The organism is Pseudoalteromonas sp. McH1-7, from assembly GCF_013366255.1.
GTDB lineage: Bacteria > Pseudomonadota > Gammaproteobacteria > Enterobacterales > Alteromonadaceae > Pseudoalteromonas > Pseudoalteromonas peptidolytica.
In genome coordinates this window covers 173,014-229,109 of sequence record NZ_JABWPQ010000004.1, presented here as the reverse complement: position 1 = coordinate 229,109, position 56,096 = coordinate 173,014, and the positions used below count along the sequence as shown (strand labels likewise).

Annotated in this window: 71 protein-coding genes (2 of these 71 only partly in view); 23 read left to right on the top strand and 48 right to left on the bottom strand. The window is 41.4% G+C overall.

The features are described 5' to 3' along the window. From HUZ36_RS04585 to HUZ36_RS04465, 25 genes are all read right to left on the bottom strand, one after another. Nucleotides 1–86: the beginning of a hypothetical protein gene (locus tag HUZ36_RS04585; protein WP_217704585.1), read on the bottom strand. 337 nt of this gene lie to the left of the window's left edge; 86 of the gene's 423 nt are visible here — the first part of the coding sequence; its start codon is at nt 84–86; its stop codon lies beyond the left edge, outside the window. Continuing rightward, nucleotides 64–594, bottom strand: a complete 531-nt coding sequence (locus HUZ36_RS04580) for a hypothetical protein (protein ID WP_176032138.1) — start codon at nt 592–594, stop codon at nt 64–66. Before HUZ36_RS04580 ends, HUZ36_RS04585 begins: the two co-directional genes overlap by 23 nt. Further along, entirely contained in the window at nt 585–893 is a 309-nt protein-coding gene (locus HUZ36_RS04575) for a hypothetical protein (protein WP_176032137.1), read from the bottom strand. Before HUZ36_RS04575 ends, HUZ36_RS04580 begins: the two co-directional genes overlap by 10 nt. Next, complete coding sequence (locus tag HUZ36_RS04570; protein ID WP_176032136.1) at nt 880–1,218, bottom strand: hypothetical protein; 339 nt, start codon at nt 1,216–1,218, stop codon at nt 880–882. Before HUZ36_RS04570 ends, HUZ36_RS04575 begins: the two co-directional genes overlap by 14 nt. Before the next feature lie 40 nt (nt 1,219–1,258). After that, nucleotides 1,259–2,296 carry a major capsid protein gene (locus HUZ36_RS04565; RefSeq protein WP_176032135.1) on the bottom strand — a complete coding sequence of 346 codons (1,038 nt, stop codon included), beginning with the start codon at nt 2,294–2,296 and terminating at the stop codon, nt 1,259–1,261. A 9-nt stretch (nt 2,297–2,305) separates the two neighbouring features. Beyond that, on the bottom strand, nt 2,306–2,653 hold the full coding sequence (locus HUZ36_RS04560) for a head decoration protein (RefSeq protein ID WP_176032134.1): 348 nt from the start codon (nt 2,651–2,653) through the stop codon (nt 2,306–2,308). A 13-nt stretch (nt 2,654–2,666) separates the two neighbouring features. Continuing rightward, nucleotides 2,667–3,974 (bottom strand): S49 family peptidase, encoded by a 1,308-nt coding sequence (locus HUZ36_RS21665; RefSeq protein ID WP_176032133.1) that lies wholly within the window; start codon nt 3,972–3,974, stop codon nt 2,667–2,669. Next, nucleotides 3,964–5,544 carry a phage portal protein gene (locus HUZ36_RS04550; RefSeq protein WP_176032132.1) on the bottom strand — a complete coding sequence of 527 codons (1,581 nt, stop codon included), beginning with the start codon at nt 5,542–5,544 and terminating at the stop codon, nt 3,964–3,966. Before HUZ36_RS04550 ends, HUZ36_RS21665 begins: the two co-directional genes overlap by 11 nt. Continuing rightward, nucleotides 5,541–5,759 (bottom strand): gpW family head-tail joining protein, encoded by a 219-nt coding sequence (gene gpW / locus HUZ36_RS04545; RefSeq protein WP_176032131.1) that lies wholly within the window; start codon nt 5,757–5,759, stop codon nt 5,541–5,543. Before gpW ends, HUZ36_RS04550 begins: the two co-directional genes overlap by 4 nt. Further along, nucleotides 5,756–7,702 (bottom strand): terminase gpA endonuclease subunit, encoded by a 1,947-nt coding sequence (locus HUZ36_RS04540; protein ID WP_176032130.1) that lies wholly within the window; start codon nt 7,700–7,702, stop codon nt 5,756–5,758. The genes gpW and HUZ36_RS04540 overlap by 4 nt, the downstream gene beginning before the upstream one ends. Beyond that, nucleotides 7,632–8,174 (bottom strand): hypothetical protein, encoded by a 543-nt coding sequence (locus HUZ36_RS04535; RefSeq protein WP_176032129.1) that lies wholly within the window; start codon nt 8,172–8,174, stop codon nt 7,632–7,634. Before HUZ36_RS04535 ends, HUZ36_RS04540 begins: the two co-directional genes overlap by 71 nt. Before the next feature lie 164 nt (nt 8,175–8,338). Further along, nucleotides 8,339–8,584 carry a hypothetical protein gene (locus HUZ36_RS04530; protein WP_368659785.1) on the bottom strand — a complete coding sequence of 82 codons (246 nt, stop codon included), beginning with the start codon at nt 8,582–8,584 and terminating at the stop codon, nt 8,339–8,341. Beyond that, complete coding sequence (locus HUZ36_RS04525; protein WP_176032128.1) at nt 8,581–8,979, bottom strand: 3TM-type holin; 399 nt, start codon at nt 8,977–8,979, stop codon at nt 8,581–8,583. Before HUZ36_RS04525 ends, HUZ36_RS04530 begins: the two co-directional genes overlap by 4 nt. A 246-nt stretch (nt 8,980–9,225) precedes the next feature. After that, nucleotides 9,226–9,636, bottom strand: a complete 411-nt coding sequence (locus HUZ36_RS04520) for a glycoside hydrolase family protein (RefSeq protein WP_217704584.1) — start codon at nt 9,634–9,636, stop codon at nt 9,226–9,228. 23 nt (nt 9,637–9,659) lie between these two features. Then, nucleotides 9,660–10,322, bottom strand: coding sequence for a DNA-methyltransferase (locus HUZ36_RS04515; RefSeq protein ID WP_176032127.1), 663 nt, complete (start codon nt 10,320–10,322; stop codon nt 9,660–9,662). 285 nt (nt 10,323–10,607) lie between these two features. Continuing rightward, complete coding sequence (locus tag HUZ36_RS04510; RefSeq protein ID WP_176032126.1) at nt 10,608–10,982, bottom strand: hypothetical protein; 375 nt, start codon at nt 10,980–10,982, stop codon at nt 10,608–10,610. Then, nucleotides 10,983–11,189 (bottom strand): helix-turn-helix domain-containing protein, encoded by a 207-nt coding sequence (locus tag HUZ36_RS04505; RefSeq protein ID WP_176032125.1) that lies wholly within the window; start codon nt 11,187–11,189, stop codon nt 10,983–10,985. It abuts the gene before it with no gap. Then, entirely contained in the window at nt 11,186–11,485 is a 300-nt protein-coding gene (locus tag HUZ36_RS04500) for a nuclease domain-containing protein (RefSeq protein ID WP_176032124.1), read from the bottom strand. The genes HUZ36_RS04505 and HUZ36_RS04500 overlap by 4 nt, the downstream gene beginning before the upstream one ends. 18 nt (nt 11,486–11,503) lie before the next feature. Next, entirely contained in the window at nt 11,504–11,956 is a 453-nt protein-coding gene (locus tag HUZ36_RS04495) for a recombination protein NinB (protein WP_176032123.1), read from the bottom strand. A 12-nt stretch (nt 11,957–11,968) separates the two neighbouring features. Further along, nucleotides 11,969–12,394, bottom strand: coding sequence for a hypothetical protein (locus tag HUZ36_RS04490; protein WP_176032122.1), 426 nt, complete (start codon nt 12,392–12,394; stop codon nt 11,969–11,971). 3 nt (nt 12,395–12,397) lie between these two features. After that, on the bottom strand, nt 12,398–12,646 hold the full coding sequence (locus tag HUZ36_RS04485) for a hypothetical protein (protein WP_176032121.1): 249 nt from the start codon (nt 12,644–12,646) through the stop codon (nt 12,398–12,400). After that, nucleotides 12,643–12,888: a hypothetical protein gene (locus HUZ36_RS04480; RefSeq protein WP_176032120.1), complete on the bottom strand. Its 246-nt coding sequence runs from the start codon at nt 12,886–12,888 to the stop codon at nt 12,643–12,645. Before HUZ36_RS04480 ends, HUZ36_RS04485 begins: the two co-directional genes overlap by 4 nt. A 13-nt stretch (nt 12,889–12,901) precedes the next feature. Further along, on the bottom strand, nt 12,902–13,468 hold the full coding sequence (locus tag HUZ36_RS04475) for a hypothetical protein (RefSeq protein WP_176032119.1): 567 nt from the start codon (nt 13,466–13,468) through the stop codon (nt 12,902–12,904). Next, nucleotides 13,437–13,598, bottom strand: coding sequence for a hypothetical protein (locus HUZ36_RS04470; RefSeq protein WP_176032118.1), 162 nt, complete (start codon nt 13,596–13,598; stop codon nt 13,437–13,439). Before HUZ36_RS04470 ends, HUZ36_RS04475 begins: the two co-directional genes overlap by 32 nt. Further along, nucleotides 13,598–14,404 carry a helix-turn-helix domain-containing protein gene (locus tag HUZ36_RS04465; RefSeq protein ID WP_217704583.1) on the bottom strand — a complete coding sequence of 269 codons (807 nt, stop codon included), beginning with the start codon at nt 14,402–14,404 and terminating at the stop codon, nt 13,598–13,600. The genes HUZ36_RS04470 and HUZ36_RS04465 overlap by 1 nt, the downstream gene beginning before the upstream one ends. Nucleotides 14,405–14,887: 483 nt before the next feature. Here HUZ36_RS04465 and HUZ36_RS04460 point away from each other — a divergent pair, with 483 nt between their 5' ends. After that, on the top strand, nt 14,888–15,148 hold the full coding sequence (locus HUZ36_RS04460; RefSeq protein ID WP_176032117.1) for a hypothetical protein: 261 nt from the start codon (nt 14,888–14,890) through the stop codon (nt 15,146–15,148). A gap of 10 nt (nt 15,149–15,158) precedes the next feature. Here HUZ36_RS04460 and HUZ36_RS04455 read toward each other — a convergent pair whose 3' ends face one another. Further along, entirely contained in the window at nt 15,159–15,371 is a 213-nt protein-coding gene (locus HUZ36_RS04455; protein ID WP_176032116.1) for a transcriptional regulator, read from the bottom strand. Nucleotides 15,372–15,509: 138 nt separating this feature from the next. On the opposite strand from HUZ36_RS04455, the gene HUZ36_RS04450 reads away from it, so the two are divergent. Continuing rightward, a complete protein-coding gene (locus tag HUZ36_RS04450; RefSeq protein WP_176032115.1) occupies nt 15,510–15,983 on the top strand; it encodes a helix-turn-helix transcriptional regulator in 474 nt (157 codons plus the stop codon). A gap of 227 nt (nt 15,984–16,210) precedes the next feature. On the opposite strand, the gene HUZ36_RS04445 is transcribed toward HUZ36_RS04450, so the two are convergent. From HUZ36_RS04445 to HUZ36_RS04430, 4 genes are all read right to left on the bottom strand, one after another. Next, on the bottom strand, nt 16,211–16,399 hold the full coding sequence (locus HUZ36_RS04445; protein ID WP_176032114.1) for a hypothetical protein: 189 nt from the start codon (nt 16,397–16,399) through the stop codon (nt 16,211–16,213). A gap of 67 nt (nt 16,400–16,466) precedes the next feature. After that, the gene (locus HUZ36_RS04440; RefSeq protein ID WP_176032113.1) at nt 16,467–16,805 is read right to left on the bottom strand and encodes a helix-turn-helix domain-containing protein; all 339 of its coding nucleotides are present in this window, start codon (nt 16,803–16,805) and stop codon (nt 16,467–16,469) included. 434 nt (nt 16,806–17,239) lie between these two features. Beyond that, nucleotides 17,240–17,734: a hypothetical protein gene (locus tag HUZ36_RS04435; protein WP_176032112.1), complete on the bottom strand. Its 495-nt coding sequence runs from the start codon at nt 17,732–17,734 to the stop codon at nt 17,240–17,242. A 5-nt stretch (nt 17,735–17,739) separates the two neighbouring features. Further along, nucleotides 17,740–17,883, bottom strand: coding sequence for a hypothetical protein (locus HUZ36_RS04430; protein ID WP_176032111.1), 144 nt, complete (start codon nt 17,881–17,883; stop codon nt 17,740–17,742). 177 nt (nt 17,884–18,060) lie between these two features. Here HUZ36_RS04430 and HUZ36_RS04425 point away from each other — a divergent pair, with 177 nt between their 5' ends. The 13 genes from HUZ36_RS04425 to HUZ36_RS04365 all read left to right on the top strand — a co-directional run bounded on the left by HUZ36_RS04425 (nt 18,061) and on the right by HUZ36_RS04365 (nt 28,490). Further along, nucleotides 18,061–18,450 (top strand): hypothetical protein, encoded by a 390-nt coding sequence (locus HUZ36_RS04425; protein ID WP_176032110.1) that lies wholly within the window; start codon nt 18,061–18,063, stop codon nt 18,448–18,450. Beyond that, complete coding sequence (locus HUZ36_RS04420; protein WP_176032109.1) at nt 18,450–19,364, top strand: Rad52/Rad22 family DNA repair protein; 915 nt, start codon at nt 18,450–18,452, stop codon at nt 19,362–19,364. Before HUZ36_RS04425 ends, HUZ36_RS04420 begins: the two co-directional genes overlap by 1 nt. After that, nucleotides 19,364–20,350 carry a hypothetical protein gene (locus tag HUZ36_RS04415; protein ID WP_176032108.1) on the top strand — a complete coding sequence of 329 codons (987 nt, stop codon included), beginning with the start codon at nt 19,364–19,366 and terminating at the stop codon, nt 20,348–20,350. Before HUZ36_RS04420 ends, HUZ36_RS04415 begins: the two co-directional genes overlap by 1 nt. Before the next feature lie 133 nt (nt 20,351–20,483). After that, on the top strand, nt 20,484–20,765 hold the full coding sequence (locus HUZ36_RS04410) for a hypothetical protein (RefSeq protein WP_176032107.1): 282 nt from the start codon (nt 20,484–20,486) through the stop codon (nt 20,763–20,765). Then, a complete protein-coding gene (gene ssb, locus HUZ36_RS04405) occupies nt 20,765–21,325 on the top strand; it encodes a single-stranded DNA-binding protein (RefSeq protein WP_217704582.1) in 561 nt (186 codons plus the stop codon). Before HUZ36_RS04410 ends, ssb begins: the two co-directional genes overlap by 1 nt. A gap of 19 nt (nt 21,326–21,344) precedes the next feature. After that, a complete protein-coding gene (locus HUZ36_RS04400; protein WP_176032106.1) occupies nt 21,345–21,725 on the top strand; it encodes a hypothetical protein in 381 nt (126 codons plus the stop codon). Between the two features lie 10 nt (nt 21,726–21,735). After that, nucleotides 21,736–22,647: a recombination-associated protein RdgC gene (rdgC, locus tag HUZ36_RS04395; RefSeq protein WP_176032105.1), complete on the top strand. Its 912-nt coding sequence runs from the start codon at nt 21,736–21,738 to the stop codon at nt 22,645–22,647. Further along, complete coding sequence (locus HUZ36_RS04390; protein WP_176032104.1) at nt 22,647–22,790, top strand: hypothetical protein; 144 nt, start codon at nt 22,647–22,649, stop codon at nt 22,788–22,790. Before rdgC ends, HUZ36_RS04390 begins: the two co-directional genes overlap by 1 nt. An 8-nt stretch (nt 22,791–22,798) precedes the next feature. Further along, a complete protein-coding gene (locus HUZ36_RS21930) occupies nt 22,799–23,359 on the top strand; it encodes a hypothetical protein (RefSeq protein WP_368659784.1) in 561 nt (186 codons plus the stop codon). Beyond that, a complete protein-coding gene (locus HUZ36_RS04380) occupies nt 23,359–23,589 on the top strand; it encodes a hypothetical protein (protein WP_176032103.1) in 231 nt (76 codons plus the stop codon). Before HUZ36_RS21930 ends, HUZ36_RS04380 begins: the two co-directional genes overlap by 1 nt. Nucleotides 23,590–23,592: 3 nt before the next feature. Then, nucleotides 23,593–24,813, top strand: coding sequence for a tyrosine-type recombinase/integrase (locus HUZ36_RS04375; protein ID WP_176032102.1), 1,221 nt, complete (start codon nt 23,593–23,595; stop codon nt 24,811–24,813). Between the two features lie 656 nt (nt 24,814–25,469). Beyond that, a complete protein-coding gene (locus HUZ36_RS04370; RefSeq protein WP_147391420.1) occupies nt 25,470–26,462 on the top strand; it encodes a hypothetical protein in 993 nt (330 codons plus the stop codon). Between the two features lie 513 nt (nt 26,463–26,975). Next, nucleotides 26,976–28,490, top strand: coding sequence for a methyl-accepting chemotaxis protein (locus HUZ36_RS04365; protein WP_254879468.1), 1,515 nt, complete (start codon nt 26,976–26,978; stop codon nt 28,488–28,490). Between the two features lie 186 nt (nt 28,491–28,676). On the opposite strand, the gene HUZ36_RS04360 is transcribed toward HUZ36_RS04365, so the two are convergent. Beyond that, a complete protein-coding gene (locus tag HUZ36_RS04360; RefSeq protein WP_128730940.1) occupies nt 28,677–29,069 on the bottom strand; it encodes a hypothetical protein in 393 nt (130 codons plus the stop codon). A 320-nt stretch (nt 29,070–29,389) separates the two neighbouring features. On the opposite strand from HUZ36_RS04360, the gene HUZ36_RS04355 reads away from it, so the two are divergent. Both HUZ36_RS04355 and HUZ36_RS04350 read left to right on the top strand, forming a co-directional pair. Continuing rightward, on the top strand, nt 29,390–29,797 hold the full coding sequence (locus HUZ36_RS04355) for a hypothetical protein (protein WP_147391406.1): 408 nt from the start codon (nt 29,390–29,392) through the stop codon (nt 29,795–29,797). A gap of 86 nt (nt 29,798–29,883) precedes the next feature. Next, nucleotides 29,884–30,810 (top strand): M14 family metallopeptidase, encoded by a 927-nt coding sequence (locus tag HUZ36_RS04350; protein ID WP_176032100.1) that lies wholly within the window; start codon nt 29,884–29,886, stop codon nt 30,808–30,810. 120 nt (nt 30,811–30,930) lie between these two features. On the opposite strand, the gene HUZ36_RS04345 is transcribed toward HUZ36_RS04350, so the two are convergent. After that, the gene (locus HUZ36_RS04345; RefSeq protein WP_176032099.1) at nt 30,931–31,518 is read right to left on the bottom strand and encodes a CBS domain-containing protein; all 588 of its coding nucleotides are present in this window, start codon (nt 31,516–31,518) and stop codon (nt 30,931–30,933) included. 591 nt (nt 31,519–32,109) lie between these two features. On the opposite strand from HUZ36_RS04345, the gene HUZ36_RS04340 reads away from it, so the two are divergent. Further along, a complete protein-coding gene (locus tag HUZ36_RS04340; RefSeq protein WP_125253019.1) occupies nt 32,110–33,066 on the top strand; it encodes an FHA domain-containing protein in 957 nt (318 codons plus the stop codon). Between the two features lie 637 nt (nt 33,067–33,703). On the opposite strand, the gene HUZ36_RS04335 is transcribed toward HUZ36_RS04340, so the two are convergent. The 8 genes from HUZ36_RS04335 to norR form a co-directional block, all read right to left on the bottom strand. Next, nucleotides 33,704–34,213: an Mpo1 family 2-hydroxy fatty acid dioxygenase gene (locus tag HUZ36_RS04335; RefSeq protein ID WP_176032098.1), complete on the bottom strand. Its 510-nt coding sequence runs from the start codon at nt 34,211–34,213 to the stop codon at nt 33,704–33,706. 87 nt (nt 34,214–34,300) lie between these two features. After that, complete coding sequence (locus tag HUZ36_RS04330) at nt 34,301–34,675, bottom strand: DUF1294 domain-containing protein (RefSeq protein WP_125253022.1); 375 nt, start codon at nt 34,673–34,675, stop codon at nt 34,301–34,303. Next, on the bottom strand, nt 34,675–36,825 hold the full coding sequence (locus HUZ36_RS04325; RefSeq protein WP_176032097.1) for an exonuclease domain-containing protein: 2,151 nt from the start codon (nt 36,823–36,825) through the stop codon (nt 34,675–34,677). Before HUZ36_RS04325 ends, HUZ36_RS04330 begins: the two co-directional genes overlap by 1 nt. A gap of 293 nt (nt 36,826–37,118) precedes the next feature. Further along, the gene (locus HUZ36_RS04320) at nt 37,119–40,433 is read right to left on the bottom strand and encodes a response regulator (RefSeq protein WP_254879466.1); all 3,315 of its coding nucleotides are present in this window, start codon (nt 40,431–40,433) and stop codon (nt 37,119–37,121) included. After that, the gene (locus HUZ36_RS04315; RefSeq protein WP_176032095.1) at nt 40,430–41,659 is read right to left on the bottom strand and encodes an ABC transporter substrate-binding protein; all 1,230 of its coding nucleotides are present in this window, start codon (nt 41,657–41,659) and stop codon (nt 40,430–40,432) included. Before HUZ36_RS04315 ends, HUZ36_RS04320 begins: the two co-directional genes overlap by 4 nt. Before the next feature lie 320 nt (nt 41,660–41,979). Next, nucleotides 41,980–42,462 (bottom strand): bacterioferritin, encoded by a 483-nt coding sequence (gene bfr, locus HUZ36_RS04310; protein ID WP_128730946.1) that lies wholly within the window; start codon nt 42,460–42,462, stop codon nt 41,980–41,982. 3 nt (nt 42,463–42,465) lie between these two features. Next, nucleotides 42,466–42,936, bottom strand: coding sequence for a bacterioferritin (gene bfr / locus HUZ36_RS04305; RefSeq protein WP_125253026.1), 471 nt, complete (start codon nt 42,934–42,936; stop codon nt 42,466–42,468). Nucleotides 42,937–43,122: 186 nt separating this feature from the next. Then, a complete protein-coding gene (gene norR, locus HUZ36_RS04300) occupies nt 43,123–44,685 on the bottom strand; it encodes a nitric oxide reductase transcriptional regulator NorR (RefSeq protein ID WP_176032094.1) in 1,563 nt (520 codons plus the stop codon). Nucleotides 44,686–44,849: 164 nt separating this feature from the next. Between norR and HUZ36_RS04295 the strand changes: the two genes are divergently transcribed. The 5 genes from HUZ36_RS04295 (at nt 44,850) to HUZ36_RS04275 (ending at nt 48,874) form a co-directional block, all read left to right on the top strand. Beyond that, nucleotides 44,850–45,065 (top strand): hypothetical protein, encoded by a 216-nt coding sequence (locus HUZ36_RS04295; RefSeq protein WP_176032093.1) that lies wholly within the window; start codon nt 44,850–44,852, stop codon nt 45,063–45,065. Then, nucleotides 45,066–46,283, top strand: a complete 1,218-nt coding sequence (locus HUZ36_RS04290) for an NnrS family protein (RefSeq protein WP_176032092.1) — start codon at nt 45,066–45,068, stop codon at nt 46,281–46,283. It begins immediately after the preceding gene. Nucleotides 46,284–46,361: 78 nt separating this feature from the next. Then, nucleotides 46,362–47,534: an NO-inducible flavohemoprotein gene (hmpA, locus tag HUZ36_RS04285; protein WP_176032091.1), complete on the top strand. Its 1,173-nt coding sequence runs from the start codon at nt 46,362–46,364 to the stop codon at nt 47,532–47,534. Between the two features lie 151 nt (nt 47,535–47,685). Continuing rightward, nucleotides 47,686–48,159 carry a low molecular weight protein-tyrosine-phosphatase gene (locus HUZ36_RS04280; protein WP_147390478.1) on the top strand — a complete coding sequence of 158 codons (474 nt, stop codon included), beginning with the start codon at nt 47,686–47,688 and terminating at the stop codon, nt 48,157–48,159. Between the two features lie 70 nt (nt 48,160–48,229). Beyond that, the gene (locus tag HUZ36_RS04275) at nt 48,230–48,874 is read left to right on the top strand and encodes a 2OG-Fe(II) oxygenase (protein ID WP_176032090.1); all 645 of its coding nucleotides are present in this window, start codon (nt 48,230–48,232) and stop codon (nt 48,872–48,874) included. Between the two features lie 24 nt (nt 48,875–48,898). Here the strand turns inward: HUZ36_RS04275 and HUZ36_RS04270 are convergent, their stop codons facing one another. From HUZ36_RS04270 to HUZ36_RS04235, 8 genes are all read right to left on the bottom strand, one after another. Further along, nucleotides 48,899–50,323 carry a hybrid sensor histidine kinase/response regulator gene (locus HUZ36_RS04270; protein WP_147390480.1) on the bottom strand — a complete coding sequence of 475 codons (1,425 nt, stop codon included), beginning with the start codon at nt 50,321–50,323 and terminating at the stop codon, nt 48,899–48,901. Nucleotides 50,324–50,502: 179 nt separating this feature from the next. After that, entirely contained in the window at nt 50,503–51,084 is a 582-nt protein-coding gene (locus tag HUZ36_RS04265) for a thymidine kinase (RefSeq protein ID WP_125253033.1), read from the bottom strand. 56 nt (nt 51,085–51,140) lie between these two features. Next, nucleotides 51,141–51,914 (bottom strand): transporter substrate-binding domain-containing protein, encoded by a 774-nt coding sequence (locus HUZ36_RS04260; protein ID WP_254879465.1) that lies wholly within the window; start codon nt 51,912–51,914, stop codon nt 51,141–51,143. Nucleotides 51,915–51,970: 56 nt separating this feature from the next. Then, nucleotides 51,971–52,432: a methylated-DNA--[protein]-cysteine S-methyltransferase gene (locus HUZ36_RS04255; protein ID WP_147390482.1), complete on the bottom strand. Its 462-nt coding sequence runs from the start codon at nt 52,430–52,432 to the stop codon at nt 51,971–51,973. Next, nucleotides 52,429–53,787 carry a DNA-3-methyladenine glycosylase 2 family protein gene (locus HUZ36_RS04250; protein ID WP_176032089.1) on the bottom strand — a complete coding sequence of 453 codons (1,359 nt, stop codon included), beginning with the start codon at nt 53,785–53,787 and terminating at the stop codon, nt 52,429–52,431. The genes HUZ36_RS04255 and HUZ36_RS04250 overlap by 4 nt, the downstream gene beginning before the upstream one ends. 176 nt (nt 53,788–53,963) lie before the next feature. Continuing rightward, the gene (locus tag HUZ36_RS04245) at nt 53,964–54,584 is read right to left on the bottom strand and encodes a superoxide dismutase (protein WP_147390484.1); all 621 of its coding nucleotides are present in this window, start codon (nt 54,582–54,584) and stop codon (nt 53,964–53,966) included. Between the two features lie 14 nt (nt 54,585–54,598). After that, the gene (locus HUZ36_RS04240) at nt 54,599–55,117 is read right to left on the bottom strand and encodes a hypothetical protein (protein ID WP_176032088.1); all 519 of its coding nucleotides are present in this window, start codon (nt 55,115–55,117) and stop codon (nt 54,599–54,601) included. 263 nt (nt 55,118–55,380) lie between these two features. Beyond that, nucleotides 55,381–56,096: the final stretch of an efflux RND transporter permease subunit gene (locus HUZ36_RS04235; RefSeq protein WP_176032171.1), read on the bottom strand. 2,413 nt of this gene lie beyond the right edge of the window; 716 of the gene's 3,129 nt are visible here — the last part of the coding sequence; the start codon falls outside the window, past its right edge — the gene reads right to left on this strand; it ends in the stop codon at nt 55,381–55,383.

The following is a 56,096-nucleotide window of genomic DNA, read 5'->3' as shown; positions in this document are numbered from 1 at the left end:
TAGAACCCTCTTTCAGTGGGTGCATACTGACTAAAAAAGGTTTTAACTTTGTCTAAAAGTTCGTTAGCCTCCATATAATTTTTCATACCTCTTGTTGATGTGTTCGATCACCTTCGAGTAACTGCCGTCACGAACATTTGCCATAGCACCAGCGATGCTCGGGCCATACGGAACGGATGGTATTCCCCTATCCTTATCCCCCTTGTCTCGATACCCCAATAGCAGATTGTTATTTTTGCCCACAAAGGTAAAAGCACCGCCCCAGTGACTCGTTTTACCTCTGAGGAATGCGCCCATGTAGCCTGCCAAGACTTGTTTCCCTGAGATAGTTTTACTTTGTCGGTATACTGGCTGTTGAACAAAGTTCAATGCACTGCTCAATCGATGCCGAGCAGACACTCTTAACTCAGGAATTTGGATATCGGTTGTAACCGCTAGACGCTGATCAATATATTCACGGTGTTTAAATGAATACCGCTCGTATATTGCGCCAACCAGTACGTTTTTAGCGAACTGCCCACTTTGCGACATTGCGCTAGATAGTGATCGGGTGCTCGAGTAACGTAGCTCCGCTAATTCGCTGCTTAATCGCATTGATTGACTACAAATGTTGTCGATATTTCGTCTTGTGAGTACAGCTCTGTCAGCAAAAACTCAACGTCATTAACGAGGCATCGCTCTTGTAGCTGAGGGCGACACTGTGAACGAAAAAAGCGAATCACGGTTATGTGTTCCCGTATTTCTCCACTATATGGATCGGGTTTATCTCGATATCGCTGATCTAGTTCGACCACTATCGGTGCGCCGTCGTACTCAGCCTGCTCACCCGAACACATTGCCAGCTTCTCCTCTTTTTCTAGGCTTTTGTTCAAAGAGGATTTAAGTAGTCTCACCTCGATTGACTCCTTTGATTTTCAGCGCCTCTTCAGCCTGTACCTCAGTCAATTTGTTTATGCCTGGCAAAATAACGAACTTTGTACTCTCATCTTCAGTTATCTGTGCTATCACTTTTCCGTGAAAATCACTAATGACTGTTACTAACGTCGGTTTAGCTAGCTTTTCAGTTTGCTGTATGCCATCAGCAACGGCTAATTTACCTTTGAGTTCTTCGATCTGCTTTCTTAGCTTTGCTTCTGTTTTCTCAGGAGTGATTTCTGCACCTAGCTTTAATGAAAGCTCAGTTATTTCTTGTGTTAGATTTTCTATATTAGCGCTCATAAACCCTCTCAAAAATATGGCCGCATTTCGCGGCCATTGGTTAGATTAATTTGATAACTACAAACCCATCTGGGTCTGTGTTTGCCATAAGAGGTGCTGATTTAGTCACAGTATATGTTTTTGCAACGTCCCCAGTTTCCTTGTAAACCTTCTGGAATCGATCCGTTTCATACATCCCAGCTTCAATTGCATCGTCATCCAAAATTGCACCATACATTCGAGCCAGTTCAATTGCAGTGTGGCCGAGAATGTATGTGTGATCGTCTAGGTAGTTCTCTTTTACTCCATTAACCAACCGATACCCGGTATATACCACCACCAAAACATCGCCCAAATAACCTTTATATGAGACATCTTTACCTAAATCTTTCAGCGCAGTTTCCAGCTGTGAGTTTGAGCCGCGACGGGTTTCCAGCTTTTCTCTAACCTTGTCGAACTCAAGTAATAACGCCCAGCCTTTTTGGTCTGTAATTAGGATGTTTACTCCATGCTCTGAAGCGGTGGCATACTGCTCAATATCTCGTTGAGGGTCATAAGTTGCCCGGTCTTTGTTTACCCAAGAGGCTGCACCGGATAGAGAAATTTGGTTATCAACACTGCGGTTAAAATTGACGTTAATTGGCTCCGGTAGCCCCTCGCCTTCACAGGTATAATTTCCATCAACGACAGCGCGAACGGCCATCCACTCCTCGGTTTGTTCAATGGCTTTTTCTTCATCAATCAGGTTTTGAGTGATAATGGCACTTCGGCGCTGAGTTAAGCTTAAATCCCCAGTGAATGACTCACCAGGACGTCGTTTTAAGGTTTTCTTTACGTCAACATCGTGCTTAGGTTTGAGTGATGCGGGGGTGATCTTAGTTGTAGTGTGTCCACGGGTTTTAATCACTTTCCCATTAACTTCAGGAGCCACAAAAACCGCTGAGTTAACGGCCTCATCTACCTTGTCCATGTCCACTTCTTCAGTTTCGAAGGTGTACATGTGAGGAAAGAACAGGGATAAAAAAAGCGAAGATACCTTCGCTTTCTTTTTCTGTACTACGCCATAGAGCGCTCGTGGTGTGTAAGTTTGATCTGCCATTTATGTTCCTTAACTTAATACGTTACCGATTGCGATAGGTGTGCCATCAAAAGCCGCGAGCTTTTGCGCGGCTGTTATCCCTTCAGGCCAAGAGATGACTGCTTCGTTAAAATGACCGCCGTCATAATAAGGGGCGCTTTTAGCTCCCGTCGCGGTATCTACCACCCCAACCGTGAGAAACAATGCCCGTTCTGAGCCGTCATTAGCAGCGGGGTCCCATTTTTTAAGCTCTCCCGTTGCTTTGATCCGACCAACAGGAGATCGCGCAGTCAATGTTTGACTGGCTGCAAACGCCCCAGTGTTTTGTGTCAGTGGTCTATCACCAGCGGTTAGTTGTTCAAACTCTAAAGTTTCCATCGTTTTACCTTGCTTAGTTGCCAAATACTTGATCGTGGGCGCTTAGCAGTGCTTGCGCTTCTTTCTCGTAGTCTGAGAGCTCTTCTACATCTCCCGAAGTCTCTAAATCTGGCTGAGGCTCGTTTTCCATTGCCGCATCAAGTGCAGTGGATAAATTATCACTTTTCGATTCTGACTCAGCTTTGGGAGATACCTGCAACATTGCAACAGACTCAGTGGGACTCATGGCGCTGGATAATGCCAAGTGCATTGCTAACTTTTGCCGACCTTCAGCGTGTTCACTATTGAGAATTTCACCTATCCGTTGGCGCTCTAGCGTGGCTCCTTCAAGTTTTGCAGCATCAATATCAGCCTGCGTTAACTGCGCCTTGTTTGGCTTTTCTGAAGGTGTTGGATTTTCTTGCTTTTCTGACATGCTTACTCCAATTGAGTTGTTTGATTTAATGACATCAAGCAATATAGGAACAGCTTCATGTCCATTAACGAGTTTATTTGCAAAGCCGACATCAATAGCGGCCTGACCTGTGTAAACCTGTGCCTGCGTATCTAAAACCGCTGATTTACTCATGCCAATTCCGCTAGCAACTAGCTCAGCAAACTCATCGCGGGTTTTGTCTAGGCGAGATTGAATACTTTCTCTGATTTCAGGGGGTAATTTACTGTAGGGGTTACCATCAATTTTGTGATCGCCGGAGTGAATAAGCGTAATTTCCACCCCTTCCTCTTTGAGTTTGTTTTCAATTGAGCTATGAGCCACTACCACACCAACGGAACCCGCACGACCTGATTGTGTTATCCATCGTTCAGTACAAGCCGAAGCAAGTGCCATTGCTGCGCTGCACATGGTGTCATAGCACAGTGCATAAATGGGCTTCACTTCACGCAGTTTTTTAATCTGGTTTGCACAGTCAAAACAGCCTGCGCCTTCCCCGCCCGGAGAATCAATATCTAACATGATGGCTTTGATATTCGGATCAGCAATTGCGTCGTTCAGTCGGGCAGATATGCCATCGTAACCCGTCGCGCCTGACACTGGTTTGATGTAACCATATTTGTGCAACAACGTGCCTGACACAGGAAGTATGGCTAAACCATTGACGACCTGATAGGGACGGTCACGCTCTCTCGGCGAGCTGAAAGAAGATGACAGCTCAATCAACTGCTGCTCTTTTAGCTCGTTGCCGTTTACATCGATTAGCTGATTGACTCCTGCACGCAATGAGAGTGAGCCAAAAAATGTAGCAGCATAGTTAGGCTCTAATAATTGAGGTTGGTTACATGCCCGACTAAGAATATGTAAATAGGAATTGTCATGCTGCACTCTGTTGTTCTCCACTATCATTAGATGGATCAAAAGCCACTGCCTGCATCCAGCTTGGAGGCGGCAACCCTTTTGCTTTTCGTTCTTGGATTTCTCTGGCCTGCTGCTCGAAGATTTCTTGATAGTCTTCACCCATCAGTGCAAGCTCTTTCTCATAAGTGGACAACCCTGATTCAATTCGTAAGATCGCTTCTTTCACTTCTTTCAGACCATCAATAGATAGCCTTCCGGCGCCAATCCACTCACACCGCGTCCACGCTTCTTTTCGTTCGTAGAAGTTAAAGCGAGATTTTGGAGGGTTCAAAATTTTTCGGTGTAGGGCTTCTTCGAGCCAATTAGCAAAGACTAAAGAAGCAAATCGAGCGGCTATGGTTTTTCGTTTACCCATTGTGTAGCGGAATGACTCGTTAAAGCTGGCTCGCGCACTTGAATAATTTACTTTTGAATAGTCTCTCGCGATTTGTTCGTAACTCATCCCAAAACCAGAGGCAATAAACCGCAACATTGATGACTCTAATTCTGTAAACCCATTGTTTGCATTCTGGCTTTGCGTGAATTTGAGTTTTTCACCGGGGACTAGATGGGGGATTTTTGCCCCATTCATGCGAATATTGGCGGCTGCATGGTAATCGCCCATGTACGCCATCCACTTTTGCATTTGCTCAGCACCATTGCCGCCGCTAATAAGCTGGAACGCTTGCTCAGAGTCCAATTCTGACTCAATCACTGCTGCGTACATTGCGTTGATAATGGCATTTTGCAACGTCGTGTTTTGCAGGTGGCTCAAACTCTGCATTTGCTCCATCATTGAAAGCAAGAGATTAGCCCCTCTAGACTGTCCCGCTTCTAGAGGCTCAAATACATGGATAAATTGAGCTCTTCCCCATCGATTTTCCCGCGCTACAAATTTCCAACGCCCACTGTATCTATCCAGCTCCCCGTATTCATTAAAGGCATCTTGTTTCACCCAATACCCTAGCGCGGCGTTGTGACGATCAACCATAACCCCACCACGCAACCGATTGGTGTTCAGTTTTCCATTTGGATTTGATATGCGTTTAGGTGAAACCAACTTAATTGCGGTTTTAAACATAGCGGCGGGGCGTGTTACCCATTCACTGACAGCCATCCCTTCCCCATGATGGCAATGTGCGGCTGCTACTGCTCGAACTAACATGGTGAATGTTCGTTTACGCTCAGCGTCAATATAGCAATAAGGCGATTCGGCATACTCAATGAATGCTTGCTCTGCCTCTTTCATAAAGGCCCGAGCACCACTTTCTTCCATCCCCAGTAATTTATAATTTAAACGGTAACTAGGACGGAAAAGACTTCCCACCACATTATCAATGTGCATTTGAACGCCACCGTGTGCAATGGCATTATTTCTGACCAAATCATCAGCTCTAGCATTACCCATCTCAAGAGAAGGTAAAAGCGCGGCGTCAGCGGTGCGACTTGGTGGGGTCCAGTGCTTCATTTGCCCACCAAACCCAGCCCCACCACCAGTGTAACTTGCACAGTATTCAGATAAAGGCGTCATTCCATCAGGCGCTAGTAAATCACTCATAAACAAAAACCCATTGTACCGCGGCGTCTAATTGAGGCGCCGTTAATTAACATTTCTAACTCTTCGATATAGGCTTTTAAGTCAGATTTATTAGCTTGTGAAAACTGTGTAACACGCCCATTTCTTGAAAACGACACAACAGCCTGTCCCGTCATTAAATCGTGATAAGCCTGCTTTGCTTCTGAAAGCTGTTGTTTTAGTTCGTCTGTAATCATTGCGCACCTAACTTTTTCCCCAGCTCAGCAAAAGAGGCTGACGCCGCTTGCTGGACACTTTTTTCGGTTTTAAAAATGGAAAGATCGAGTGAAAATTTTTCTATTGAGACTTGCAGTGCTGCCAGTGCATAGTTGAAACAGTCTAGCGCTTCGTTCCGACGTCCTTCGTTGTCATAAACGAAGATCACACCCTGCTTGGTTTTTTTTGGCTTTCGGATTTCAGAAACGAGCTGCTTGCAGACATCTTCATTGCAAATCCGGTCATCTTCTGGCAGATGGATTGCTCGCTGTTCATAGAGTGGCACTTCAATATCAGCGTAAAAAATGTCTTTTGCTGTATCAGTACCGACCTGAACAATGTAGGTTCCTGTTTTTTTGTTAACCTGCATTGGCATAGTCTGCACTGGTTGTCCGTAACTGCTCGCACCACGACACGGTATAAAGCGAAGTAAGCCTATTCGTTTTGAGAGTTTGTAAACGGTCTCCGTCCTGTGACCTGCCAAATCCCAGCAAATACGAGAGATTTTCAACATTTCACCATCTTCACGCTGATAGCTTTTGTCGCAAAACTCAACCACCGCATCCTCAACTTCTTGATCTCGCGGATCACCCATGCAGATAAATCGGTCAATCAGATACTTTCGATTATCAGCAGTGAATCCCCAAACGTATCCCTCCATTCGATTGTCTTGTGTATCGCCGCCGCAGGTAAGGTAAACCACATCATTAGGGACTTGAGCCTTGTATTTTTCGCGGCGCTGTAGCAATACCTCATGATCAAGGCGCTTGGTGTTTACTGGATCAAAATGAAGACCTAGTGTTAAGTTAATAAACGCCTGTAGTTTGTCTGGATCACCTTTTATGTCTAACCATTCGCGTACTATTTCCGCCCAGCCTTCCGTTAGGTTGAGTGAATAAAGCGCGGAACATTTGATACCCACACGCCGAGGGGCTTTAACTTTGGCGCCAGCTTCATTGAAGAACGCTAACCCATCCTCGGTCCATATTGAGGTTTTTTCACAGATCCACCGCCCCGCCCCTTCCATGCGTGGCAAGTGGCGATACTCAATTTTGCCTCGCTTTTCTGACTCTTGGCACTTTCCATTTTTGCATAGGTAATAAGCACTAGCGGCTTTTGCTTCGCCACCTATTAAACCTTGCTCCCACTTCATACCAAACGGAGAGTCTTTGTCACCCCACTCAAGTGATTGAAGCGTGCCGCAATGTGGGCATGGAACATGAAATTTAAATACGGCGTCAGCTTCGAGCATTAGGCGCTCGATAACATCACCAGAGAAAACAACGGTAGAGCCAAAAATTGCCTTACCAAAGGCCGCGCCCTGTATCCGTTTTAGCAGGACTTTGAGGTTGTCACCTTCACCGCCATTAATCGAAAATGCACCGATTTCATCACCGACCACAACCTGCTTTGTCATGGCTCTAAAGTTGTTCGGACTTTCAGCGCCTCTTACATCGATTGAGAAACCTGTGCAGATTTTTTTCTTTTTAGTGTTGTTTTCGTTGTTTAGTGACCAATCAGGAAAGGCGCTCTGTATGGCTGGAACCACTGGCAATAGTGGGTCCATTTCATTGAGTACAAAATCTTTTGCTAGCTGATCGTTTGGTTGGTAAACCACCGAACTTCGTTTTTTATGAACACCTAGATACCATAAAGCGCCACACAACATTTTTGTGTAACCAAATCGAGTTGGTTTTTGAACAGTAATAATGTTTATCGCATCATTACCCATCATGTTTAAAATGGCTTTTTGTACTGGTTGCGTTGTCCAGCGTCCGGGTATTTGGCTTGATCCCTCTGGTAAGAAAAAGTGTTCATCACACCACTCAACCGCCGTTTGTGGTATCTGAGTTTTAAGCGGACTCAGCCCCCTCCTCACTGCTAACCAGATCGCTTGCTTCGTAGCTAGAGAGATCTGGTTCAATGTGTGCTACCTCATTTTTGCTAACAGCAATAATCTTTTGAATGACTTCAATGGCATCAGGGGGCATGTCGGGCCATGCCATTTTTAGCCTTGGTAAAAGCGCCTCAAGATTTGACGCCATCGCTACACTGACCAGCTCAAGCGTTCTTGTGATCAGCTCTATTGGCGCAAAACGTTTTTCTTTAACTTCAAGGTCAAATTCCTTGTGCGCTATGTCCATTTCACCTTTACGGATCTTGATCTTCTTTTCCGCTATTTCTAACGCCTTTTCATCACTTCCAAGATCTGACGTCGTAGAAGTAATTGCCCCATCTCGGTTTAATGACGAACAGGCTACCAACCACCTAGATATTGATTGATAGCAATAACCACTTCGCCCTTTGCTGGCGGGGAATCCGGGGATTTTTTGCCAATTTCTAATAGTGCGCTCATTTACATTAAAATAGGCTGCAACTTCACGCTGTGTTGCCATAGAAAAACAACCTTTTTTAGGTGTGAAATAGGTTAAAAAGCAGGCTTGATAAAGCGGAAACGGAAAAGCCCAAAAACGGCATTTTTTAAAAACGCGAGACAGCCCGTGTGTTTTCTACCCGCATTACTTAGGGGTACACCCAGAAAGGACCCTTTTATTTTCAGTCACTTAGACTTTAAGAGTTCGTCTAGTTTTTTGTCAATTGAATCCAATCTCTTTTCAATCCGCTTTTGATCTTCAACACGTTGAGCTTGAACATGTGATATTGATTGAGCATTAACAGCTATACGCTTATCCATATCAGATAATACCCATAGGCCTGATACAACAAGAGCCACTGTTGTAATGATATGAGCCACATTGATTTCTTTTTTCATGTGCCAGCTATTGTTGATTGTCGGTTGCGTCACTTGGTAACTCCTTTAATCTTTTCTACTGTGCGTAAGCTGGCTAGTCCTAACATGCCAAGCGTAAGTTCCATCATTACATCAAGTGGCAACTCAGGTGCGCCTATTTCTGGCCATAGCCATTGCAATATAGGATTGATGACAAATGAGAATAGAAAGCCTAAGCCACATACCCACATTAGAAATGGCCTAGCGCCTGCTACAAAAATACTACGGTGCGATGCTTGCACTTGATTAATCTGCGCTTGAATGAATGAATGCTTTGCAACTAACCGTGCTTTTAATAATTCATGGTTTAGCTCTTCTTCTTTACTCGTAAAAAGTTCATCAAGAATACTTCCCATTGCATCAATGGGACCAACAGCTTGAGGTGACAGTAGATTGCTCAACCAGCCCATGTAATACCTCCGACTAAATGAATAGAATTAAACCTATCGTTTTAACTATCTGCGTGATTATTTGTGCGTATGCTTTTATTCGCTCGGTTTTTGCTTTGTATTTCTCGAGCTCATCACTTTTTTGAGGTTCATTTTTTTGATTTAAATTATCATTAGACATGTTTTAAACTCCTAATTTTTATTAAATTAATTAGGAATTTAAAGGTGTTGAATTTCTCGGTTAACTAAGTTTTTTAAAAAATTTTACTACCAATCTCCAGAGCTCATTTGAATTGCAAGTTGCTGCGCTCGGATTGGCGTTTGCCTAGCCCATAAACTGTTGAGCATTTCCTCTGACGCTTGGTCGTACTTACCTATTTTCACAAGTGCCAATGTCTTACTGAACTTCAATAGGCCATTAAAGCCCAATTGATAAGCCATGTTGAGTAAAACGGCCTTCCGTGGCTCGTTTAGTTCCGTGTACCAGGAGAATGATTGCTTAAGCCTTGATTCGACTTGTTCAACTCGATGAACCAGTAATAGCTCTGCTTCATCTTCTGTTATTCCAGCTTCTACATTAAAACCATATCCAAATGTGAGTTTTCCTTCCGTACATTTGTAAATAGTGGGACTAAACCCTTCATGCACTTTTAATTGTTCAATTGATAACATGGTCATAATGTATAGGCCTTAATGGATTGCTAACTGTTTATTCTTTTGAGTGCTGCTTGATACCACTTAGGGTCTAGTTCGTAGCCGATAAAGCTGCGCCCTGTATTTTGACAAGCTACCCCCGCTGTTCCACTGCCAGTGAAGAAATCAACAACAAGACTTCCCTCTTGGGTGGTTTCGCATATCAGCTTTTCAAATAGTTGTACTGGCTTCTCTGCTGGATGGCCCGTCACCCTGTTTTGCGGTGCGACCTTCTTGCATTCCCATATATCAGAAAGCGAGCGGTTTGGTATCTCGGCATCTTTCATACCGACAAATACAACCAGCTCATAACGTGGTCTAAGTGCTTTCTTTGGCCCAGTGCCTAAACACTGTTTATCCCATACTAATACTGAAGTAATGGACAAGCCTAAATCAGCTAGCGCCTTTGTTATCACAGGCATTGAGCGCCAATTGCAGAAAGAGACTAGATAACCTGTATCTTTCAATATGCGCTTTGCTTGCTCAAACCATGACTTATAAAAATGAGCCACGTTCATCCAATCAGCCCAAGACCCAGTCCTCGACGGCTTACCTATACTGCTAGCACCTATCAAATATGGGGGATCTGTTAAAACTAAATCGACTGAGCTGTCTGGAATGTTTTTGCTTTCTTCTACACAGTCACCATTAACTATGGATATCTCTGTCATGCGTCACCTTTACTTCGTGACGCTCTTGGCGTTCTGTATTGATTATCTCTTTACAACGGGGGCATTTAATTTGCACCTTGCCGATTAAACGACAAAGCAATTTACCGCAAGTACATCTAACATCTTGCATATTTCACCTACAAAAAACCCGCTTAGAAGGCGGGTTGTTTTAGACAAGGTTTTTATTTAAGCAGCTCTCACAAGCTTAGTGAAATTATGGCACATTCTACGCCGAAGAAAACGACATATACTGTCGCATTTTACGACATTTAAGCACTTATACTGTTACTGCCTGCTCAAAAGCCCAGTTTCGGCTCTAAGTAGCCAAAAATCGACACTTGTAGCACTGTCAAAACCACCCCAAGCACATGCCTCCTTTAAGCTCATTCCCTTAACATACTTGGCGATTATCGCCTTTTTACACTCTGCTCTAAGTGCCTCTATTTTACCGGTGAGCAAAGCGATATGTTCAGGCGGGTTAATGCCATTTGAGCCGTGGCTATACAAGTGCGCATCTGAGCTGAACGAACCGCCTAACACGTGGTTTTCGTAAATTTTATGAGTACTCGACTTTTGAGCATAACCTTGCAACGCCTCTTTACTTGCCCAGTAACGCCCCCATAGTTTTAACTGAGCCCTAACTTGTTTTAGGTTTTCCATCTATTTCCCCACCTGTAGAACTTGTATGAGGCTGAGCTGGCATACTTGTTCAACTATTGCAGAAACAGTATCAAATGGCAGTTTACCTTTGTCACTTTCCCAGCGCTGAACAGTGCGAGGGCTTACGCCGTAAATTCGCGCCACATCTTCTTGGCTCATAGCTCTGAAAGTTCGAGCCACTTTGATTACTTGCCCACCTGTCATCATTCCACCTTAATTAAACCCTGCTGTAACCAAATAGACTGCGTTCTGATCATCCCTTCATATGCGCATTGGTCGGCATATTCTTTGGGTGTGATCCTTGTTACTCGATCAATTTCTTGATGGCACTCAAAGCAGCAAAATGCAGCGTGTATGTCATCGCACTTTTGACCGACACCTGACCCTTTTGCAACATGAGCCAAGACAACCGTGTCAGTTCTATTTCTGCATATACCTGGTACTCGGACTTGACACTCTTGGCCCCTTGCACTTTCTCTTAGCTTTTTACTTATTACGCTCACGCTGCTTTATTCCTATATCTAGTTGAGTACACAGCTTTCACCCTCTCCATATATTGCTAGCATGTATAACTCTTCTGGCCTTGGTAGAATTAGCTGTAAATATTCTGCACAATACATATCTAGCCACTCTAGATACTCTGAAAATTCTTTTGTTGTTAGCTTTCTAGTTCTTTTACGAACAATGATCGGCTCTTCTGCGCCAACCTCTAACACTCTCACTCCAAACTTTTTGCGCACTAAAACTTCGTGCACATCTTGTGAGCTATTTTCTTGTCCTAAATACTCTCTAAGGTGATCTGCAATTACTTGGTTCCACATCCACATTAATCGGTTCTGAGCAGTTGAGCGCTTGGCTTTATGCTCTTTAAACTCAACAATAACGTCTTTACCAGATTCAACGACTTGCCTGATCATCGCGCCGAGCGCAGGCATAGTGTTTACGTAATTTCTTATTGTTAGAACTTTTTTCATCGTTAACTATGCTCACCTTTGCATCGCTTGTTGGTATGTTGTTTCTAAAGAGTCATTGAGAGAAAAGCCTGCTGAAGCCGGTATCTTTTTTGAATGCTTAAAGTTACCGGGGTTTGCTTGCACATCATTAGCGCTTCTCAACCGTTTAAACTTCTCTTTTTGTGCAATAGGCGCGTTTTTCTTCTGCGCTGCGACTTCTTTTTTATCTTTAATGTATTGTGTAACGCTGGGAACACCGAAAGCCGAAGCATGTTGAAGCATCACCCTATTAGCGCATGCTCCCGCTAAATTAATGTCTCTCGCTGTTGGATTTTCAATGCCTGCTAAATAACCCTCTTTTGCAGCGCGAGCTTGTTTAACCGCTTCACTGTATTTATCTCGCAAAATTTTCTTTAATGCTGCGATAAACTCTTTTTGGTCCTTCTCGTATGATTTCAAAGCTCATTCTTCCTCTGTATCGTTAGCAGCCGTCTTAACTTCGATGCGATATTCATACAGACGCTTGGTGCCTTCCCTAACACGCTTATGCTTTATAACCGTGCTGCTCTCTTCAACATTTCGCCATCGAGCCGACATAGCACAAGGCGTGTCTTTTTTCTTGTAGAGCAATTTGCTTGCATCGCATATTTCTTCAAGTGTCCAATACTCAGGACCAGTTATAATTGCTTCTAAGCGATCTTGCTGTTTCATGCCGCTTTACTCGCCTTAATTGCCTTTTTAGCCATAACCATATGAAGTAGCTCAAGGAACTGACCGTTACAACGGATCACTGGCTTCACTTCGCATTGATGGTTAAGGTCCGTGAGAAAGCTCGAGCCGTCAGGTTTTACAAAAAGACGACTTTTACATATTTGAGCACTTTCAAGAGTATATTTTCTTCCATTCCTTTCTAACCTAAAGCGTGAACCCGCTGGCAAATGTCTTAGCTGCATTTAGTCACCTCAATTACATGTAACGCATATATGCTGGCTGGACTTTGTGCTCTATTAGCTGAGGAATATCAGCCAGCTCACCTCTTACATATTTAACGGCCAGTTCGACATAATGCTTTTTGACTTCTTTTAGCCACTGCTGATGTGGCAACATACGGCGAGACTGAGAAACCGCAGCATTTAGCCAGTAACTTAAAGGCTGTGCCCATGTCTTTGCTTTGCCGTAGTTCTCTTTGCGTTGGTATTCCATTTCGCTTAAGCAGTTTTCAATTGTCGGCATCCCCTTAGCGTGTAAACACATGATCATGAACTCTTGAGCGTTTGGCGGATGTTTCTCGTATGTTGAGCGTGTGCGCATTGCATCGACCGCATCACGTATGTTTTTGCCAGTACAGCCCGTTCCAACCACCGCCCTCGCGTATTCAACTGCTAACTCCTGTGTATTGCCTTGCCAATTAAAATTAGCTGCAGGGTGAGCTGCCAACATTGTCGGGATCACTTCTTGTTCAAATGTACTTACCAATGCAGCTAATGGGTTGCGAACTTCGCTACTCGCTGTTTTCGCTAGTGACTGTTCCATGCTCTCGCTCCAAAATTATTTGTTCGTCTCTGTAACTAAGTTGGTCAAATGGACTGGGGATTTTGTTTTGCCAGATGCTCTCTAGTGCATCGTAATAATCCCAATCGCTGTCAAAGTTTCGTGGATTCATTACACCCTTTGGTTATCGTCTAGCAGTGGCATACCAACCGTGCACCGCTGTTTGATTTCTTGCAGCGCGTTGGTTGGTTTGCGCTGTTGAAAACCTGAGTTAGCAAGCCATGTGAACTCGAAACCACGCCAGTTCCGAACAATGCACTCACCCAAGCAGTCATCAACACTGACGCCATTTTGCACTGCAATCTCAAATTGCTTTGCAAGTCGATTGATCACTGTTTGGGAAACATTGGCTTTCATTCGCTTGCGCATAGCTAGCCAATCTTTGAGGGTTTGCTCTGTAGGCATTTGAGGCCAACTGGAATAATCCAAATCACCTTTTTTTGTTTTATTTTTTTTAGGTTCATTGAGAGGATCAGAAGATTGACTGATTCTGGGTGACACTGTGTCACTAGGGGGTGGTGACACAGTGTCACTACCTTGGTGATCGTCTGTCACTGCTGGGGGTGTCATTTTGTCACTACCTCTTTGCGGCTTATCCTTACATAGTGACATTTTGTCACCACCAGATTTAGTGATTAGTTGCGCCAACATTTCCTGTTTGTTTAACCTGTAGTAATTGGACTTATTGCCCTTCTCACCTTTTCTGTGCTCTTTGCTAACTAAGCCAGCATCACACAGCCCATCAATGTGCCTCATAACAGTTCGTTTAGACATTTCACATTGATCCGCAATTGTTTGATAGGAAGGCCAACAGCCTCCTTGATCACAAGCATTATCAGCAAGCTTAACTAAAACCAGCTTTTTGCCGTGGTTGCCAACTTTTACCTTCATTGCAAGCACCATGTATTCCATGCTCATAGCTCTATACCTCCCTGCAACTAGCAATTAAACAAGTGCTTGATTTTTGTTCTTCGTATGTCATACTTAACTCCGTATTAGATAGAACCCGCATACTTAGCCGACCAAGCCTGATGCGGGTTTTGTTTTAATTACCCTTAGGCTCTTCTTTATGGCTTTCGCCGGTTTGCTTATTACTGCTTTTACCCGCTTTATGTTGGGGGTATTTGTCGTATAGGTTTTCAAACATTCTTGACATCTCCGAATTCTGGCTTCGTTCACATTCACCAATATTGGGACTACAACTGCTTCAACGCTGCAATGACCATTGCATTTGACAGCTATCATCTGCCGCAAAGAAATTATCTATTTGAATACCAGTCAATGGGCTGCTTAAAGTGTCTATTTCTTTTGTCATTTCCAAATTTTCCTTATTAATAAACTCAAATCTCTCTGCTATGCTTAAAACGTAAAGGACATCAACAAACAAAAAGGAATTGTTTAATGACTCAATACTCTCCTAATCATACTAACCAACAACCAAACCCCAATTCACTTAAAGCTCGTGCCGCTGCGGAGTTCAGCCTTTATATGTTCGGCAAAAAACTAGTAGAACAGGACAACTACGCTAGCTATCGCCTTGATGGATGGTTCGAGGCCATCCAACACTACATCGTGCACAAACATAAACTTCCTCTGGCTCAAGTCGCCTCGATGAACACAGAAGCACTGCTCGATATACTTGGTGCCGACATTACCGAGTAACACTATGGCTCTACTCTTTACTGCTTAAGACTGGATATATATCTGGGCGTAGTTCGTGCCTAGATACTCCTGAAACTCTCTCTATGTTCAATACGTGTTCAGCAGGAACTTTACCAACCATCAGCCAGTAAGATATTTTCTGTTGAGTTATCCCATTACCAATAGCCTCAGCAAGTTTTTTCTGACTACCCATAACATTAATTGCTTCACGAATTGCGATCATAGTTTTTCCTCCCAGATCAAATGTACTACTCAAAAAACAAAAACACAACTTTTTAAGTACCAAATACTTGTTTTATTGTTTGATAAATTTATCAATTGCTTGTAATTTATTATCATTAAGCGCCACACTAGGATTTCAATGACAGAAAGTATTGGAAAAAGAATTGAACGCCTGAGAAAGTCAAAAGGCTTAACACAGAAGCAATTGGCCGACTTGATTGGAATGAGCCAACAGGCTTTTGCTGCTCTAGAAAAGCGGGATACTGCACCGAAAAAATTGTACGAAATTTCAATGGCGCTTGGTGTAACTCCGAGCTATATCCATACGGGAAAAAATGATACCCATAACGTGGAACTAAAAACTTTTGATGAAAAAGTTGTAGATAGCTACACTAGTGATGAAATCGAAGAAGTAGTTCCCATAGCGTTAGAACGTACAATTACAGCTTTATCCAAGCAATTCCAAGCGCAAGGTCTTGGAAAGCTGGACTTCGTCAAACATCAAGACCTTATCGCAAATTTTTTAGGCGCAAGCATCGTTGTTGAGTTAAGTGGTGATTACGAAAAAATTGCCAACAAGTTTTTAGAGCTCAAAACTCTAAAATCAGTCTGAGAATACTTATAAGACTCTGTTGGCTTCACCGCTTTTCAATGTGGTGAATGTTAATAACTTTACCGAGGATCTAAAAGCTTAATTGCAGTAAAGATGATATTCGTTCAATATCAGTGTTTCAGTCTTTGGTTACTTTGACGATAGTCTTGAAAGGTGAGAGATTTAGCACTCTAGTCAGATAATAATAAGCTCTAGAGAATAGAGCTTATTAAGCTTATGCAGTAGTATTAAGAAGCCTTTGATGGTTCAGTTCCACCGCCGCTCCCAAGTGGTTCATTGCCGTTTCCGTTACCTAGCAATGATCGGCTTTTTTTACTTGGATCCAGCCCACCACCGTTTGTTCCGCCGTAAACCAAGTTAAGTTCTGAACCTATCAATAGTTTAATTTTCGATACTTCATGTTTGTTTTTGGTCATACGTACTCCTTTAAAGTTACATTTAAGTTTAAGCATTAATCGCGTCACTCTTTTCATTTGAGTCATCCTAATCGCTTAAAGAGGAAAGCATCAGTTTCTTAAGAGTGGTAATGTCCGTTTTGTATTCAACTAGGTCAGCTTGAGCAAACTTAAGTAACCACGAATCAAGCATTCTTTCTACATCATCAAGTGCCAGCCGATTATCTGAGCTTTCATAGTAATCAATTCTTACTCCGAGCTTTTTCGAAAGAGCCTCAAGTTGATCAACGTCGATTGCTGAGCGACCTGAAAAGTAATGCCCGACGGCTCCCCGCGTAGTTACATTAAAAACATCTAACAGGTCGCTTTGAGTTACACCTAAATCTCGCATTCTTTGTTTAGCAATGCGCACCCAGTATGGCTCCATAATAATTCGTAACCCTTAATGTCTAGTTCTCTATCCTTATTAAGGCTAGTTGCATTTTATGTAAGTAGTCTGGGTTGAAAGTATACAGTTTACTGTGAGAGCTCTAATACAAGTTTAACCTGGTTCTAAGATGCTTAGATTTCAACTTGCTTCTTTAAGCCGGGCTACTCTATTAAGCAACCTATCCCTCTTTGATGAATGTATAATATTTAGCGCAACGGCGTCTTCCCCACATGCCAGCATAGAATCAATATCCTTTGACTCCTTTAAGATAGTTAAACAATCCCTTAACAAGCTAACTTCCGCGACCCCCAAAGAGTCACTTTCCACATTAACAAGAGTTTTAACTGGCTGAAATGTAGCGAGCCTAAAGAAAAAGATGATAACTCCAACTAAGCAGCTAGCTGAAAATAAGGACAACATCCAAATCAATGTTATAAACTCCGTTTAGATAAAATTAATCTTATTGTAACAAAAACGGAGCAGATTACCACAAGCAGATTAACCGTAGGTATACCAAAAGAATACATGTATTTCACAAGTGAAATATCTAAATTAAAAACTACGAGTGTTAGATGTCTTATCACCGTTAAAAGCGTAACAACAACAAAACTAGCCGAAAGAACCTTTGAAAAAGTACCTGCAACTACATTCATATATTTATGTATTAAAAGCAAAAACGCAGCTCCTAAAACATAAAATGCAGAGAAGGATAAGTACCAAAGGTGCCTCATAAACTCCTGATCATAAACATCAAATTTACTTTTTAAGAAATAACCCCAACCATGCATAAGACCATTCAGAATACACAGTACCGTTAGAGACCATAAAACACTGTCATCTTTCACTTTTCCTTTAACAAAAAACAATAAGGAAAGGAAATTTATGAATACTACAAAGTCACCTATTTTAAAAAGCAAATCCGCCATAGTTGTTATTCTCCTTTACTCCTCGCAGAGTCATTTTTTACATATGTTTGGCTGGTAACCGCAGGAGGTTCAACACCATTACCCCCAGTCCCACCTTTGACTTTTTTTAATTGGCTAATAGAAACAGCTGCATAAAATCTTGTTTTCATAACTTCTCCTCACTCTTGGGAATTAAGTATCGCACAACTTTTTAAGTGCAACAACATTGACAAACCAATTTTTAAGTATCAATCTATTAAAACACTCAAAAACAAGTATCACCTTGATACTTAAACTTTATACCAGAAACCAAAGCTAATGCTTTGAGCAATTAAGGATTGTACAGCATGGAAACAGAAATTAAACGTGCCATTTTACAATTGATAACATTAGGCACAACACCTCATCCACGGGTATATGTGTGCATTAACACATACCCAACGATGCAAATGGTCGGGGTGATGGTGTATCTAGACCCTGACTTTTCAGAGGTAAGTAAGACCAAAACACTGCTCAACAAGAACATTCATATCAATAATGTAGAAGCACTAAAAGAGCTAAATGAAGTTAACGATCAAGTACAGATATTGTGTGAACAATACTTAGAAAATGAGCAAGTACAGGTACAACCAACACCAACCTCAAGATCTGGATTTTTATCTACGCTACTTCAACGATTGGTCGAGCATAAAGCGGTAACTAATTCTCCATGTAGCAACAGAGACGTGGCAGCATAATGGATATCCAAGAAGCTCAAAAACGCCTCTCAGATCCATTCGAGGAACATGATCTTAATTGGATGGTAATACAAAGCGACGTTGATGCACACGGGCCATGGGTGCGAGTTATTCCCTACGTAACCAATAGAGCGGTACAACAGCGCCTAGATGATGTTTTTGGATTGAGTGGCTGGAAAAACGTATATAGAGATACCCCTAGAGGGCAGCTCTGCGGTCTAAAGGTCCTAATCGGGGATCAATGGATTACTAAGTGGGATGGCGCAAGCTATACAGACACCGATCCACTGAAGGGCGCTTTATCTGTAGCCATGAAACGTGCATCCGTACAGTTTGGCGTTGGCCGCTACTTGTACTCTATTGAACCAGTATTTGTTAGATGCCAGGCGCTAGCTGATAGGTTTGAATGTACAGCCAATTACACAACGATAAAGCAGCAGTTATCACAGAATGAATTTACCTATATTAGAGCACAGTGGGAAACGCCAACCCTCCCCGCTTGGGCTCTACCTCACGCAAAGTTTGATAGTTACCTAGAAGCTATAGAAAGCGCCGAAACACTTACAGCATTAAAAGCTGCGCTTATAGAAGCTGTAAAAGTGGCAGATGTACACAATCGCTCAGACATTAAAGGTATGGCACACACGCTTCGAGATAGCCGCTTGTTTGAACTTGAAGAATTATCAGAGCAAAAGCGCAAAGAGTCGCTTGAGCGCTTTAATGCGTGGCTTAAACAGCAGATCCAGTACTTAGAAGAAGCCGAAAACGAATCTATTTTAGAAATGCAATTCAAGTCACTTCAACTTGAGCTGAGAGGGCAATGCTCATCTCTCACCTTAAATAAAGCGGACTACGAAGCCCGAATCAACCAAGTTAAGCAACAAAGAATTTCCCAACTTCAAGGAGCGCACTAATGCAAGAACAAAGCACCCAGCTAATACAACAGGTATTTAGCCCAGAAATTACAGCGCAAGGGCTAGCAGACCTTCGTAAAAAATACCCTAGCAATGTTGTTTACGACATGTCTGAAGATGAGCAATTTAAACGTGGTAAAGCTGCAAGAGCCGAGCGTAACAAGCTAAAAGAAGGCTTTAAGCGCGCAAGAATCGACTTCAATAAAAAGCTTGCTGAAGAAGAAGACAGCTTATCGAAAGAAGTTGACGCTATTTACGCGCCCATTATTGAATCCATGGAGCGTGAAGAAAAGCGCCGCAAAGAATTAGCAGAAAAAGCCAAGCGCGAAAAAGAAGAACAGCTAGCGAAAGAGCGTAACGAAATTAATCAGATTCGTAACTTCGTTTCAGACTGTCAAAACAAAGATGCTCAGTACATTGCGGACACGATTGAAAGCGTAGACCTAATTGATACAGGTATATTTAGCAAAGACCTAATTCATGAAGCAATTGAAGCGAAAAAGCAAACGCTCAATACTTTAATGATGATGCTCTCAGACACTAAAGCGCGTGAAAAATTTGAAAAAGAGCAAGCCGAACTTAACGCGCAAAAGAGCCTGATGAATCTTAAGAGTTATGCGTCAAATTGCATCGGCAAAACACCAGCAAAAATTGAGCGAAAACTTGAAGCTTTGCGCGAACTGCCAATTCTTGAAAGTGAGTATGGTGATTATCTTACAGAAGCCGCTGACGCAAAAAACCAAGCAATGCAACTGCTGGAAATGATGTTTGAGCAAGCAAAGCAGCTAGAAGCATTGCAACCGAAAGTCGAAGCTCCAACCCTTAAACCTGAGCTCCCAGAAAACGCAATGCTATATACGCCTATGCAATCATGGCCTAGCGATGAAGTTAGAGAGCTAAGCCCTGTACTTGACCAAGTTTGTTTCAAGCTAGAAGAAGCGGAACAGGTCATTAAAACGCTAGAGGGTTTACTAAATGCAGCCTAATTCTCCAAGTCAGAGCGAGCGCCCATTCGTGGGCCAGCTCTTTACACGTAGCAATCACTTTGTACTAGCGCTAGTTGCAATTGTGCTTGCCCTATATGCACCAACACTTTTAGTAATGAATTAAGGAAAGGCCATGACTTGTGATTGTCTAAGTAAATCCCTTGCAAACGTAACGAGCCATATTGAAAAGGGGCTTCCAAATAATGCCCTTGATAGTTCCCTCTTGACTCGATGGGAAAATTCATCTTTCAGACTCGACACAGGTAAAAGTGAAGTAATGCTGCCCGTTCGCTATGAGTATCAAAAGCAAAAAGTATGCGGCGAGCTATATAAAAACAAAACCAAAGGTCATGTAAACATAGCAATGACGTTTTGCCCTATGTGCGGTGAAAAAATCGAGAGAGAGGCAGAATAATGGCTAGAGGTGTAAACAAAGTGATTTTAGTCGGGCACTTGGGCAAAGACCCTGAAGTCCGCTATATGCCAAACGGCAACGCTGTAGCACAAATAAGCATTGCCACTACAGATAGTTGGAAAGACAAAAACACAGGTCAATTGCAAGAGCGCACAGAATGGCACCGTGTGGTGCTATTCAACAAGTTAGCGGAAGTTGCGGGTGAGTATTTGCGCAAAGGTTCCCAAGTGTATATCGAGGGCCGCTTACAAACGCGTAAGTGGGTAGACCAATGCGATCAAGAAAAATACACCACTGAAATAGTTGTCGATATGGGCGGCCAAATGCAAATGCTTGGAGGTCGCAGTGAGCAGCAAAGCCCTAACCAATATCAAGGCGCCTATGGCCAGCAATACAGCCAAGCGCCGCAGCAACAGTATGGACAACGCCCAGCGCAACAGCAACAGCAACAGCAACAGCAACAGCAACAGGGTAATTTTGCACCTCGACAACAGCAAGCCGGCACACCATCAAATCCTATGGAACCCCCCATAGATTTTGATGATGACATACCGTTCTAGAGTTTACTAGGAGATAACCATGTTTTACGTATACGGAGTAAGTAGAAAGAAATGTAGAGCAAAAGCAGAGAAAGATGTCGCGGCTCGATTCGGTGATAAAGCACCTAAAACACAATCAGAACATATTGCAGCGGTCGAAGCTAGAACGACAGAACTCTACAGCAAAGCTAAGCCCGTATGCGTAAGCGGTGAATTGAGCACTCCAAGTTCATTGTACCAATTCATTGAATTAGCAAAAAAAACAGATGAATTAAAAGATTTAATGCCCATGCGCCGAAAGCCAATGATTGACGCAAGTGGCAACCCGATTAAAACAAGAGCTGGCCGCCCTAGATATGAGTTCGTGCCAGTTGATTCAAATTACATTAGAGAAATGGCGCAGCCATGCTCACTGATTTAAGGAAAGTACAATGTTTTTCACTAACGCAATAGCATACAAATACAAAGACACACCAAATTATGAGCAAACGCAATTTGAAGAAGCGTTACAGCACGAAGCAGCAAAGCCTTGTGGAGCGCAAGATATAACTTCATTTGGGTGGGTTAATGCTTTAGGTAAATACGGCACCACTCTAGCCCACTTTGAAGATGGAAAAATACTATTAAAGGCACGTAGACAAGATAAAGTACTACCTACCGCAGTCATAAATGAAATGGTTGCAGAAAAGGTCAGCATAATAGAGAAAGAAGACAACCGCCCTGTTAAGAAGAAGGTGCGTGACGATCTTAAAGAAAACATCTTAAGCGCCTTGCTGCCTAGCGCACTAGTCAAGTCGTCTTATATTTATGTCTTTATAGACACTAAAGCTGAGTTAATTATCGTAAATGCCTCAAGCTTTAACAAAGCAGAAGAAACGCTGGCCCTACTTCGAAAATCTCTTGGAACATTGCCAGTTACACCAGCTTTCGCAGACGTTGCCACGGATTTAGCGCTAACTGAGCATATCAAAGAGCATTGGGCACCAGACGGTTTTGAATTTGGTGGAGATGCTACGTTCAGTGACGGCCACGAAAAGAGTTCAGAGGTTACTCTTAAGGATCACGAACTAAGCTCACAACAAGTTCAAGACCTTATCAGTAATTGCTTTGTTACCAAAGTAGCGATGAAGACAGAGCAACTTAGATTTACTTTTGAAACCTCTGGCGCAATTAAGCAAATCAAATACTCGGACATCATAAAAGAGCGGAATGCAGACATCCCAAAAGAAGATATGGCTAAAAAGCTAATCGCTGATTTCATCCTAACATCAACCGAGCTAACAAACCTAGTTAATAACCTGTCGAGCCAATTGAAACAGAAAATCGACCAAGGTTACCAGTAATGGACATGGTAGCAGCCACCGCGTTACAGCTAGCTTGGTGTAAAGGTAAAGACGAGCCAGACAAAAATGAATACGCTGAGGCTGCTATTTTAGTAGAGAAATGGAATAAACAACGTATAGCAAATGGCCTTGTGCCTTGGTAGGAGATAACATGACCCCAAATATGATTAACGACATACTTAGAACAGAAGCGCTTAAAGCGGGATTGCGTGGCGAGCATTCATATTTACCAAAGACCGAACAAGAAGCAGAAACATTTACCCATCATAACTGGGTTTATTGTGCTGCTTGGCAATTTGCTGAAATTGCCCACAGAATGGAATCAGCCATTCGCCAGTATTGTATTGGAGGCGGGTCCGAGGTAAAGGCTTTACTTGATTCTCTGCCCAAAGCCAAGACATTAGCACCTGTTGAGATTGCACGAAACGAACTTGGTTACTGGGACCACCCCGACTGGCAGACATGGGACGAAAGAAACACTTTAACTGAGACAAATGATTACACGCTTCAACAGGGATATAGACTTAAGTTCATTCACTTTGAAGACGAATGTAGTAACGAACAGTTTGAACGTTATTTTAGTGACGGCGACCCAGACATTAGCGATTGGAACCCCATTTGTGATTACGAAGGCTCTTTCCTTCTCTCTATATACGAGACAGAAGACGGCCCTCAAGCGGTGTTTGCTGTTCCACTTGAAAAGGTGAGCTAATGAAAAACCAATCTGAAAGAGTTTATACGCCAAGAGAGTATGCAGAAAATGTGTGTCATGGAAAAGTTAAGGCGCCTGCAGTTTCTAAATGGATTAGACAATGGAAAACTCAAGGTGGCTTGCCAAAGAATCATCGAATTGAGGAGCTACCGAGTGGCAGAAACTTAATTATAGTTACAGAAGATAGAAAGCATACTCAACTACTCACTCATTTAGTGGTAAACAGGTGATTTATGGCACCAAGACGAAGAGTACAGGGCCGCGAAGAGTGGCCCGAAGGATTGCACAAAAAAGCCGTAAGAGGCGTTGATCGTTACTTTTTTAGAAATGAGAAAGGTAAAGACGTTTTCTTTCCTGAAGGAACTTCTTTTATTGATGCGTACCACGCAGCGCAAAGTTACAACGAAATGTACCGTGACCCAGCAAGCATATTCGCCTCAAAATTAGACAAGTATAACCGCCCTCTTATTGATTGGGGCAAAGTAATAATTGGGCGTGTAAAATCGGAGGAAGAACTGGGAGAGAATGCATTTAACACATTCGTAAAAGATGTTGAACGCCTCAATGTTCTATTTGGTCATGTATTGAGTAAAGAAATAACCTCAGAACACGCAACTGACTATTTAAATCACTACTGCGTTGAACCAGGTAAGTCGAAAAATGTATACAACCGAAAGCTTAGCTTTTTAAATAAGTATTTTGATTATTTGATGGATGAACAAGGCGTTGATATTCACCCTAGTTCTGGCAAAAAATTCAAGATGATTAAGCGCGAAGAAAAGAAAAAGGACCGTGCAGATTTAGACAAAGATGCTTACTTAAAGATTTACGATGCAGCCCCGCTTTGGTTAAAGGTAGCCATGAGCATTTGCTTGCAATCAACTCACGCAGTAAAAGAGTTGCACCGGCTTAAACATAAACTCATGAAGCCGAAAGAAGGTGAATGCGGCTGCGTGTGGTTTAAAGAGCCAAAGCAGACTTGGTGTGACATATCTAAACAAAACGTGATGACATTTGGCACTATGTACATTCATCGCCATAAGTCGCAGCACAAGAAGTCTAGCTTTGTCGCAATCCCTATTACGCCAGAGTTAAAAACAGCAATTGATTTATCAAAAACAGATCGGCTTGTTTGCCCTTACATTGTGAGACGCAAACCCATCAAGAATAATAAAATCTCGAAATACTGTGATCATCGCTTTCAGATGACGAGCAACAACATCAGTCGTGGTTTTTCAGATGTTCGTGACCAGCTGGGGTTGTTCGACCATCTACCAAAAGAGCGACGTCCAACATTCCACGAAATACGAAGGTTATCTGCAAAAGCGCTTAAATCGTCAGGGCAAAATCTAACGCAAAGGATGGCTCACGCTGACGAAAATACAACGAGAATTTACACTGATACTCATGATGTTGAGTGGGTAGAAGTAGCCCCTTTAAGTGTAAATCTTTAGTCTATTCAGGCAAAAAAAACTAATGCAAAGCCCACGTCAATGTGGGCTTTTTATTTCTCTTAACGTCCTTGTTTTCTGACTCAAAAAAACCACACTAATTGCGTACCATTATACAGTAGTTTTAAAAAAACGACTTTATAACATACTGTTTTTTATATAATTAATTTAGAGCTTGTTACCGTATTTTATGAAAAAACACAGCTTAGAAAGCCCTTAAAACAAACATAACACACTGTTTTTACTGGACTTTAATAGTTTCACATTATGCAACATGGGGTGTCAGGGGTCGCAGGTTCAAATCCTGCTATGCCGACCAACTTTTCCTTACCCTGTTCAATAAGTTATAGCACTTTCCTAAGCTGTGCATACACATTGCTTTCGTTCTTATTTATTTTGACGCTCGTAACAATCGCATACCGTCATAGCTATGACCGAATCTTGGTAAAAAAGCACAGAAACCCCGTCAGAAAACTAAGAATATTTCAGGAAAATCTATTATAACTTACCTCAAATACCAAAAAGTAATAGAGCCTATTTCTTTTTGCATTTTTTACACCAATCGATACTGTAATAACCTGTAACAACGTGTAATTACGATTTTTTAGACGCTCAACTATTCTAAAAATGATATTAACCAAAGTCATTAAGGAAAAACCATGAGCGTATATGAAAACATTATTGCAGACCTAAAAACCAGTTTTGAAAACGTATTTCCGAATTGGGCGGAAAAGTTTGAGCAAGCACAGACGGCTGAACAACTCTATGACGTTCAAAATGAGATGCTCTTATCACTTTCTTCTACTGATCAACCTAGTAATCAGGGTGCAATTGCCATCACATCTGAAATGTTTGAAAAGATGAATTCTGCAGAGGGTGATGAAATAGAAACCTGCTGTAAGCAGTTACTCACGTTGTCTGCTGCACTTAAAGATCTTCCTCCAAACCCTACATCACAGCAGGTTACTGCAGTTTTTATTAAACATGAAGTCGCTGCAATTACTAATAAAATGTGTGAACAACTGAAGAAAAAGCTCATTAAAGATGAGGGAAAGCTCACCAAGCAGTTAATGGAAGAAATGATTGATGAGCTACTTGCTGATAGTGAAGAAGTAGCTGAAATCCTAGACATCGTAGTCGCAACATTTATTGCACTTGTGATCCCTATCCTTTGGTTTTTTGATAAGTCAGCACAGTGTATTCTTTATGTCGTCAATAATACTGGCGAAGACATCAAGTACCTTCATCGACATGACAAACATGGTAAGTGTCTCGTTTATACGAGTTTGATACCGGGCATGGTTGAAAATAAATCTGATCCTAATGACTCTTGCAGATTTGCAGGGCTTGTGTCAACTTCTAAAAAGGAAGGCGCTCTAATTGGCACGCAAGCTGGGTTTTCATTTACCATCAACGATCCCGTAACTGGAGAAGAATTAAATGAATTCGCTATTGGTATTGAGTGTCCTTATAGTGAAAAGAACTGCTTTAGTTGCGCGTTTAACTATTCCGCAGAAAAAATCTCAAATGATCAGAGTACTTCTCATGGCCACTCACAAACAAAAACAGATAAGGATTATCAACTCAAGGTATCCTTGAATAGCTTCGAGCACTCTCCAGCATATTTTATCGCTGTGTTATCAAAAGCATAAAATATGTCTCGATAGAACTTTGTTGAACAACGGGTAACTGGTAAAGGTACAATTTATGTTGACCATTTCTGCCCGTTGTTTTTACAGAAGCTTTGTCTAACTGATAGTTATTGCCAACTAAGCAAACACTCCAAAATAATGCGAATGGTTCTCAATAATTTTAGCCTGCTTCGGCTAAATTGTTTCCTCGTAAAAAGCTTCATTGAGTAGACTATCTAGATTCAAAATTATTAACTTAATCTGCGAAAATTGAGTGTAAGCTCAACCCCGAGATTCACGGCTTCTGAAGTTAACTCTTAACATGATTTATAGTGACCGCTATTGATTTGTCAGACGCAATGTTGCTTGGCTGTAGGTGACTTACCAAATAATGATCTCAATCATAGAACATCGCTTTAGTATCCCACTTTTGTAAAAAATACTTCTGACTATAAAGTCTTAGATTTATATTTCTCCAGTCTTAAGCTACCGAGATAAACAATAATGCCAAAAATAGTAGGTAGGGAAATAAAGTTGGATAAGCATAGTATTTTACTTTCAACAACAGACTTGGATAGTCGTATTACTTATGCAAATCAGTCTTTTTGCGAAGTTGCCGGATATACCATTGGGGAAATGTTAGGCCAGCCACATAATTTAGTTCGAAATAAAGATATGCCAAAAGCTGCTTTTAAGAATATGTGGTCTACTATTCAACGTGGTGACTCTTGGATGGGTCCAGTTAAAAATTTAGCGAAAAATGGTGATTATTATTGGGTCAACGCGTTTGTTACACCAATAAGAGACACTAAGGGAGAAATTGTTGAATATCAGTCTGTGAGGACAGCACCAAGTCCTGAGGTGGTAGCGCGAGCACAGAGCGCCTATAAAACTCTTGATAATAAATCCAAAATTTACAGGTTTGACAGTACATTAATTATCTTATACTTGTTAGTCGCAACCATCCTTTCACTTGCCCTAACGCCCGTATTTAATAGTCACTGGTTTACACTATTTCCTGCTTTTTTATTACTAATAGTTACTCTGCTTACACTTAATTTTAGGGCCAAATATGTCCGTGTTCTTGCCCAAGCAAAGTGTATTTTTGATAATGATATTATGTCGACGATATATGGTGGTTCGAAAGATAGGGTTGCAGATATTATGCTTGCCTTTGAAATGCAAAAGGCCAAGATTGCCGCCGTAGTCGGACGCGTAAATGATGTATCAATACAAGTGAGTGAGAATGCTCGCCTCACTACAAAAAGTGGCCAATTTGTATCTGAGTTACTAAAACAACAGACTACAGAAACAAAAGAGATGGTAACGTGCATGGGTGAGTTCTCACAGACGATTGATGAACTCTCTGAAAATGTAAATCATGCAGCCGATACAGCCTCAAAGTCTGAACAGCAAGCAGGACTGGGGAAATCAGCAGTCAAAGATGTAATAGATTCAATTCATTATCTTGATACCCACCTAATGGAAGTAAATAATGCAGTTAACCGCTTAGTATCGGGAAACGACAAAATACAAAATATTCTCGGTGTCATCAATTCAATAGCTGACCAAACCAACTTGTTGGCGCTGAACGCCGCTATTGAGGCTGCACGAGCAGGTGATCACGGTAAAGGGTTTTCAGTAGTTGCCGATGAGGTTCGCACTTTGGCACAAAGAACCCAGTCTTCCACAGAAGAAATAACTCAATTACTACAAGAACTGAACGAGATTTCAAATTCTGCAGTCGAATCAGTTCAAAAAAGTAATAATCTGTCGAGCCAAAGTGTCAACCTAGCGATGAACAATGGCTCTAGTCTGGACACAATTCAGAGCTATGTTATCCGCTTGGCGGATCTAAATCGCAGTGTAGCTGCAGCTATTGAACAGCAAAGCTGTGTTGCTAAGCAAATCAGTATTAACGTCGAGAGCGTAACCACATTGGCTGAAAAAGGTACTGAACATGGAGACAGATCTTTTGAGTTAAGTAAGGAGTTACTTGCGCAAATTGAACAACAAACTGGGTTGATCCAACAGTTTTCAAAAACTTAATAATTTACCCTAAAGGGTTATCAGGTAAGGTCTAAATATTCACATATAAACTAGTAAACCTAGATTTCTATTCAAAATCTCACAGAGAGGAGCTTTTTGACTTACTTTGAGTATCAAGTATCGAGTGAACCACCATAAAAGTGCCTTGGTTCACTCTATTTTGCTTAAATGATGGCGTATAAGCTATCATAGCTCAGCTTCAAGAATGGCTAATGCTTCTTTTTCAGCTTGCTTGACGTTACCGTCAGCTTCAATCACGCGTATAGCGAGATCTTTTGCTAATTTTCTCATCGGCTCATCCACAATGTTATTCATACGATGTTGCACATAAGCCTCAATATCATTGTTTTTTATCGCAACGACAGATTTTGATAAGCTGTCCTCTATATAACTATCCAAATCTATCGCGGAATTCCATTGCAAACTTTTTGCCCACTTTCTGACAATATGTTTCTCGCTTTCGCATATCACTCCATCTACTCCAATGAACAATATTGCGATGTCGATAAGCGCCTCTTTTTGCATTTGATCAACACAAATACCAGTGTCAAAGTGATTTAGTAGTTGTTCAAATTTCATAATTTTTCCTTAACCTTTTTAATGCAAAATACCAAAATAGGTATTTCAAGACTAAAAGTAACCCACATAGACTTAAACAATATGCTAACTTTTAGTATTTGTCATATTAAAAATATCACATATTAAATTACAGACGATATGGCGACTATTTACCACATTACAACTCCTCGGAATGTTAACCATACTAATTAACCAAAAATAACCGCACCTATCATAGTAAAGAATGAATTAGATAGAAAAGTTCCTAGCCTCCACAATTGATTCATCTTGTTGCAATAATTTGCACGCTCTTTGATTAATAGAAGTAAATAGGAACAATTGTGAAAGAGTTAAAACTAGGAATGAACCTCTCATTTTTTATTTCCCTGTCTGTTTTTGCCCTCGGCTTAGTTGCATTAGATGCGTTGCTCATATCTGACAGCATCTACATGTTTTCTTTTGCACAAATGGCACTATCAGCAGCCATCATCTTTTATATCATCGTCGGGGTTTGGGCTATTTTCAGTGGTCAAAGCAGAGTGATTGTTTGTAATCAAGGAGTAGCTTATCAAACCCTATTTGGTCAAAAATACTACATACCCGCTGAAGAAGTAGAAAAAATTTCGGTTGAACGCATACTTTGGTTTAGTTATACCAAGCTCCATATGGCTAACAGGACGCTAAGGCTTTGGTCGTTTAAACCGAGCCAAGCGCAACAGCGCAGTTTAAAAGTACTTGGCTACTTCTAATCTAAGACAGTTTCAAACGCTGGTAGTTGGGGTTGCGTTACAAACAAGCTATTGCGTATGATGATGCAAACTTTAAAGAGGTTAGCATGCAAAGACAATATCCGATAGGTACACCAGGTGTACCTTGGGGCAAAACAGAGAAACAGCAATGGCTTGAACGCCAGTCCGTAAAACGTTCCTATAATGATGAAGTAGTTTCTCAAATTGAGCAATTAAAACATGCTTTTGAAACAACAGAGTATGGTCAATTACATTACCAAACCCAAGATTACACTTTATACGCCCTTACTACTTCGCACTGGAACGAAAACAACCCAACAGTTTTGGTCACCGGTGGCGTACACGGATACGAGACAAGTGGAGTACATGGCGCGCTTGACTTTGCTAGCACTCAAGCTAAGAAGTATGAGGAACAATATAACTTTATTATTCTACCATGCCTTAGTCCTTGGGGTTACGAAACAATTAACCGCTGGAATCCTGACGCTATCGATCCCAATCGTTCATTTTATGATAATAGTCCAGCACAAGAGTCTGCATTAGCTACTCAATTTGTACTGCAAAAATCAAATAACATCTTATGCCACATTGATTTACATGAAACGACGGACTCTGATAACTCAGAATTTCGACCAGCTCTAGCAGCAAGAGATGGCAAAGAAAATCACAACTGGAACATTCCTGATGGTTTTTATTTAGTCGGTCACACTCAAAAACCAGCGGCAGAGTTTCAAAAGTGTGTCATCGAAGAGGTCAAAGCAGTCACCCAAATAGCCCCTTCAGATATTAACAACCAGTTGATTGGTGTACCAATAGAGCAATTTGGTGTAATAAATTATGATGGGACAGCACTGGGGTTATGTATGGGGATGACAAATGCACCTTACGTCACGACAACCGAAGTGTACCCAGATGGTAAAAATGCGACGCCAGAAAGCTGCATAGTCGGTCAAGTAGCCGCAATTTGTGGGGCGCTAAAATTCTTACAAAGCAACTCCCGACCCTCATATTAAGCTTTTGCTGGGGCTTTTTGCAGTACCTAATTACCTAACTCGCTTTTGTAAAACGAAAAGCCTGCAAACCTAGCCTTTGGATGATTAATGAGTTTCCTCACTAATCATCTATATTTTTGCTTAATTAGTAAAATCTTCACGTCCACTGATCACATCGAAAATTTCTTTAAATGAGGTTGGTTTTTGTAAAATACTAACAGGTATATGGAGTGCTCTTGCGATGTCGCTGGCAGAAACCATACCTCTCAACCCATCAGCTCCTGACAACAGCACGTGCTGTAAACCTAACTGTTGTAGCGTCTCTAGCACGTCACCGATTGTACTTTTAGCCACAACATCATAAGAAACAGCATGAAGATCATCCTTTGTTGTCATCACATCCTCGACGCAAACTTCTTCTCTTGGTATTTGCTTCCTTTGTGCTACGCTCAATACTTTACGCCCTGAAAGATCACGGCAATTAACCACACCAAGAAAGTTATCGTCATCATCAACAACCAACTTTGAACGTACGTGGCCGTTTTTCATCATGTATAACGCATGATCTATATCCACATCTTTTGATATTACTTGCGGTTGCCTTCGAGTAAAGTCGGTCACTACTTTTAGAGCAGTGCTGTCTAAACTTAGTGGCTCTGAATCAAAATGATCACAGAGTGGAAACTCTCCTTGTAATTTTATTGTTTTCAGCGCTTTGTATTGGCCCATGATATACTCCTAGCATGTCTGGAGACGCTACGATTAGTACGTATGTCATCATTCAAAAACGTGATAATAAAAAAGGAAGAGCCGACGCTAAAACCGAAGTTAGATCTCATTAGGTTTGGGTGAGGTATTGATACCTATCGCTCTACAAACATTACAAAATTTGTGCAACTGCTTTTATGTTGGTCTCTTCATTAACTATGGTTTATGTCAGAAATTAATTCAAGCTGATATGCCCAACAAGGCAGTAACTTAAGTGTAATGCTGTGTAATGGCTTAATTTTCATAAACCTCTTAGACTGTTAGTGTTGACTAGGATTTATCACCCTACAGACAAACGGCCTGACCTATTGGGTTTCGCATCAAACTAAAACAACTGTTATGCCAAGTTGGGCCACTCCAGTATTAAAGTACTGGTTAAATCTTCCCTCAACGAGACCCACCTCGTGGGTCTTTATTATTGAGTAGAAGGGAATAAGATTGTATGCTGCTCGGCACTTATACCTCTTATAACCCAAATGCAGTCTCTGCTGAGTTAAATATGGTAAAATGCGACAAGCATGAAATTTTCATCAAAGTTATACGGAACTAACTATGGCTTATTTAATCGACGAACAGAAACTCGAAAGAGTCTATCTTAAAAGCTACCACACTATCGGTCGCTATAAATACAGTGTAGATACTCTGATAGACAAGCCTGGAGTTTCACGACACCATGCCATTATTGAACTCAATGAGAACAAATGGTTTATCAGAGATGTGAGCACCAACGGTATTTGGATCAATGATAAAAAACTTGATAAAAATTTACCCTATCAACTCTTTGAAAATGACAAAATTGACTTTGCAGCGCCAGGTCAAAACTCTTTTGTGGCAGCAAATTTACAAACCGAATGCCAATACTTAGTCTCTCAGTCTAACAACCAAAAAGTGATAGAAGTCACTAATCAGTTACTTCTTCCGAGTGAAGATGAGCCAAAACATATCATTTACTATGATAAATTACTCAGTTATTGGTTCTTAGAAGATTTAAACACATCAGATCGTCAAGCGCTTATCGATGGTAGTATTATTTCGTTAATGAATGATCAGTGGATGTTTTTTTCCGCTACGACCATTGCAGTGACCAAACATTTGGAGTGTCAAAAAGCAGCTAAGCCCATGGCACTTGAGTTTAATGTTAGTCAAGATGAGGAGGATACACAGTTATCCTTAAACATAGACCACAAACATCTAGATCTGGGTGTAAGAAGTCATCACTACTTGTTGTTATTGCTCGCTAGAGCTCGAATTCAAGACAAAGATGCAGGTCTAGAATCGGATGTTCAAGGCTGGATGTATCGCGATGATTTAGCCAAAGCATTAGGCGTTCAGACTAATCATATGAATATCATGGTGCATCGTGCTCGAAAGCAGTTTGTTGATTCAGGAGGTGATGACTATCCTGAAGCCTCATTTTTACTAGAAACACGCTGTGGTCGTGTAAGGCTAAATTGCCAAGATATCACCATAATAAAAGGCTCTAAGCTAGAAACTCGGATGACGATATAATACCAATTTGACTTAATACTTGCTCAATTTGAAGGAGTAAGTCTGACGCTAACAGCGGTAAAAACTTCTTATTTAGAACAACGAAATAGCAAAATTTTTGCCTTGCCTACACGGAGGTGGGTACCTTGGTGATAGCAGGACGCGGTAGCGGGGTTATCAATAAGATTTTCTCGCCTCAAAATGGACTACTTAATTAAGAAAATTGGTATAAGCTACTTTCTTCCTGATAAATGTTGCAATAATTCTATTCTCAGCATTGCAACTAGGAGCCACATATTCACCCATACTGCTAGCTGAGTGAAAAGGGATTTTACTCAGCCGACTTTAGGCTAAACCACTAAGTTCAATGTCAATTTGCTTGACTAATCTACTTGTAGGCGAAATCTCGTAGATAACTTCGCTGCCACCGCGCCCTGCTTTCGCTAAAATATCTACGCCCGTAGGCAGGGCGAATGTACACGCCAATAGCTTGGCAGTTTTCACTTGAACCGACTACTAGGAAGGCACTAATAATCCAAAGCTTAGGATATTTGGTTGTTTCAAATAAAAAATGCTAACGTGGTTAGGGTAAAGCTTTTAGTTTCATGGTGTAACGCAACTATTGTCGGTAATAGTAGCGAAGAGAGTACAATCTCATTTACTTGTATCCTCCCGCATTGTTAATAATGGTATTTTCCAATTCTTTGAATAGACCAAGTAAAAACAAAAATTCAACCAACACAAACAATGGCCCTATCGCTAAGCCAATCAGATCATCAACAAATGCAGGCTTCTTTCCTTCAAAGTAATGACCAATAAACTGTAATACCCATCCAACAAAGAACATACCGGCCCAAAACAATGTTGTTGCTATCTCAGCTTCGATAAGCATTGGATTGACGATAAATACGGTGTAGTAAAATCCAGCAATAACAATACTCATCATTAGCGCAAATAAAGGGGATAGAAAAAGGTAGTATAGGCACAGCATTACGCCAAGAAGCGCAGAAAGTGTGATGGTGATCCCTGAAACTTGCCATAACGGTACAAAAGTGAGGCCGACAATGGCAAGCACAATTAAGGGTATACCAAAAAAATGGGTTAATATATTCTTTCTACTGCGATGGTACTTACCATACTGACTCAAAAGTATTTCAAGTTTACTCATTATTATTCTCTATTTAACACCTATTCAGTGTATTGATAATTAGCCATATACTAAAAATTTTCAACACAAAATGCTAAAAACCGCTATTTAGCGCAAGATAAATAGATTAACGAATAACACTCCAAAGACCAAAGATTGAAAAAACAGTACCGCTAGCAGTTTAAAATTGAAGCTTGGTTTAATCGTTTTATGTTTGAGAACAAACATGGCTATAGGTGTTGCGATATTCAAACCTAGTAACCCTGCCAACAGTAGATTTTTCTCTGCTACACGAGAATGTGCGAGTGTTGAAGAACGCTTGTCCCACCAGAATAAAATGAAAATACAAAGGTTATTAAACACAAGTATTGCTATCGTGAAAATTACATGCCAAGGAAGCTGACTGACACATAAAGCCCCAAGCCATACCGCTATTCCCCAAAATAATGCCAATTGATGGTGTACCAGCCGAGTTATCGACATTATCGTGCTAACCTAAGCTGATTGATATGTATAAAAATTTCTGCGGCCGCTAAAGCGTCAGCCATCGCTCTATGGTGGTCTTTTAGGCTTACACCTAATGACTTTGATAATGGGGCAAGTGCGTATGAATGTAAACCAGGTATTAGTTGCCTCGCAAGTGTTACAGTGCAAAGCTTAGCGCGGTAGAAATCAACATTCGCGCGCAAAAACTCGTGTTTTACAAAACCATAATCAAAGTTAACATTGTGCGCGACAAAAATAGCACCCAAACAAAATTGCTCTACCTTATCAATCACTTCAGCGAACCTCGGAGCCTCAGTTACCATCGACTGTGTAATACCTGTTAACTCCGTAATTCTTTGAGGAATACGTCTCATCGGATTGATAAGTGACTGCCATTTGTCAACTATCTCGCCATTAATGACTTTAACTAATGCTATCTCTGTAATTCGATCAAAATCTTTATTTCCGCCAGTCGTCTCAACATCGACAACCACATAGGGTTGATCTGGCGTGATTTGCCATTTCACTGTTTTGATTGCTGTTGGTATGCCACAGTTTAATAACTTGGAGATATTCACCAGCTGGCTACGACTCAAACTGTCACCCGGCGCCTTTATTTCCTCAAACCGCATGCGTGATTGTTGATCGATCACCATTAAATCAGGGAAGCCAGAGCGCATCGAATTAAAGTTTTTACACATCATTTGAAGGACTTTTTTTAAGCTACTAACCGGTATATGTTTTAATAACATTTCAATTGGTTCGAGTAGTTTTTCATGCCAGTGAAACAAACGATTAGGTTCTGCGTAATGCTCACTCATTTGTTTGAGCAGCCACATCCGCCAGACTTGAGCGTCGCTCAGCTTAGCAAGCCGCTCATCGATCTCGGCTTCAAGCACTTCATAAAAACGGTTTTCTTTTAATATCGAGGGCGTTTTTGAAAATTCATTCGCCATTATATTCTTGGGGTGACGGTATAACTCCTGCCAAAACGTTAGTCCAAACAAAGAGAGCCACAACTTATTTTCCACATGATACGCATTTATCCCTTGACGTTTGTAATGCGCGATAACTCCTGCTTCAGTTTGCCCTTTATATGCCTCTTCAATCGAAATCGGTGGCGGGCTCGCTCTGAGCATGTCGGTTAAAATAGAAGTGCGCTTTTTATTAAACTTTCGCTCGTAGAAGTCCTCAGCAAATATCATCAACGTTTCATCATGTTGACCTTCAATGACCTTTTCCAATCTCTGTCGCGCAAGTTCTTCATTACCAGATTTATACAAAAACCGGATCAGAACTTCTTCTGCTTTGGGGTGTCCACTTACCTCTAATAGCTCAGCATAAATGGGGCTTTCTACCCCAAGCTTTTGAGCTAGTAACAAAACATATTTAGAAAATTCAGCTTCTGCGTATGAGCCAATCACTTCTGGTACTTGGTGTGAAGCTATTCTTTGGCTTTGTTGGATTAACTCTTCTGGTGTCTTATCTTCCAATGTACGACGCTCAGCTGCATAATAAAAAGCACTCGTGGCTTCACTGCGATGTTCAAAATGAGCATGATACACCTGAGTATCCGTACGGGTCTGCATTACGCCTAGGTCTCGCATCGAAAAATGTCCCAAGCTATAACCTAACTTACCAAAGTATAAAAATAGAAAATAATCAACATCATGCAAAAATGAAAGAGTTAGGAAGGCTGCTAAACTTGATTGCTGAATAAGCTTCTGAGGTTCCGCAGCACATAGCAAATGGTCAATCCAAGTTGCTTTCTTAGCAGATTTTGCTGGCTGCCCTTCAAGCTGCATTACCTCGGCTAGCAGTATCAACTGCGGTTTTGTTTGGCACGACAGCAGCGTTTTTATTTCTTCTATATCTCCAGGTCGAAGCAACCCCATCTTTCGTAGATTGATCGAAACAGTCTCAATGTCAGCTATTTCTTTATAGTTCAACTCACGAATATCGATAAAAGGAGTTTTGCGCGACATAAAGCGAACCAACAAGCATAATTCATTTTCTGGTAATCGCTGTAATTGTTGTAATAGCGAGTGCTGTTTATCGCTCAACAAAGATTGGCAAGTTGACTGTAAATAACCTAATAACTCATTAAAATGACTTAGGTAGTATTTGTTGGGGAGTTCTTTTCTCAAAAGGCGGCAAAAAACTGTTTATATATACAGTAAAAGTAACATGAAATAGTAAGACTGCCAAGATTGTAATACCAATTTTCTTAATTAAGTGGTCTATTTTGAGGCGAGAAAACCTTGTCGATAACTCCGCTACCGCGTCCTGCTTTCGCTAAGGTACCTACATCCATATAGGCAAGGCAAAATTTTGCAATTTAATTGTTCTAAATAAGAAATTTTTAACACTGTTAGCGTCAGAGTTACTCCTTAAAATTGAGCAAGTATTAAGTCAAATTGGTATAAAGTGTGCCTCTGTTTTATGCTCCTCCCCCACTATCATCATTGGCCACACTCGCGCTACCATACAGCCAATATTGCAGCTTTGCACTGAGTGACTCCTCAGAGATTGGCTTACTAAGGTAGTCATTCATTCCAGAGTTTAGGCACTTTTCTCGGTCTCCCGACATTGCGTTCGCGGTCATCGCTATCACTTTAATGTCCCTGTAAATATCTCCCGCTTCTCCTTCACGGATCAACTCAGTTGCTCTGTAGCCATCCATTTCTGGCATTTGACAATCCATTAAAACTAACTCAAATTGACATTGCTTTTGGTGACTTTTCAAATGTTCAATAGCTAACAAGCCATTTTCTGCCACTGTGATATGCTCTATTCCGAGTTTTTTTAACATACTCAAAGCAACTACTTGATTAACTTTGTTATCTTCAACAAGGAGGAGCCGACATGGCGTTGGCCACTCGACCTTTAATTCTTGTCCTTGCCTCACAAGTTTTAGATAATGACTAGTAACCAGAGGTCTCGCGTTCGCCAAAGCTTCCCCATCTTCGGCGACTATCGTTAACGCATCAAATAAATCTTTTGTTGTGGCGGGTTTCGGAAAATAACCAGAATACCCCTGCCCAGCATAAAACTGACCATCACCTTTCGCACCCATTTGGGTCATCATAATAAGTTTTATGGCTTGGAAGCGCTTATCAGCCTTTAGTGCTGCACCTAACTGTTCACCAGACATTCCTCTTAGCGTCATATCAAGTAACGCTATATCAAAAGCATGCCTATCTTTTTGATATTCAGCTTCGCATAGTGATAATGCTTGTATTCCAGAGCTTGCCTTGTAAACATTCGCGCCCCAATGTTTTAGTTGAGATTCAAGTGCCTCTAGAGTCGACAAGTTATCATCTACTAGCAATATTTTAACGCCTTCTAGATTAACTAAAGGAGCCTCAAAGAGCGTATTATCGCTGGGAGTGAGTCTCACAAAAAAAACAAAACGGCTTCCAGGCTTGTATGTGCTATCAATTTCGATATCCCCACCCATTAATTCGCATAATTGTTTAACAATAGCCAATCCAAGCCCTGTTCCGCCATATTTCCTTGTTGTAGATGCGTCCACCTGAGAGAACTTTGTAAAAAGTCTGTCCACTTTATCTGATGGGATCCCTATTCCGGTATCCTCCACTGCACAGTGAAAAACAAGTTGTGATTCTATTTCTGAAAACCAAGCACGAATTACAATTTCACCTTTTTCAGTAAACTTAATGGCATTGCTTAACAAATTGATGATAATTTGCCTTAATCGACTTGGATCTCCTTTTACCAAGGGCTTTTCTAGAGTGGTAGTGTCTAGAATTAACTCTAGTCCCTTCTTCTGTGCTTGTAAGGCTACGGACTCAACTAACTCTCCAAGCAGTGCTCTAACATCAAAATCTAGCCACTCCAGGTCTAGCTTCCCAGCTTCAATTTTAGAAAAATCTAAAATATCGTTAATAAGATTTAATAACGACCCAGCACTGCTCATAGCTAAGCCAACTTTGTGTAATTGCGCATCAGTTAACGCTTCATCCTCCAAAAGGCTAAGCATGCCGATTACACCATTCATTGGCGTCCTAATCTCGTGGCTCATCGACGCTAAGAATTCGCTTTTGGCTTTTGCTGCTTGTTCAGCTTGTAGCTTCGCTTGCTCCAACTCTTTTTTTGCTGCAACCGCTGTGGAAATATTTTGTTGGATACCAACAAACGCAGTTAACTGCTTTTGGTCATTGAATACAGGTGAAATCTGAAGACTATTCCAAAACTGCTGACCCGATTTTGTGTAGTTAATCAAATCTACCTTTATAAACTCACGTTTATGAATAGCTTGTCTTATCTTTTCTATCGCACCTTGTTGCGTATTTTTACCTTGAAGAAAACGACAGTTTTCCCCCAGTACCTCATCACCATATCCCGTGATTTGTGTAAATGCTTCATTTATAAACACGATGGGTAACTCAGACTTACTAGCATCTGCTATCGTTATCCCGACATTGGCACACTCAATTGCTTGAGCTAGTAAATCATTCTGCTCTTTTGCTTTTTTTAGTGCCTCTTGATGAAGCTTTTGTTGGGTAATGTCAGAAAGAGAGCCAACAATGCGTTTTGCATGCCCATTTTTTAACGCTGCGGCTCCTTTGAGCCAATAGTAACGATAGTTATTTTGTCTCGTTTTGATGCGGCACTCTACGCCAAAAGGCTCCTCTTCTGTCATGTGATATTTAATCGAATTCTCAAGGTTAACTAGGTCTTCTGGATGTACGCGGTCAAATAAGCTTGAGATGTGTGCTCGGAATAACCCTTGCGTATCCACCGAAAACCCCAGCAAAGATTTAAATCTATCTGAGTAAAATACAAGTTCACGTTCTAAGTCCCAATCCCAAAGTCCATCATCACTTCCTATAATCGCGAGCTTAAACCTTTCTTCACTTCGTTGTAGTGTTTGTTTTGATTCTTCGAGTTTTTTAAATGGATTGAGTAGCAACTGCTTACCAAAAATAAATAGCAAAGCGAATGCCAAAAGCAGGCCAAACGCAATAGCGCCTATAAGATCCCAGACAAACCCTTTCACTTCGTTTGTGACAAGTTGCTTGCTTAACCTATAATCAAGCTGAAGCCCCGTACTTCCGATTGCCAGGGTACGAATACTAAAAAAATCATCGAGATTTTTTACATCAGAAAAGTCAACCCAACGACCTTGCAATGAAATGCTATGAAACTCATTATCCATTGACACTGATAACAAGGTTTCAAGACTTGTTGAAAACTCTCCAATCAGCGCCCCTTCAGCAAATCCGTTGTAGTAGATGGGCACAGCAATAGTAAAGTAGTGTTGATTTTGGACGGCGGTCAAATCAATTGCGCTTCCGATATCTGCGTTGATGATTTTTTCGAGCCATTGAGGTTGTTGATCTAGCACCTCATGATAATTAAAATTGGCGTATACAACTTCTCCCAATACATTAATCACCATTAATTTTTCTTCTTTACCAATAATTTGGAAATTACGTAAAAAGTCTTGTAGCTTAGCTCCGGATAATCCAGTGCCCATTGCGCCGTTAACGATAATTGGATTTGACGACAGATCTGTTAATACCTGCTTTCGACTCTCTAGATATTGCGTAAGATTATTTACCGCCAAGTGAGCTTGTGTTTCATTAGTCTCTCGAACAAGGTCTTCGACTATTACGTTTGCCCGTAAGCTCATGAATGACGCACTTAGCAAGAGTGACACCAGTACAGTCAGACTCAAAAAAGCATAGAATGCTCGGTTGCTCGTTAAAGCAAATTTACTACTATTCAATGCAGCTCCAGATCGCTTAGGAGCAATTTGATACTACCATCGCTCTGATATTGGCCCATACAAAGATCATTTTCCGTCAGCGCTTCGTGTGCCGAATCATTTTGTTCACTCCAACGAGTAAATGGTTGTCGATAAGATTTAACCAAACCTTGTATAGGTATATCTAGACTTTCAAATGCCCGTTTCAGCTGCTTGCGGTTATCAGCCATAGAATCCGTTAGGGTGACTTGCTTAGCAGCTGCTATCAATAGTTTGCCAAGATCATAGCCATGAGCAAAGCCAGGCGTTGCTTTTACATATCCATCTTGAGCAAAGGCTTTTGGAAAAAGAGCGCTTGCACGATTAAATACCTGTTTAGCATAAGTGGTGAGAGGTTTGTTTTCAAAAGAAAAACAGCTTTGTAATACCGCTAGAGATACATCAGAGGCAAGCAACTCTCCCGCGATATCAAAAAAGCTCCCCGCGGTGATCCCCCAATGACTTACGATAGGCAACCTTAATGCTTTATCGATACTGGCCATCGCTTTAACAAACTCGCCCCCCTCTATCGCATTACCTACAAAAATTACACATTGCGGATCACTTTCAATAATATTCCTGATGATGATACGCGCTTCATTTTCTTTGGTTGACCAATTAAACCATGAAACAGGCAACACATTGTTAGGCTTGCGTCTTTTAAACTCTTCCAGAAGCGTATCGTAATTGGAGCGACCCCAAGCGGTGTCTTCTAGCAACAAATGCGGGGCTGTACAATTGTTATCCTTGGCATAGTTAATCAGAACTTTTCCTGCTTTTGTGTCATCGACTGACAACCTGAAAACCCAATTTTGTTCACTGGGATAGCGTGTAATAGGCCCTCCCGCAGCCCAGGGAACCAGTAATAGTACTTCGTTTTGGTTAATGAAGTCTCTGAATTTAATATAAGGAGGAGAATGCACTCCCCCCAGCATAAGCAATGCCTGTTTATCTTTTAAAAACTGTTTAAAATGCAAAAGGCTTCTGTTGCTATTTCCTCGATGATCTTTCTCGACCAGCTTGATGCGATAACCCTGAATTTGATAATCAACGGAATCAAGCGCGGTTAAAAAGCCCATCCTTATTGCTTGTGCTGACTCACTGAGGTTAGAGTAATCAGCATCATGATAAATGCGCAGCACTTTTTCACCATTTGAAGCAACGCATATTGAGCTTACAAAGTAAAAAAACAGGAGTAATTTCTTCATCAAAGTGCTTCTTACCTAATACATATTTAAATCTTAGCTCAGATCATTGTGATTGCTTGTTTTTATTATAATCATACTGATCAAATATACTCTCACAATAATGACTATCGAAGTGCTGTACAGCAGCAAAGTCGTAATATGGTGATTTTGTGAGTAACCTGAATTGAACAAAAGAAGGGAGTTCGCTCTTTGCGTTGAAAGTCATATTAAATCATCTTCTTATCAAACCCAATTCAATGCAGTAAACGCTAAAAAACTCCGACTAGCCTTGGCTCCAAAAGTAGAAAAACCGCATCAAATTTTTGATGCGGTGGCTGGGATCATTCAGAACTTTTAGATAACTGGCTCTGAATGTAATTGGGTAAGCCGATAAGTTTTATCAAATTAATGTGCTGTTCAAGCCAATATATATGATCCATTTCGGTGTCATCTAAGAGACTTTCTAGCATTACTCTAGTAACATAATCTTGCTCTTGCTCACATACCGCGATAACTTTTTTGAGATGATCTTTGACCAAAACCTCAGCGGCGAGGTCATTCTCTAACATCTCTTTGACGTCACTTCCAATATGAATAGGAGCTCGGGATGCAGTATCTGGCGTCCCTTCAAGAAATAAAATTCTTTCAGTAATACGCTTTGCGTGATCCAACTCTTCCTCGTATTCATGAGCTAACTTTTGGTGTAACTTATCCAGTCCCCAATCCTCATACATTTTTGAATGGGCAAGATACTGATCCATTGAAGAAAGCTCTAATGTTAGCTGCTTGTTTAGCAAGTCAATGATAGTTAAATTACCTTGCATAACTTACCCCTCAATCTGCGACTGCAGATAGTTTTCGATGCCAGTATTTTTAATTAAGAAATGTTGTGTCTCGAGCCAATCAACATAGTCCTCTTCATATTCAAGAATTGCCTCAAGTAGCTCCCTACTAACATAATCTTGCTCATTTTCACAAAGCGCGATGGCTTCACGCAGCACTGGTAGCTGGTCAAGTTCAAAAGCTAAATCGCAAGCCATCATTTCTTCGCAATGTTCACCGATCCGAAGCTTTTCTAGGTGCTGTAAATTTGGTAACCCTTCAAGGAACAAAATGCGTTCGATCAAATCATCCGCTTGCTTCATATCTTTGATAGACTTTTTATATGCTTTTTCATTGAGCTCTTCTAAGCCCCAGTTTTTGTACATTCTTGCATGTAAAAAAAACTGGTTAATCGATGTTAATTCTAGCGTCAGCACTTGATTTAGCGCTGTTAAAACTTGTTTGTTACCCTGCATAGGGCCCCCTAAAATGTCAGTTGACGCTTTATAACACTAGTTCAATATTTGTTCTTGGCAAGATTAAATAAAAATAACAATTTTCTTAATATACTCTTTTAAAATAAACAACTTATAAGAGTATTAATAACAATTTTTATTAAGCTTAGAGTTCCGTCTGAATAGCTAGAAATAATCAGCAGATGGTCAACCAAACTGCTTTTTCAAATCAACCCCAAGACGTTTTGCAAGTCTCACTAAATTCGCTCTATCAAGCTCCAGTTGACGGGCTGCCGCTGACCAGTTCATCTTATTCTGTTCCATCGCGTCAATAATGAGCTGCTTTTGCAACCCCTCGACAGCAGATTTCATGCTGACTTGGTGTTTTGAACGAGGAGTACCCGATATCAATGATGCAGACATTTCGGAGGTTGACTTAATAGGTATATCAATTTGCTGGATCTCTATGATGTCTGCCTGCCACTGTTGATGCTTGGCTTTGAGTGCCGCGCGACTAATACAATGCTCTAGCTCCCTGACATTTCCCGGCCAATCATGTTGCAACAGTTTAGTTAGCGTTAATTTGTCCATGACAACTTGTTTTACATTTAACGTCGCTCGCAACTGCTCAAGGAAAAAGCCTACCAAAAGCGGTATATCGTCTAGCCGCTCTGTCAATGTTGGCACATGTAAAGGATAAACACAGAGTCGATGGTATAAATCAGCCCTAAACTTGCCTTGCTTAATTTCGTGTTGTAAGTCTCGATTAGTCGCGGCTACTACCCTTACATTTACCACGCGGATCTCGTCAGCACCAACTGCTTGAACTTCACCACTTTGTAAAGCTCGCAGTAGCTTGCTCTGGAGTAACAGGCTTAACTCACCCACTTCATCTAAAAACAAAGTACCGCCATCTGCCATCAAAAATTTACCTAAACGGTCTTTATCTGCTCCTGTAAATGCGCCTTTGACATGACCAAAAAGTTCACTTTCGGCAATCGTATCAGGTAACGCCGCGCAGTTAATTTGAACAAAGGGCTTATCCGCCCTTGCAGAAAGCTGATGTACGTGTTTTGCGACTAGCTCTTTTCCTGTGCCCGTATCACCTTGTATTAATACATTGAAGTCCGAGCTCGCCACCAGCTCTACTTCTGCTTTCAGTGTCTGCATGCTCACACTTTCACCCACCAACGCGTGTTTTTTTTCCATCTTTGGAGGTTGAATAGTCGTGTGCGCACGGGCTTGATTGTAAAACGTAATCGACTCTTGCACACGTTGAGTTTGATATAACACTATATTGCTCAGCATATTCAAATAGGTATCTGAATATGATTGGAAACTCTCTGGTCTGAGACTGTCGAACGTCACTACCAATATATTATTGGGTAACATCAACTTAAACCCCATGCAAGCATGTACGGGTAGCCTATTCTCTTGCGCCAATAGTAAGCCATCATAAGGATCTGGGTGAGTGCTATCATGAGCAAAGCTGACTATGCCGTCTGCCGCAACGATCGCGTTGAGGCGCGGCTGCTGCTTTAGTAAAAAGCGCCTCCCTATAGCATCTTCACTCAAGCCATTACTGGCTAGAATAGTCAGCGCTTGTTTATCGCCGGATAAAACCGCTATGGCGTCTGCGGTGACGCATTGATTCAATGAAAAGATCAGCGTTTTTGAATATTGCTTGAGTGCAGCACTATCCTGACCAACTACGTGCTTCGATAAAGCCATACTCAGCTCAAGCAATTTTGAGAGTTCTAAAGCATTCATGTCAAAATGACTCTTATGGTTTTTATTAACACAGAGCAATAGTGGGTCAAAATGACTCAAACGACAATAACAAAAACATAAGACGTTGAATAATAATGGTTTTAAAAATTGGCCTAATACATGCTGTAGCCACTCATACTTATCTTGTTAAATGAGTGCACCACATGAGCCATCTTTTAAAGTACAGCAATATTGTCATCTTGATATCATTTATTGCGTTTTTGCTATCGCTGCAAATTAGTTACATCAATGCCGAACACTTTAGTCTGAACTCGCAAATTACTGCACATATTAGTACGATTATTTTCGCAGCCATTATTAAAGTTGCCTATGTTGTACGCTGTACTTGCTTTTATCACTTGGGTATGGAGGTAAGATAAATGCCACTGCTCCAGCCACAAGATCCAACCGCTATACAATTCAGATGGCATAAGTTAACAACTTGGCCATTACTCATGCTTGGCTTCAGACCCTTGTTTATGCTCGCTGGTCTAAGCGCCGTTTTGAGTATTTCAGTCTGGATATTCATATTGAACGGTCAACTAGAGTGGCACCATAAATATCCAGCCATTTACTGGCACGCTCATGAGATGTTGTTTGGCTTTGCAGGCGCTGTCGTTGCGGGTTTTTTATTAACGGCCGCTCAAAACTGGACACAAAAAGCCACACTCAATGGCGCAGCCTTACTGTCTCTCTGTGGTATTTGGCTCGCTGCAAGATTGAGCTTTTTTATTCCACAAAGCTCCGTTACCCTTACGCTATTATTGCAAGCTACATTTTGGCTACTGTTACTGGCTAACTTAAGCTCAGTTATTATCACAGCAAGGTCAAAAAACAATCGAGTTTTTATATTTTATGTCGGTGTGATTGGATGCTGCAATATCGCATTTTTAACCGCACTTAATAATGGTGACTTCTTACAAGTAGGCCTACTTAGTCAATCTTCTTTGATAGCATACATGTTGTTAATTGGTGTTGTTAGCGGCCGTGTGATCCCATTTTTTATTGCCAGAGGTCTACAGAAAGATCAAAAACCCGCTATCCGAAAGGTAGACCGTGCCATTTTTTATCTGGCGATACTGTGCGTATGTATCTCACCGCTACAATCATCATTTCTTCATGCGCATTATTTGAATGGCTGCCTTTTGATATTAGGTTGTTTACACCTTGTCAGAGCTGTGTACTGGTTTGATATACGACTGGTCAAAGTTCCCTTGCTCTGGTCGCTCTACGTGTCTTACTTTGCAATCGCTGCTGGGCTGTTGCTATGTGCCTATAATCGTATCTACCATTTAGCATTCTGGCGTGACCACTTACATCTTGTCGCTATCAGCGGGATGAGCTTAATGATTTTAAGCATGATGGCTAGAGTTACCCTCGGACATACCGGTAGATCTTTAACTACTCATCTCAGCACAACGATTGCGTTTACCTGCATTGTAGCAGCGGGTATAAGTCGCGCGTTTCTCATTCACTTTACTAGCCCCCACAACGCTTGGCTGATCAGTGCATTAATGTGGGTGTTTGGTTTTTTTCTTTTTCTTATCACCTTTAGCCCAATGCTGTTAAAACAACGCCTCGATGGGCGACAGGGTTAATACTTCACCTGAGGTTTGGGTAAGGCATTCATTATTCAAAGCTCAGGCTACTCACATTACATTGGAGACAAAACAATCATGCTTACAAATAAAACGATTAGATTGGTGAAGCAAAGCGCGCCGTTACTCGCAAAAGTTGGCCCAGAAATTACCGCGAAGTTTTACCACAACATGTTTACTGAGCACCCCGAACTGAGAGGCGTATTCAACCAATCTCATCAAGCCTCAGGTAGCCAACCATTAGCTTTATTTTCAGCGCTGGCCGCCTACGCTACTTATATTGATCAACCTGATGTACTTAATGATGCAATTTTACGGATCAACCATAAGCATGTCAGTCTAGGAATATCCCCAGCGCAATACAACATCGTTGGTCATCATTTAATAAATACGCTTAAAACAGAATTAAAAGAACAATTTACCCATGAGGTAGAACAGGCTTGGATCTCTGCATACCAATTTTTAGCCGATCTATTTATCACCGCTGAACATGGGCTTTACCAACATGTGCTTCAGCAAGTAGGCGGTTGGCAGGGGACACGAGATTTTTATATTGATGAAGTTGTCAATCACACGCCAAACATTAAGAGCTTTTATTTAAGCCCATGTGACGGCAAGGCCATACCTAAATTTAAAGCAGGACAGTTTGTTTCAGTATTTCTGCCAGCAAGCGCTCAAACAACTTCACAAATACGCCAATACTCTCTGTCAGCGGCACCTAACTGCAAACATTTTAGAATTTCGGTAAAATCAGATGGTCTCGTTTCCCAATATTTACACACTTTGAAAGCAGGAGATACGGTAAAACTAACGCCACCAGCCGGAGATTTTACTGCTAAAGAGACAAACCGTCCAAAGATCTATATTAGTGCTGGTGTGGGAATTACACCGATGCTTAGTATGCTAGCAGTCCATAGTCAAACGACGCCCGACATTGAGGCATACTTTTTACATGCCAACAAAATGTTCGAAGACTTAGGATTTCTTGGTGAAATTAACGAGCTAGGTAAAGGCATTAAACAATTTTCTGTAACTAATTGGTTGGAGTCAAAAGAGCATAACGCATTACCTGGGTTTATGGATATCAGTGCAGTCGCAGCATCGTTACCCTGTGCACATGGAGAGTTTTACTTGTGTGGGCCACTTTCCTTTATGGCAGCAATTAAGGCCCAATTGTTAAGAGCAGGCGTAAGCCCTTCACGTATTTATTATGAAGTCTTTGGCCCACATGAAAACTTGCCCAGTTCATAGCACAGACATCCACGTGTCTTAACGCTCAATTAATTTCACCTGAGCTTCGGATAATTTAGGCATAAAAAGCACCGTGATTGGTGCTTTTTGTTTTGCTCTTATCAAAAAATCGGTAAACTTTCGCCAAGGTGAAGTTAAAAAGGATAGACGCGTGAACTCAATTTCAAATATTTTAGTCGTATGTATGGGTAACATCTGCCGCTCTCCAACTATGGAGGCCGTACTAAAACATCAACTAGCACAAACAGACTGTAGCATTGAGATTGGATCCGCAGGCACCATTGGTTATCACCAAGGGAGCTTACCTGATCCCCGCAGCGTCATTGCTGGCGAGGCTCGAGGATATGACTTCTCAGGGATTTCAGCACAACAAGTAAAGCCCAGTGATTTTGAAGACTACGATATAATACTATGTGCAGATAAGTCAAACCGTCGAGATTTACTCGCACTTTGCCCAAGTGGATTAGAAGACAAAATAATGCTTTTTCTTGAATTTGGTGACCTAAATGAGCATGAGATACCCGATCCTTACTATGGAGGTACTCATGGTTTTGAGCTAGTACTTGATTTAATAGAAGCTGCGAGTAAAAACATCATTAACAAAATTTGTTTGTCGACAAGGTAAAATTAACTTGCTGGATTGCAGCACCACAACAAGGTAAAAAGGCGTCTTTGCGAATATAAGGACGCGGCTTTTGTTAGATTTAGACTTAACATTCCCATTCGAGAAAATAGCACAAGACTTACAATCAACTGGGATCAGCATATTACCCAACTTTATCGGTTCAGAGATTTTATCCAAATTAGAAATAAGGCTCGCTGAACTGACGAGCTCAGATTTTGAGCAGACAGGTATTGGCCGCCTTACCGAGCATGAACAAAACCAGAAAATTCGCAGAGACAAAATACATTGGCTCGATGCTAACAACGAGCTAGAAGCTGCTTGGTTAGACAATATGGCAGAGCTGAAAACATACCTAAATAGACGCCTATTTATGGGACTTTTTAGCTATGAAAGCCACTTTGCTGTCTACCCTCCGGGTGCTTTTTATAAAAAACATGTGGATGCTTTTAAAGGTAAAGCAAACCGAGTTTTGACGACGGTACTTTATTTAAGCCAGTCTTGGTCAGCTAAAGATGGCGGAGAATTAATGGTGTATAACCCTAACAACCACGAGCAAATTTTGACAACGGTAACGCCCAGCGACGGCACATTGGTCACATTTCTAAGTGACGAATTTCCTCACGAGGTGCTCGTGGCCAACAAAAAGCGTTACTCAGTCGCGGGGTGGTTTAGAGTGAATACCAGCATTAACCATGCGATTGATCCCCCAAGGTAGCTATGTATGCTAACGAAAGCACAACTATTTACCGTCAGACGTATTTCTGTTCAAAGCTGGCTGAGCTAAAGGGATGGTAATTGTAACATCAGTGCCTTTGCCTACCTGAGATTGAATGTGTAGCTGCCCACCATGAGACTTGATAATACTTGAGGCAACCGTTAGTCCTAAACCAACATGCTTGTCAGATAATTTAGTGGTATAGAAGGGATCAAATACTCTATGGATCAGCTCGGTATCTATTCCTTCTCCAGTGTCAGACACTGTAAATTGGATATGCTCATCAATAAGTTTGACTTTTACTTTGATGGTTTGACTTAGCCTACTAGAGCTTTCTAAGGCATTTCTAATGATACAGTATAAACTGTGTTCTAACAGCGCAGGAGCACAAAATAGCTCAAATCCGTCTCCTTTATCAAACTCAATCAATTGTAAACTTACGCCATCGAGTTCTAAATTAATCACTACAGGGTCTAAAATCTGCGTATAAAAGTCAACTAATTGAAATTGAGTCTGATTACTCTCGAAAAAAATGCTCAACTCTTTAACAATTAACTGGATCCTATCTAATCCTGAATGCATATCAGCTATTACATCGTCACTTTCACTTAGTGTCCAGTTGAGTTGGTACTCTGTCTCTATATTATTGAGAACTTGATTACAAAGCTGAGATTGAGAAGCGACCGTCTGCCAAGCTTTATAAAGTTTAACTAACGTGCTTTGTACAAACTCTAAATTACTTTTGAGGTAAGCTAATGGATTATTAATTTCGTGGGCAACGCCAGCAGCCAATTGACCAACTGACGCTAGCTTTTCAGATTGAACGAGTGCTTGTTGCTGCTTGGCTATCCGATCATATGCTTGTCGTAATGCTTTATTAGAGGCTTCTATTTCATGTGTTCGCTGTTTTACCTTGTCTTCCAAGCCTTCATTTAATGCCGTTAACTCTTCGGTAAGTAACGCTAAACGTTGAAGATCTTGATAGGATCGCAGTGAGCTGGTTAATGTCGTAAACAGTCTGGATTTAGTAAGATCAGTTTTATTTTTATAATCATTAATATCATAGCGTAACATTAGCTCATGCTCAGGTATGGCAGCGGGCTGACCAGTTCTGAGTACGATACGTACTTGATGATAACCTAGTACTTCTCGGATATATTGCACACACTCCAAGCCCGCTTCTTCACTTTCCATTATCACGTCAAGTAGAACAAGTGCGACATCTGTTCTTGAGTTAAGTATGTTTATCGCTTCTTTTTTACTGTAGGCGTGAACGAGCTCAAGTGGTTGTTGTTCGAAGCGGTATGAAGACAGTACAAGTTGAGTGACTTGATGCACTTCTGGCTCATCATCCACTATCAAAACAACCCAAGGTTTTACTAGGTTTGCAGATATAGGCTTAGCCGGTTCCGACTGGCTTAAAAATGATAACGTCCGCTGCTTGTCCATCGTGCTCACACTCTTTCGTTTTTTTAAAGCATGGTACAAGCTACGTGTTTTTCCAAATCATACGGATAAAACAGAAATTGTTTTTTGCGGTTTATCTAACCCAAAAAGCCTCTTGAGGGTGCTGTTATTATATCCTCAAGAGGCTCAATCACGAGAAATTTAGCGGTCAGTCTTGATGATTAGTTACTGCTTAGTGCCTCTTTATAATGTTTACGACAAAGCGACACATACCTATCATTGCCACCGATAACGACTTGATCGCCATCCGCAATCGCTTTTCCATGTTCATCCGTTCGTAATACACGGTTCGCTTTGCGACCACAATGACAGATAGTTTTGAGTTCAATTAACTTGTCAGCCCAAGCGAGTAAGTATTGAGAGCCCTCAAAAAGCTCCCCGCGAAAGTCGGTCCTAAGTCCATAACACAGCACTGGGATACGCAACTCGTCAACGATATCTGTAAGCTCAGCCACCTGAGATTTAGTCAAAAACTGACATTCATCTACCAAAACACAGTCAATTTTATTATTACCATGGGCATCACTGAGGAGTGCTTTAACATCGGTATGGTTTTCAAAAACATGTGCCTCGGCCTCTAAACCAATACGAGAAGCAACCTTGCCGACTCCTGCGCGGTTATCTATGGCCGCCGTGATAATAAAAGGGCGCATGCCCCGCTCTCTATAATTAAATGCCGATTGTAGTAAAGTCGTTGATTTACCAGCATTCATTGCCGAGTAATAAAAATAAAGCTGAGCCATAATGGTTATTTGTAGATAAAAATTCGTGGTAGTTTACTGACTAAGCGAACAAAGGTCTATTGCTTATCTGAGTCTTCAGGCTGGGCATCCAAGTACAGCTGGTACATTTTATCAAGATCAATCCGCTGACTTTCACGCCACAACAGCCAACTGGCGTCTGGATATAGCTGATAGAATTGTTTAGAAAAAGCCATAAAGCCAAAGGTGGTCTCTAGTGGCGGGAACACTGGCTTAAGACGATTAAATGGAGGTGAAAGCGTAATCGGCATATTACCGATCTGGCACAACCCTATTGTCGCATCTAGTAGATCATTTTCAACTAACGTAATTGCATTTTCTAAGGAATCGGTTTCGAATACTGAAAAATTGGCTGGCATACTCTCTTTAATCGCGTATCCTCTTGGCACAGCAAGTTCAACCGCGTCTTGGAGTGTAATTTTGGTGTCGTTAGCGATACTTTGTAATAAACACACACCAATCTTATTTATAGCGTAGCGGTTGTCAATTTTACCATCTGCTCGCTTGGGATATGCCATGTGTTTATCTCTTGATTGACGATAGCTCGCTACCACTGCATCTACCTTGCCCTGCTCTAACTCGTGTAAGCAACGGCTCCAAGGTTTTCTTACATAATTAATGCGAATGGGTGATAGCTGAGCGTCTAGTTGCTTTACAATCTCTATCGTCACCCCCGGATTTGCAGCAGGTACTACTTGCCCTGCTCCATGTATAAACGGTGGTGCATGTTTATCCTCGTAACAAAAACGTACCTCTGTAGCAGCAATCAGAGGCATACTAGCAAAAAAACAGAGGACTAAAAAAAATCTCAACCGTATCTCCAAGTGTACTTTGCAAACTAACTATACGCCTTGTTTAACAGTATATGCTATTTTTCGCAGATAACCCCTTCATGTTGTAAAAGCCAACGTTTAGCCTCAATTCCACCTGCATACCCTGTCAGTTTGCCATTTGTGCCAATAATGCGATGACAGGGTACAATAATACTGATGGGATTTTTACCATTTGCAGCACCAACCGCCCTTACCGCGTTGGGGTTAGCTAATTGCTTGGCTATCCAACCATAGGAGTAAGTCGCGCCAAAGGGAACTTTCGCCAATACATGCCAAACCTGCTTTTGAAAGTCTGTACCTGCTACATCCAAAGACACATCAAACTGCTTACGCTTGCCTGCAAAGTACTCGCGTAACTGGCACTTCGCCATGGTTGAATGTTGATTCTCCCCGTACTCGTATCGCGTTTTTGGGAAGAAACCGACATAACTTAACCCCTTATCGGATGCTTGAATTATCCACTCGCCAACAGGTGACGCCAATGTAGTTTCTATCATAATAGTTGCCAAAGTTGAAAAGTTAAATAAGAACGAAACGGCGCACATTTATCAACATTTATTGCTTGCTGCGACTTTTCTAGGGCTTTTTTTACCCCTAAGTCGCCGCCTAAATAAATATCAGGGTGACTCAATCCTCGCATTTTTGCATAATTCACAGTCCACGGACCAATCCCTTTTATATTTTGCCAACTATCAATGTCAACTTGTGGTTGTTCAACATATTGCTGCGCAAACGCGCGGATAGCAGCTTTACGACTTGCTGGCATATTAAAAAATACTAATTCGCTATCAAACACCGCCTGCGCTGATGGAAAATATTGCATGCCATCTTCGGTCTTCTCCCCCAGTTCACTCACCAGTAAGGTCAATAGGTTCTTTGCTGCCTGAACACTGATTTGTTGACCCAAAATGGCTCTGATCCCTGCTTCAAATTCGTCCCAAATTCCAGGTAATCTTAGCCCTTCTTGTAAACGTAAATCAGGCGCTGCTTTGCGAAGATGTGATTCGATAAAATGTGTATCTGCATCTAAGTCTAGCACTCGCCTGATCTGTGCAATCATCGGCACTAATAATGATAAATCAGACAAGGTAACATCAACTTTAAAACGATGTTTGTGTGGTTCTATGGTTGCGCAAAAACGCCCTGTTATCCCCTGAACAGTGACAGTGCGGCCATAACTTTGTTCATTCAGCCATTCTAGATTTGGGACAATTCGTTTAGCCAAAAATTGCTGCATGCTTTGCCAATTATATGGAGGGCGGTAAGATAAATAAATTGAGATCAAAGCGTCGCGGTTTGTTCCCTTTCTAAACCGGCTTGGTGATAACTGATATAACTTCTGAAACGCATCGTTAAATCGCCTCAATGACTTAAACCCTGCGGCAAAAGCAACTTGCGTTACAGGAAGGTCGGTTTGTTGCAACAGCTGTTTAGCCAAGTCACACTGCTTGTACAACGCATATTGTTTAGGGCTGGTACCGAAATAATGACTAAATATCTTATTGAGGTATCTGACGGATATACCTAGTCGCTCTGCTAAACATGAGGTTGAACTGCGCAACAAAGCTCCCTCATCTATCAGCTTTTTAGCTCTGACAGCTGTCGTTTCTGTTCCAAGCCACGCATAACTTCCAGGCGCACTATCGGGGCGGCACCGAATACAAGGCCTAAAACCTGCTTGAGCAGCATTATGGGCAAACTGAAAGTATTCCACATTACTTTCTTTGGCAGCAGGTGCTGGACAAATTGGCCGACAATAAATACCGGTGCTTTTAACAGCAACAAAAAATAAGCCATCAAACCTAGCATCGCGGCTATTTCTGGCTTCAGAACAAACCTCTGGTGTATACATGACCGTAGCTCATACATCGTTTTGTATCAGTCTACTGGCTATGGAAGTAGCAAACTAGCCATTTTTGGCACTCAATCACATAAGTTATGATATTAATAAGTACAAAAGCAGGGGTTAGCATTGAGTTACGACCAGTACTAACTCCTGCGCTAAAAATGCTGCTCTATTTTTTAAAGTTAGGCTAGTTTACCGACGGCTTCGTTATATCTTCTTTCTACTTCTGACCAGTTTATAACATGATAAAAAGCGGCGATATATTCTGGGCGGCGGTTTTGATATTTAAGATAATAAGCGTGCTCCCACACGTCTAAGCCAAGGATAGGTGTTTGTTGAGCCATAAACGGACTGTCTTGATTAAGGCTACTTGTTATCAATAACTTGCCATCTTCATCAACCACTAACCATGCCCACCCACTACCAAAGCGGCTCACCGCGGCGTTGGTAAACTCTGTCTTAAATTGCTCATATCCACCGAGTTCCTGCTCTATCGCTTGTTTCAGCGCACCATCACCTAACGGGAGAAAATTAGGCGTCATTATTTGCCAAAATAAACTGTGATTATCGTGACCTCCAACGTGTTCTTGTACTGCTTTTTGCAGATTTTCTGGGAGGGCTTTTATGTTTCGCAGCAGACTTTCAGTGCTGTTATCAGCAAATTTTGTACCCTCGAGTGCCGCATTCGCTTTATTTATATATGTTTGATGATGCAAAGTATGATGGATCTCCATTGTCTTTGCGTCGATATGTGGTTCTAACGCGTCATAAGCATAAGGTAAATTAGGTAATGTAAAAGCCATTCGACCTCCAAGTTTTAGTGTAAAGCGCGCCCTCGTATATGCGTATTCAGCATCGCTTCGTTAATATGATGAATGAGCTCAGGTAGGTGTGGGTAGCGTTTGGCAAAATGTATGAGTTCTTGACGCGTTTTATGCAAATGGTGAAGGGCAATAGCCGCGACTTCACTCTCCAACTGACTAAAAACTTCGTGCACTTTAAAATGAACGGAAGTGAGCTGTGCACAGGCACGATTAGGTTGTTCAAGCGCAATGAATGTGTCTGCAAGATTATGCGCCGATACCACTACTGCTGGCAAACTGTGCTCAATGGCACCAATCACGATATTATCTTTTTGGTACAATAAGAACTCGTCCAAAATCCGAGTAGCCAGCACCAATGCGGACTGATATTCATCACGGGCATGCAAGAATGTTTGTGCTTTATATGCTTGATTACCCGACATTATTTTAGCTTGCCAAGGAGACAACACAGCAGAAAACTCGCAAGTATCAGAGATTGTGTAGTTCGCATCGCCAACCATAGAATCTTTCATATTTAACCCTTATTTAACCTTAAGCTTTACCAGAAGCTAACCCGAGCTTAGGCACACTATATGATCACATTAACACTAATGCAAACCATTTTCATTTACACCCACATAACTCAAGAAGTGAGAATAATTCCCGGGTAAGCTCCGCCGTATAGTGGTGTAGTGCTAACTTTTGAGTAAGACCGTCGTTAAGATCTGGTGAGGTTTTTTGATAACATGGTCATCAATGACACTCTTTGAATGCGGGTGAGAACCACCCGCTTCATTTATTTATGATTGCTCCGTTTGGAGAATAGAGGATAGAACGCAGGTAATACAAACAGCGTCAATAAAGTTGACGTGAATAATCCACCAACAATAACACTAGCAAGTGGCCTTTGAATTTCCGCCCCAACACCGGACGATAACAACATTGGTATAAGCCCTAAAGCTGAGGTAATTGCGGTCATCAGTACGGGTCGTAAGCGAGAAGTAGCACCTTCAAATACACTATGATGTATAGCTTCACCTCTGGCGATACGTGCATTGATACTATCAACCATCACCACTCCATTGAGCACCGCAACACCGAATAAAGTAATAAACCCGACCGAACTTGGCACCGATAGGTACTGACCTGAAAGGTATAACGAAAATACCCCGCCAATCACCGCGAGGGGCACATTGACTAAAATGAGCAGAGCCTGTGCAATTGAGCCAAATGCTAAATAAAGTAGCAATGTGATCAATAATAAAGACATAGGGATAACTAAGGCTAGCCGTTGCTGAGCACGTTGCTGGTTTTCGAACTGGCCACCAATTTCAATCCCATAACCGCTAGGTAAATCAACTTTACTATCAATAGCTTTGCGAATATCGTTTACAACGCTCCCCATATCTCGACCTTGCACATTGGCTTGTATGACCACTCTACGCTGAACATCATCCCGCCTCACTTGGGGTGAACCAGATTGGTACTCAACATGCGCCACATCAGACAGCC

Coding starts and splice junctions, on each gene's coding strand:
- HUZ36_RS04580 (WP_176032138.1), bottom strand. CDS start 594: ATGCGATTAAGCAGCGAATTAGCGGAGCTACGTTACTCGAGCACCCGA.
- HUZ36_RS04570 (WP_176032136.1), bottom strand. CDS start 1,218: ATGAGCGCTAATATAGAAAATCTAACACAAGAAATAACTGAGCTTTCA.
- HUZ36_RS04565 (WP_176032135.1), bottom strand. CDS start 2,296: ATGGCAGATCAAACTTACACACCACGAGCGCTCTATGGCGTAGTACAG.
- HUZ36_RS04560 (WP_176032134.1), bottom strand. CDS start 2,653: ATGGAAACTTTAGAGTTTGAACAACTAACCGCTGGTGATAGACCACTG.
- HUZ36_RS04550 (WP_176032132.1), bottom strand. CDS start 5,544: ATGAGTGATTTACTAGCGCCTGATGGAATGACGCCTTTATCTGAATAC.
- gpW (WP_176032131.1), bottom strand. CDS start 5,759: ATGATTACAGACGAACTAAAACAACAGCTTTCAGAAGCAAAGCAGGCT.
- HUZ36_RS04535 (WP_176032129.1), bottom strand. CDS start 8,174: ATGGCAACACAGCGTGAAGTTGCAGCCTATTTTAATGTAAATGAGCGC.
- HUZ36_RS04525 (WP_176032128.1), bottom strand. CDS start 8,979: ATGGGCTGGTTGAGCAATCTACTGTCACCTCAAGCTGTTGGTCCCATT.
- HUZ36_RS04520 (WP_217704584.1), bottom strand. CDS start 9,636: ATGACCATGTTATCAATTGAACAATTAAAAGTGCATGAAGGGTTTAGT.
- HUZ36_RS04515 (WP_176032127.1), bottom strand. CDS start 10,322: ATGACAGAGATATCCATAGTTAATGGTGACTGTGTAGAAGAAAGCAAA.
- HUZ36_RS04510 (WP_176032126.1), bottom strand. CDS start 10,982: ATGGAAAACCTAAAACAAGTTAGGGCTCAGTTAAAACTATGGGGGCGT.
- HUZ36_RS04505 (WP_176032125.1), bottom strand. CDS start 11,189: ATGATGACAGGTGGGCAAGTAATCAAAGTGGCTCGAACTTTCAGAGCT.
- HUZ36_RS04495 (WP_176032123.1), bottom strand. CDS start 11,956: ATGAAAAAAGTTCTAACAATAAGAAATTACGTAAACACTATGCCTGCG.
- HUZ36_RS04485 (WP_176032121.1), bottom strand. CDS start 12,646: ATGAAACAGCAAGATCGCTTAGAAGCAATTATAACTGGTCCTGAGTAT.
- HUZ36_RS04480 (WP_176032120.1), bottom strand. CDS start 12,888: ATGCAGCTAAGACATTTGCCAGCGGGTTCACGCTTTAGGTTAGAAAGG.
- HUZ36_RS04475 (WP_176032119.1), bottom strand. CDS start 13,468: ATGGAACAGTCACTAGCGAAAACAGCGAGTAGCGAAGTTCGCAACCCA.
- HUZ36_RS04470 (WP_176032118.1), bottom strand. CDS start 13,598: ATGAATCCACGAAACTTTGACAGCGATTGGGATTATTACGATGCACTA.
- HUZ36_RS04465 (WP_217704583.1), bottom strand. CDS start 14,404: ATGAGCATGGAATACATGGTGCTTGCAATGAAGGTAAAAGTTGGCAAC.
- HUZ36_RS04460 (WP_176032117.1), top strand. CDS start 14,888: ATGACTCAATACTCTCCTAATCATACTAACCAACAACCAAACCCCAAT.
- HUZ36_RS04455 (WP_176032116.1), bottom strand. CDS start 15,371: ATGATCGCAATTCGTGAAGCAATTAATGTTATGGGTAGTCAGAAAAAA.
- HUZ36_RS04450 (WP_176032115.1), top strand. CDS start 15,510: ATGACAGAAAGTATTGGAAAAAGAATTGAACGCCTGAGAAAGTCAAAA.
- HUZ36_RS04445 (WP_176032114.1), bottom strand. CDS start 16,399: ATGACCAAAAACAAACATGAAGTATCGAAAATTAAACTATTGATAGGT.
- HUZ36_RS04440 (WP_176032113.1), bottom strand. CDS start 16,805: ATGGAGCCATACTGGGTGCGCATTGCTAAACAAAGAATGCGAGATTTA.
- HUZ36_RS04435 (WP_176032112.1), bottom strand. CDS start 17,734: ATGGCGGATTTGCTTTTTAAAATAGGTGACTTTGTAGTATTCATAAAT.
- HUZ36_RS04430 (WP_176032111.1), bottom strand. CDS start 17,883: ATGAAAACAAGATTTTATGCAGCTGTTTCTATTAGCCAATTAAAAAAA.
- HUZ36_RS04425 (WP_176032110.1), top strand. CDS start 18,061: ATGGAAACAGAAATTAAACGTGCCATTTTACAATTGATAACATTAGGC.
- HUZ36_RS04420 (WP_176032109.1), top strand. CDS start 18,450: ATGGATATCCAAGAAGCTCAAAAACGCCTCTCAGATCCATTCGAGGAA.
- HUZ36_RS04415 (WP_176032108.1), top strand. CDS start 19,364: ATGCAAGAACAAAGCACCCAGCTAATACAACAGGTATTTAGCCCAGAA.
- HUZ36_RS04410 (WP_176032107.1), top strand. CDS start 20,484: ATGACTTGTGATTGTCTAAGTAAATCCCTTGCAAACGTAACGAGCCAT.
- ssb (WP_217704582.1), top strand. CDS start 20,765: ATGGCTAGAGGTGTAAACAAAGTGATTTTAGTCGGGCACTTGGGCAAA.
- HUZ36_RS04400 (WP_176032106.1), top strand. CDS start 21,345: ATGTTTTACGTATACGGAGTAAGTAGAAAGAAATGTAGAGCAAAAGCA.
- rdgC (WP_176032105.1), top strand. CDS start 21,736: ATGTTTTTCACTAACGCAATAGCATACAAATACAAAGACACACCAAAT.
- HUZ36_RS04390 (WP_176032104.1), top strand. CDS start 22,647: ATGGACATGGTAGCAGCCACCGCGTTACAGCTAGCTTGGTGTAAAGGT.
- HUZ36_RS21930 (WP_368659784.1), top strand. CDS start 22,799: ATGACCCCAAATATGATTAACGACATACTTAGAACAGAAGCGCTTAAA.
- HUZ36_RS04380 (WP_176032103.1), top strand. CDS start 23,359: ATGAAAAACCAATCTGAAAGAGTTTATACGCCAAGAGAGTATGCAGAA.
- HUZ36_RS04375 (WP_176032102.1), top strand. CDS start 23,593: ATGGCACCAAGACGAAGAGTACAGGGCCGCGAAGAGTGGCCCGAAGGA.
- HUZ36_RS04370 (WP_147391420.1), top strand. CDS start 25,470: ATGAGCGTATATGAAAACATTATTGCAGACCTAAAAACCAGTTTTGAA.
- HUZ36_RS04360 (WP_128730940.1), bottom strand. CDS start 29,069: ATGAAATTTGAACAACTACTAAATCACTTTGACACTGGTATTTGTGTT.
- HUZ36_RS04350 (WP_176032100.1), top strand. CDS start 29,884: ATGCAAAGACAATATCCGATAGGTACACCAGGTGTACCTTGGGGCAAA.
- HUZ36_RS04345 (WP_176032099.1), bottom strand. CDS start 31,518: ATGGGCCAATACAAAGCGCTGAAAACAATAAAATTACAAGGAGAGTTT.
- HUZ36_RS04340 (WP_125253019.1), top strand. CDS start 32,110: ATGGCTTATTTAATCGACGAACAGAAACTCGAAAGAGTCTATCTTAAA.
- HUZ36_RS04335 (WP_176032098.1), bottom strand. CDS start 34,213: ATGAGTAAACTTGAAATACTTTTGAGTCAGTATGGTAAGTACCATCGC.
- HUZ36_RS04330 (WP_125253022.1), bottom strand. CDS start 34,675: ATGTCGATAACTCGGCTGGTACACCATCAATTGGCATTATTTTGGGGA.
- HUZ36_RS04315 (WP_176032095.1), bottom strand. CDS start 41,659: ATGAAGAAATTACTCCTGTTTTTTTACTTTGTAAGCTCAATATGCGTT.
- bfr (WP_128730946.1), bottom strand. CDS start 42,462: ATGCAAGGTAATTTAACTATCATTGACTTGCTAAACAAGCAGCTAACA.
- bfr (WP_125253026.1), bottom strand. CDS start 42,936: ATGCAGGGTAACAAACAAGTTTTAACAGCGCTAAATCAAGTGCTGACG.
- norR (WP_176032094.1), bottom strand. CDS start 44,685: ATGAATGCTTTAGAACTCTCAAAATTGCTTGAGCTGAGTATGGCTTTA.
- HUZ36_RS04295 (WP_176032093.1), top strand. CDS start 44,850: ATGAGCCATCTTTTAAAGTACAGCAATATTGTCATCTTGATATCATTT.
- HUZ36_RS04290 (WP_176032092.1), top strand. CDS start 45,066: ATGCCACTGCTCCAGCCACAAGATCCAACCGCTATACAATTCAGATGG.
- hmpA (WP_176032091.1), top strand. CDS start 46,362: ATGCTTACAAATAAAACGATTAGATTGGTGAAGCAAAGCGCGCCGTTA.
- HUZ36_RS04270 (WP_147390480.1), bottom strand. CDS start 50,323: ATGGACAAGCAGCGGACGTTATCATTTTTAAGCCAGTCGGAACCGGCT.
- HUZ36_RS04265 (WP_125253033.1), bottom strand. CDS start 51,084: ATGGCTCAGCTTTATTTTTATTACTCGGCAATGAATGCTGGTAAATCA.
- HUZ36_RS04255 (WP_147390482.1), bottom strand. CDS start 52,432: ATGATAGAAACTACATTGGCGTCACCTGTTGGCGAGTGGATAATTCAA.
- HUZ36_RS04250 (WP_176032089.1), bottom strand. CDS start 53,787: ATGTATACACCAGAGGTTTGTTCTGAAGCCAGAAATAGCCGCGATGCT.
- HUZ36_RS04245 (WP_147390484.1), bottom strand. CDS start 54,584: ATGGCTTTTACATTACCTAATTTACCTTATGCTTATGACGCGTTAGAA.
- HUZ36_RS04240 (WP_176032088.1), bottom strand. CDS start 55,117: ATGAAAGATTCTATGGTTGGCGATGCGAACTACACAATCTCTGATACT.